This is a genomic window from Paraburkholderia fungorum (assembly GCF_046027605.1).
GTDB lineage: Bacteria > Pseudomonadota > Gammaproteobacteria > Burkholderiales > Burkholderiaceae > Paraburkholderia > Paraburkholderia fungorum_F.
This window is the reverse complement of sequence record NZ_JAQQEF010000009.1, coordinates 55041-112142: the sequence shown is the minus strand read 5'-3', so window position 1 is coordinate 112142 and position 57102 is coordinate 55041. Positions and strand designations below refer to the sequence as shown.

53 protein-coding genes (2 of these 53 running past the window's edge) are annotated in these 57102 nt (G+C 62.5%); 21 read left to right on the top strand and 32 right to left on the bottom strand.

What is annotated here, in order from left to right; genetic code table 11:
- The 4 genes from PQR53_RS16980 to PQR53_RS16965 form a co-directional block, all read left to right on the top strand.
- Positions 1-389: the 3' portion of a peroxiredoxin gene (locus PQR53_RS16980; RefSeq protein ID WP_408455917.1), read on the top strand. Its footprint begins 73 nt before the window's first position; the window shows 389 of its 462 coding nt (coding positions 74-462); its start codon lies beyond the left edge, outside the window; its stop codon occupies positions 387-389.
- Positions 390-735: 346 nt separating this feature from the next.
- Positions 736-2613: a PhoH family protein gene (locus tag PQR53_RS16975; protein ID WP_408455914.1), complete on the top strand. Its 1878-nt coding sequence runs from the start codon at positions 736-738 to the stop codon at positions 2611-2613.
- Between the two features lie 204 nt (positions 2614-2817).
- Positions 2818-4056 (top strand): NlpC/P60 family protein, encoded by a 1239-nt coding sequence (locus tag PQR53_RS16970; protein WP_408455911.1) that lies wholly within the window; start codon positions 2818-2820, stop codon positions 4054-4056.
- Positions 4057-4254: 198 nt separating this feature from the next.
- A complete protein-coding gene (locus PQR53_RS16965) occupies positions 4255-5061 on the top strand; it encodes an SDR family oxidoreductase (protein ID WP_408455909.1) in 807 nt (268 codons plus the stop codon).
- Positions 5062-5116: 55 nt separating this feature from the next.
- Here PQR53_RS16965 and PQR53_RS16960 read toward each other — a convergent pair whose 3' ends face one another.
- The 10 genes from PQR53_RS16960 to PQR53_RS16915 form a co-directional block, all read right to left on the bottom strand.
- Entirely contained in the window at positions 5117-6127 is a 1011-nt protein-coding gene (locus tag PQR53_RS16960) for an inorganic phosphate transporter (RefSeq protein ID WP_179731419.1), read from the bottom strand.
- Positions 6127-6753, bottom strand: coding sequence for a DUF47 domain-containing protein (locus PQR53_RS16955; RefSeq protein WP_179731417.1), 627 nt, complete (start codon positions 6751-6753; stop codon positions 6127-6129). Before PQR53_RS16955 ends, PQR53_RS16960 begins: the two co-directional genes overlap by 1 nt.
- A 117-nt stretch (positions 6754-6870) precedes the next feature.
- Positions 6871-8256, bottom strand: coding sequence for a replicative DNA helicase (locus PQR53_RS16950; RefSeq protein WP_323043540.1), 1386 nt, complete (start codon positions 8254-8256; stop codon positions 6871-6873).
- Positions 8257-8402: 146 nt separating this feature from the next.
- Entirely contained in the window at positions 8403-8855 is a 453-nt protein-coding gene (gene rplI / locus PQR53_RS16945) for a 50S ribosomal protein L9 (protein WP_408455904.1), read from the bottom strand.
- Between the two features lie 27 nt (positions 8856-8882).
- On the bottom strand, positions 8883-9158 hold the full coding sequence (gene rpsR / locus PQR53_RS16940; protein ID WP_012432802.1) for a 30S ribosomal protein S18: 276 nt from the start codon (positions 9156-9158) through the stop codon (positions 8883-8885).
- Between the two features lie 2 nt (positions 9159-9160).
- Positions 9161-9460, bottom strand: coding sequence for a primosomal replication protein N (gene priB / locus PQR53_RS16935; RefSeq protein WP_179731413.1), 300 nt, complete (start codon positions 9458-9460; stop codon positions 9161-9163).
- Positions 9461-9510: 50 nt separating this feature from the next.
- A complete protein-coding gene (gene rpsF, locus PQR53_RS16930; RefSeq protein WP_064269883.1) occupies positions 9511-9885 on the bottom strand; it encodes a 30S ribosomal protein S6 in 375 nt (124 codons plus the stop codon).
- Between the two features lie 185 nt (positions 9886-10070).
- Positions 10071-11000, bottom strand: a complete 930-nt coding sequence (locus tag PQR53_RS16925) for an anti-sigma factor family protein (protein ID WP_408455901.1) — start codon at positions 10998-11000, stop codon at positions 10071-10073.
- Complete coding sequence (locus PQR53_RS16920) at positions 10990-11883, bottom strand: RNA polymerase sigma factor (protein WP_408455898.1); 894 nt, start codon at positions 11881-11883, stop codon at positions 10990-10992. The genes PQR53_RS16925 and PQR53_RS16920 overlap by 11 nt, the downstream gene beginning before the upstream one ends.
- Before the next feature lie 123 nt (positions 11884-12006).
- Positions 12007-12921, bottom strand: coding sequence for a LysR family transcriptional regulator (locus PQR53_RS16915; RefSeq protein WP_323043544.1), 915 nt, complete (start codon positions 12919-12921; stop codon positions 12007-12009).
- A 298-nt stretch (positions 12922-13219) separates the two neighbouring features.
- On the opposite strand from PQR53_RS16915, the gene gcl reads away from it, so the two are divergent.
- The 4 genes from gcl (at position 13220) to PQR53_RS16895 (ending at position 18003) form a co-directional block, all read left to right on the top strand.
- Positions 13220-14995: a glyoxylate carboligase gene (gene gcl / locus PQR53_RS16910; protein WP_408455895.1), complete on the top strand. Its 1776-nt coding sequence runs from the start codon at positions 13220-13222 to the stop codon at positions 14993-14995.
- A 153-nt stretch (positions 14996-15148) separates the two neighbouring features.
- Positions 15149-15958 (top strand): hydroxypyruvate isomerase, encoded by an 810-nt coding sequence (gene hyi, locus PQR53_RS16905; RefSeq protein WP_408455892.1) that lies wholly within the window; start codon positions 15149-15151, stop codon positions 15956-15958.
- 127 nt (positions 15959-16085) lie between these two features.
- Positions 16086-16994, top strand: a complete 909-nt coding sequence (locus tag PQR53_RS16900) for a 2-hydroxy-3-oxopropionate reductase (protein ID WP_408455889.1) — start codon at positions 16086-16088, stop codon at positions 16992-16994.
- A 607-nt stretch (positions 16995-17601) separates the two neighbouring features.
- Entirely contained in the window at positions 17602-18003 is a 402-nt protein-coding gene (locus PQR53_RS16895; protein WP_408455886.1) for a DUF3597 domain-containing protein, read from the top strand.
- A 170-nt stretch (positions 18004-18173) separates the two neighbouring features.
- Here the strand turns inward: PQR53_RS16895 and PQR53_RS16890 are convergent, their stop codons facing one another.
- The 6 genes from PQR53_RS16890 to PQR53_RS16865 all read right to left on the bottom strand — a co-directional run bounded on the left by PQR53_RS16890 (position 18174) and on the right by PQR53_RS16865 (position 24511).
- The gene (locus PQR53_RS16890; RefSeq protein WP_408455883.1) at positions 18174-19217 is read right to left on the bottom strand and encodes an asparaginase; all 1044 of its coding nucleotides are present in this window, start codon (positions 19215-19217) and stop codon (positions 18174-18176) included.
- Positions 19218-19296: 79 nt separating this feature from the next.
- The gene (locus PQR53_RS16885; RefSeq protein ID WP_323043682.1) at positions 19297-20223 is read right to left on the bottom strand and encodes a CysB family HTH-type transcriptional regulator; all 927 of its coding nucleotides are present in this window, start codon (positions 20221-20223) and stop codon (positions 19297-19299) included.
- Between the two features lie 119 nt (positions 20224-20342).
- Positions 20343-21401 (bottom strand): sulfate/molybdate ABC transporter ATP-binding protein, encoded by a 1059-nt coding sequence (locus tag PQR53_RS16880; RefSeq protein ID WP_179731392.1) that lies wholly within the window; start codon positions 21399-21401, stop codon positions 20343-20345.
- Complete coding sequence (cysW, locus tag PQR53_RS16875) at positions 21401-22426, bottom strand: sulfate ABC transporter permease subunit CysW (protein WP_408455878.1); 1026 nt, start codon at positions 22424-22426, stop codon at positions 21401-21403. The genes PQR53_RS16880 and cysW overlap by 1 nt, the downstream gene beginning before the upstream one ends.
- Positions 22423-23325, bottom strand: coding sequence for a sulfate ABC transporter permease subunit CysT (cysT, locus tag PQR53_RS16870; RefSeq protein ID WP_323043680.1), 903 nt, complete (start codon positions 23323-23325; stop codon positions 22423-22425). The genes cysW and cysT overlap by 4 nt, the downstream gene beginning before the upstream one ends.
- A 145-nt stretch (positions 23326-23470) precedes the next feature.
- Positions 23471-24511 carry a sulfate ABC transporter substrate-binding protein gene (locus PQR53_RS16865; RefSeq protein ID WP_408455874.1) on the bottom strand — a complete coding sequence of 347 codons (1041 nt, stop codon included), beginning with the start codon at positions 24509-24511 and terminating at the stop codon, positions 23471-23473.
- Positions 24512-24826: 315 nt separating this feature from the next.
- On the opposite strand from PQR53_RS16865, the gene lexA reads away from it, so the two are divergent.
- The 3 genes from lexA (at position 24827) to PQR53_RS16850 (ending at position 26832) form a co-directional block, all read left to right on the top strand.
- A complete protein-coding gene (gene lexA, locus PQR53_RS16860) occupies positions 24827-25477 on the top strand; it encodes a transcriptional repressor LexA (protein ID WP_408455871.1) in 651 nt (216 codons plus the stop codon).
- A 136-nt stretch (positions 25478-25613) separates the two neighbouring features.
- A complete protein-coding gene (locus tag PQR53_RS16855) occupies positions 25614-25964 on the top strand; it encodes a hypothetical protein (RefSeq protein ID WP_408455868.1) in 351 nt (116 codons plus the stop codon).
- A gap of 196 nt (positions 25965-26160) precedes the next feature.
- Positions 26161-26832: a DUF2939 domain-containing protein gene (locus PQR53_RS16850; protein WP_408455866.1), complete on the top strand. Its 672-nt coding sequence runs from the start codon at positions 26161-26163 to the stop codon at positions 26830-26832.
- A gap of 312 nt (positions 26833-27144) precedes the next feature.
- On the opposite strand, the gene PQR53_RS16845 is transcribed toward PQR53_RS16850, so the two are convergent.
- Entirely contained in the window at positions 27145-27618 is a 474-nt protein-coding gene (locus tag PQR53_RS16845) for a universal stress protein (RefSeq protein ID WP_408455863.1), read from the bottom strand.
- 474 nt (positions 27619-28092) lie between these two features.
- Here PQR53_RS16845 and nodI point away from each other — a divergent pair, with 474 nt between their 5' ends.
- On the top strand, positions 28093-29007 hold the full coding sequence (gene nodI, locus PQR53_RS16840; RefSeq protein WP_408455860.1) for a nodulation factor ABC transporter ATP-binding protein NodI: 915 nt from the start codon (positions 28093-28095) through the stop codon (positions 29005-29007).
- A gap of 65 nt (positions 29008-29072) precedes the next feature.
- Positions 29073-29900, top strand: a complete 828-nt coding sequence (locus PQR53_RS16835) for an ABC transporter permease (protein ID WP_408455857.1) — start codon at positions 29073-29075, stop codon at positions 29898-29900.
- Positions 29901-30994: 1094 nt separating this feature from the next.
- Here the strand turns inward: PQR53_RS16835 and PQR53_RS16830 are convergent.
- Both PQR53_RS16830 and PQR53_RS16825 read right to left on the bottom strand, forming a co-directional pair.
- Positions 30995-31417, bottom strand: coding sequence for a hypothetical protein (locus tag PQR53_RS16830; RefSeq protein ID WP_179731370.1), 423 nt, complete (start codon positions 31415-31417; stop codon positions 30995-30997).
- Between the two features lie 192 nt (positions 31418-31609).
- Positions 31610-32569, bottom strand: coding sequence for a LysR family transcriptional regulator (locus PQR53_RS16825; protein ID WP_408455854.1), 960 nt, complete (start codon positions 32567-32569; stop codon positions 31610-31612).
- 199 nt (positions 32570-32768) lie between these two features.
- Here PQR53_RS16825 and PQR53_RS16820 point away from each other — a divergent pair, with 199 nt between their 5' ends.
- The 4 genes from PQR53_RS16820 (at position 32769) to PQR53_RS16805 (ending at position 37397) form a co-directional block, all read left to right on the top strand.
- The gene (locus PQR53_RS16820) at positions 32769-34190 is read left to right on the top strand and encodes a M20 family metallopeptidase (RefSeq protein ID WP_408455852.1); all 1422 of its coding nucleotides are present in this window, start codon (positions 32769-32771) and stop codon (positions 34188-34190) included.
- A gap of 277 nt (positions 34191-34467) precedes the next feature.
- Complete coding sequence (locus PQR53_RS16815; protein ID WP_408455849.1) at positions 34468-35403, top strand: LysR family transcriptional regulator; 936 nt, start codon at positions 34468-34470, stop codon at positions 35401-35403.
- 96 nt (positions 35404-35499) lie between these two features.
- The gene (locus tag PQR53_RS16810) at positions 35500-36360 is read left to right on the top strand and encodes an AraC family transcriptional regulator (RefSeq protein WP_408455846.1); all 861 of its coding nucleotides are present in this window, start codon (positions 35500-35502) and stop codon (positions 36358-36360) included.
- A 77-nt stretch (positions 36361-36437) separates the two neighbouring features.
- On the top strand, positions 36438-37397 hold the full coding sequence (locus tag PQR53_RS16805; RefSeq protein WP_408455843.1) for a quinone oxidoreductase family protein: 960 nt from the start codon (positions 36438-36440) through the stop codon (positions 37395-37397).
- 137 nt (positions 37398-37534) lie between these two features.
- On the opposite strand, the gene PQR53_RS16800 is transcribed toward PQR53_RS16805, so the two are convergent.
- Both PQR53_RS16800 and PQR53_RS16795 read right to left on the bottom strand, forming a co-directional pair.
- Positions 37535-38074: a gamma carbonic anhydrase family protein gene (locus PQR53_RS16800; protein ID WP_408455840.1), complete on the bottom strand. Its 540-nt coding sequence runs from the start codon at positions 38072-38074 to the stop codon at positions 37535-37537.
- 742 nt (positions 38075-38816) lie between these two features.
- Positions 38817-39869, bottom strand: a complete 1053-nt coding sequence (locus PQR53_RS16795; RefSeq protein WP_408455837.1) for an NADP(H)-dependent aldo-keto reductase — start codon at positions 39867-39869, stop codon at positions 38817-38819.
- Between the two features lie 143 nt (positions 39870-40012).
- Here PQR53_RS16795 and PQR53_RS16790 point away from each other — a divergent pair, with 143 nt between their 5' ends.
- A complete protein-coding gene (locus tag PQR53_RS16790; protein WP_408455834.1) occupies positions 40013-40225 on the top strand; it encodes a DUF3820 family protein in 213 nt (70 codons plus the stop codon).
- A gap of 141 nt (positions 40226-40366) precedes the next feature.
- Here PQR53_RS16790 and cysC read toward each other — a convergent pair whose 3' ends face one another.
- Together cysC and PQR53_RS16780 are read right to left on the bottom strand one after the other, a co-directional pair.
- Positions 40367-40936: an adenylyl-sulfate kinase gene (gene cysC / locus PQR53_RS16785; RefSeq protein ID WP_408455831.1), complete on the bottom strand. Its 570-nt coding sequence runs from the start codon at positions 40934-40936 to the stop codon at positions 40367-40369.
- The gene (locus tag PQR53_RS16780) at positions 40933-42561 is read right to left on the bottom strand and encodes a tetratricopeptide repeat-containing sulfotransferase family protein (protein WP_408455828.1); all 1629 of its coding nucleotides are present in this window, start codon (positions 42559-42561) and stop codon (positions 40933-40935) included. The genes cysC and PQR53_RS16780 overlap by 4 nt, the downstream gene beginning before the upstream one ends.
- 360 nt (positions 42562-42921) lie before the next feature.
- Between PQR53_RS16780 and PQR53_RS16775 the strand changes: the two genes are divergently transcribed.
- Complete coding sequence (locus PQR53_RS16775; RefSeq protein ID WP_408455825.1) at positions 42922-43254, top strand: hypothetical protein; 333 nt, start codon at positions 42922-42924, stop codon at positions 43252-43254.
- A gap of 138 nt (positions 43255-43392) precedes the next feature.
- Here PQR53_RS16775 and PQR53_RS16770 read toward each other — a convergent pair whose 3' ends face one another.
- The 3 genes from PQR53_RS16770 to PQR53_RS16760 are packed head-to-tail and all read right to left on the bottom strand — an operon-like array spanning position 43393 to position 47075.
- Positions 43393-44238: an enoyl-CoA hydratase/isomerase family protein gene (locus PQR53_RS16770; protein WP_408455822.1), complete on the bottom strand. Its 846-nt coding sequence runs from the start codon at positions 44236-44238 to the stop codon at positions 43393-43395.
- A 32-nt stretch (positions 44239-44270) separates the two neighbouring features.
- Positions 44271-45827 (bottom strand): AMP-binding protein, encoded by a 1557-nt coding sequence (locus tag PQR53_RS16765; protein ID WP_408455819.1) that lies wholly within the window; start codon positions 45825-45827, stop codon positions 44271-44273.
- A gap of 57 nt (positions 45828-45884) precedes the next feature.
- Positions 45885-47075 carry an FAD-dependent monooxygenase gene (locus PQR53_RS16760; protein ID WP_408455816.1) on the bottom strand — a complete coding sequence of 397 codons (1191 nt, stop codon included), beginning with the start codon at positions 47073-47075 and terminating at the stop codon, positions 45885-45887.
- Between the two features lie 360 nt (positions 47076-47435).
- Here PQR53_RS16760 and PQR53_RS16755 point away from each other — a divergent pair, with 360 nt between their 5' ends.
- On the top strand, positions 47436-48983 hold the full coding sequence (locus PQR53_RS16755) for a UbiD family decarboxylase (RefSeq protein ID WP_408455814.1): 1548 nt from the start codon (positions 47436-47438) through the stop codon (positions 48981-48983).
- 8 nt (positions 48984-48991) lie between these two features.
- Here the strand turns inward: PQR53_RS16755 and PQR53_RS16750 are convergent, their stop codons facing one another.
- The 6 genes from PQR53_RS16750 to PQR53_RS16725 all read right to left on the bottom strand — a co-directional run bounded on the left by PQR53_RS16750 (position 48992) and on the right by PQR53_RS16725 (position 56303).
- Positions 48992-49957, bottom strand: a complete 966-nt coding sequence (locus PQR53_RS16750) for a ketopantoate reductase family protein (RefSeq protein ID WP_408455811.1) — start codon at positions 49955-49957, stop codon at positions 48992-48994.
- Positions 49958-50015: 58 nt separating this feature from the next.
- A complete protein-coding gene (locus tag PQR53_RS16745; RefSeq protein ID WP_408455809.1) occupies positions 50016-50828 on the bottom strand; it encodes a class II aldolase/adducin family protein in 813 nt (270 codons plus the stop codon).
- 48 nt (positions 50829-50876) lie between these two features.
- On the bottom strand, positions 50877-51407 hold the full coding sequence (locus tag PQR53_RS16740) for an aromatic-ring-hydroxylating dioxygenase subunit beta (RefSeq protein WP_408455806.1): 531 nt from the start codon (positions 51405-51407) through the stop codon (positions 50877-50879).
- Positions 51404-52816: an aromatic ring-hydroxylating oxygenase subunit alpha gene (locus PQR53_RS16735; RefSeq protein ID WP_408455803.1), complete on the bottom strand. Its 1413-nt coding sequence runs from the start codon at positions 52814-52816 to the stop codon at positions 51404-51406. The genes PQR53_RS16740 and PQR53_RS16735 overlap by 4 nt, the downstream gene beginning before the upstream one ends.
- 114 nt (positions 52817-52930) lie before the next feature.
- Positions 52931-54628: a thiamine pyrophosphate-dependent enzyme gene (locus tag PQR53_RS16730; protein WP_408455800.1), complete on the bottom strand. Its 1698-nt coding sequence runs from the start codon at positions 54626-54628 to the stop codon at positions 52931-52933.
- Between the two features lie 22 nt (positions 54629-54650).
- Positions 54651-56303, bottom strand: a complete 1653-nt coding sequence (locus PQR53_RS16725; RefSeq protein ID WP_408455797.1) for an FAD-dependent oxidoreductase — start codon at positions 56301-56303, stop codon at positions 54651-54653.
- A 97-nt stretch (positions 56304-56400) separates the two neighbouring features.
- Here PQR53_RS16725 and PQR53_RS16720 point away from each other — a divergent pair, with 97 nt between their 5' ends.
- Positions 56401-57102, top strand: the 5' portion of a protein-coding gene (locus PQR53_RS16720) for a LysR family transcriptional regulator (protein WP_408455794.1). The gene runs 246 nt beyond the window's last position; 702 of the gene's 948 nt are visible here — the first part of the coding sequence; its start codon is at positions 56401-56403; the stop codon falls past the right edge of the window.

Genomic DNA, 57102 nt, shown 5'->3' with positions numbered 1-57102 from the left:
GGCTGCGGGGCAAGAAGGTGGTGCTGTATTTCTATCCGAAAGACAACACTCCGGGCTGCACGACCGAAGGCCTGCAATTCCGCGATCTCTACCCGAAGTTCAAGAAGGCAGGCGCGGAAATTCTCGGCGTGTCGCGCGACAGCCTGCGCTCCCATGACAACTTCAAGGCAAAGCTCGAACTACCGTTCCCGTTGATCTCGGACCCCGAGGAAACCTTGTGTGCGCTCTTCGGCGTCATGAAATTGAAGAAAATGTATGGCAAAGAAGTACGTGGGATCGAACGCTCCACGTTCCTGATCGACGCCGAAGGCGTGCTGCGCCAGGAGTGGCGCGGCGTGAAAGTGCCAGGGCATGTCGATGACATTCTGGAGGCTGTACAAGCGCTTTGAGGCGCGTTATATTGGGTTCCAATGAGTGCCTGTCCACCCCATACTTTTCGCCGCTGCGCCAGACTTGAGGGCCGTTTTACCGGTTCCGTCGAGGTCATGAGGTGCAACGCGACAACCGAAGGCGAGCCGCTTGTCCCGTACGCCGGGGCGGCGGCTTTTTTAATTGCGCAGAGCCGTTCGTTCACTCGGCCACGCGCTTCCGTTAAGGAGCCGATCGAAGACCAGGCGAACCGGCATCTCTAGACCGAATGCGCGCCTCCGGGCGCAAACTGCGTGCGCACTCACTGGCACCGGCAGAATGCGACAGGCGGCGCACGAAATGTGACCCGATTATTCGAGGGAAACCATGCCTTTGCCTACCCCCCCCAGCAAGCTCGGCAATCTCCTGCCGCCTGACGAATACAAGGCCAAAGCCGCCACGCCGGCGCGCTCCGCCGCGAAGAAACAGGCAACCGAAGGGGAATCCGCTGAGTCCGCCGACTACGGTCGCGCGAATGTCGCCACGCCGATGGCGCACGCCGCCAATGCCGCGACCACTTTGCGGCCCGTTCCGGCTTCGTCGGCTTCCGCTGCTGCGTCTGCATCCGCCGAGCAAGCTGCACCGGCGCGCACACGCAAGTCGAAGCAGACCGCAGCATTGCTGCAACCGGTTCCCGCTACCCGGCCGCAGGCCGAACCGGCGGCGCAAGCCGCACCCGCTGCTGCTAAATCGCAGCCCGTGGTCGCGCGCGCGCCAAGCGCGAAAGACCCGGCCGCCAGCACGCCCGCCGCAGCAGCAGCCAGCGTGCGCGGCACCAGCAAGAAGCGTGGTGCAGCCTCCGATCCGCTCGAAGTCCAGAAGCTCTTCGTGCTGGATACGAACGTGCTGATGCACGATCCAAGCTGCCTGTTCCGTTTCGAGGAACACGACGTCTATCTGCCCATGATGACGTTGGAAGAACTCGACAACCATAAAAAGGGCATGTCGGAAGTCGCGCGTAACGCCCGTCAGGTGAGCCGCACGCTGGACGCGCTGGTGGCGAACGCCGGCAATATGTCCGACGGCATTTCGCTGGCGCGTCTAGGCAGCCGCGAGGCGTCCGGGCGTCTGTACTTCCAGACCAAGCTCACCGCCATCGAGCCGGTCGAAGGTCTGCCTGAAGGCAAGGCCGACAACCAGATTCTCGGCGTGGTGCGCGCGCTGCAGCGCGACCGCATGGATCGCCAGGTCGTGCTGGTGTCGAAAGACATCAACATGCGCATCAAGGCGCATGCGCTCGGCCTGCCCGCGGAAGATTACTTCAACGACCAGGTGCTCGAAGACAGCGATCTGCTGTATTCGGGCATCCGCGCGCTGCCGCAGGATTTCTGGACCAGGCACGCGAAGGGCATGGAGAGCTGGCAGGACACCAAAACCGGCACCACGTATTACCGCGTGACGGGTCCGCTGTGCGCCTCGATGCTGGTCAACGAGTTCGTCTATCTGGAACCGCAGAACGGCGAGCCGACCTTCCATGCGCTGGTGCGCGAGCTGAACGGCAAGACGGCGTTGCTGCAAACCTTGCGCGACTACGGCCACCACAAGAACAACGTGTGGGGCATCACGGCGCGCAATCGCGAGCAGAACTTCGCGCTGAACCTGCTGATGAATCCGGAGATCGACTTCGTCACGCTACTGGGTCAGGCCGGTACCGGCAAGACGCTGGTCGCGCTCGCGGCAGGCCTCGCCCAGGTGCTCGACGACAAGCGCTACAACGAGATCATTGTGACGCGCGCCACGGTGCCGGTCGGTGAAGACATCGGCTTCCTGCCGGGGACGGAAGAGGAAAAAATGCAGCCGTGGATGGGTGCATTCGACGACAACCTCGAAGTCCTGCAGAAAACCGACGACGCCGCCGGCGAATGGGGTCGCGCCGCCACGCAGGAGCTGATCCGCTCGCGCCTGAAGGTCAAGAGCATGAACTTCATGCGCGGCCGTACGTTCGTGGACAAGTATCTGATCATCGACGAGGCGCAAAACCTGACGCCGAAGCAGATGAAGACACTGGTCACGCGCGCGGGGCCGGGTACGAAGATCATCTGTCTTGGCAATATCGCGCAGATCGATACGCCTTATCTGACAGAAGGCAGCTCGGGTCTGACCTACGTGGTCGACCGCTTCAAGGGCTGGGCGCACAGCGGGCACGTGACGCTGGCGCGCGGTGAGCGTTCGCGCCTCGCCGACTACGCGTCGGAAATTCTTTAAGTTTCAACGCCTTAGCTTAAGAAAGAAGCCGCGTCCGGGTGATTCCGGACGCGGCTTTTTTGTTGCCGAATCGTTCCCCACGGGCAACACTTAGCGCATAAACTTCAAGTAAGTTGTCAAGAATTCTTGCCTGAGCCAGGTTCCACGGGCTACCATCCCGAAATCATCGCCATTAAACGAGCGTTTACCGCTCACGTCGTCTTCATGCGCCGACTCGCCCTTTCGCTGCTGACCGTTTTGCTGCTCGCCGCTTGCGCCGGCGCGCCGCAAAAGACGTCGCGCGGGCCGGGGTCATCGGTCGTCGTCGCGAACGGCGCTTATCACGCGCCGCCGCCGGGCTTCCCGAACTTTGTCGATCACAGCATCGGCCGTGAAGAAATTTCGATTCAGGCGATGAGTCTGGTCGGCATTCCGTACCGTTGGGGCGGCAATACGCCCGATAGCGGCTTTGATTGCAGTGGATTGGTTCGTTATGTGGTGTCGCGCGCCGCTTCAGTCAATCTGCCGCGGACGACTGCGGATATGAGCGGGCGCGGCGAATCGATCGAGCCGGACGAAATCGCGCCGGGCGATCTGATTTTCTTCAACACCACTGGGCGCGCGCATTCACATGTCGGCATTTATGTGGGCAAGCTGCGTTTCGTCAATGCGCCGTCGACGGGCGGCACCGTACGGCTCGACTATCTGACCAATCCGTATTGGGCCAAACGCTTCGACGGTATTCGTCGGGTGGCCGCGCCGGCCGCGACACCGGCACCATTCGATACGCCGAGCTATCAGGCTGCCGCGCCACAACCCGAGCGCGTTGCACCAGTGGCTCAGACAGCGCCGGCTTATGCGGGCGCCGCTGGGGCGATGCACGTTTCGCCGGGCTACGCGGCAAATGCTGCGGCGACGCGCTCGGCGGGTTATGCGGTAGCGCCTGTTGCGTCGCAAGCTTCAGGCTATGCCGCGCCGCCGGAAGCGCCGCAGCAAACGGCACGTGTCGCGGCGACCACGCGTGCGCCGCTGACTGCAACCGCTCAGCCGACGGTCGCTACGGCTGCGGCACCGGCACCGCAAGCTGATCCGTTCGAGCCGCCGCCGCCCGGGATGAGCGCCGCGCAAATGCAAGCGCGCGCGGCGGGTGCGGTGTCTCCGGTGCGCGTTCAGACCACCCGGGCGAGTACGTACGACACCGCCGTGGAGTTGACGAATCAGCAGACGACGGCTGCGCGCGTTGAACCGTCAGCCCGCGCGCCGGATCCGATCGACGCCGCAGCCGACGCATTCGAGCCACCTCCGCCTGCTTCAGTCGCCGCGCGCCAGGCGCAGCAAGCTCAACAAGCCGACGAGAACACCGGTGTGCAGATCATGCGCGCCTCAACGACATCGCGCGGCGTCCCTGCCCCCACGCAAACCACCGACGACCCGATCGCACGCTTCGCCAACGGTAACTTTTAACGGCGCGGGCCGTGGCTCGAAGCTCGAAGCTCGAAGCTCGAAGCCTAGGCTACCCTAACCAATGCCAATGCCATTGCCATGCCGCCCAAGATTAGTCGCACGGCGGCGCTCACACCCCACCCCCACGCGCTAGTCCATCCCCGCTGCGCCGCCGATCTGCTATCGTCATCGATATTCTTCCGACAGCGGGTGGTGACGATGGATCTCGGGCTAAAAGACAAGGTAGTGTTGATCACGGGCGGCAGCAAAGGCATCGGCCTCGCCTGCGCCCGGGCGTTCGCGCTCGAAGGTGCGAAGGTGGCGATCGTTTCGCGCGACCCCGCCAATCTGGCGCGCGCTTACGAACAGTTGAGGCAGGAAGGCCTGCATGTGCATCGGACCCGCGCCGATTTGCACGAACCGCACAGTGCCGCGGACATCGTCGAGGAAGTCAGCACTGCGGTCGGCCCGATCGACGTGCTGATCAACAGCGCCGGCGCAGCCCGCCGCTACGACCCGGAAACGCTGGACGCCGACGCGTTCCGCGCCACCATGGAAGCGAAATATTTCCCGTATATCTACCCGCAGCAGGAAGTGCTGCGGCGCATGGCCGAGCGCGTCAAAGCGGGCGACGCCGCCGCGCCCGGCACGATCGTCAATATCATCGGGATGGGCGGCAAGATCGCGAGCGATATCCATATCGCCGGGGGTGCCGCGAATGCCGCGCTGATGCTCGCCACGGTTGGCCTCGCCCACTACTACGCGCGCTACGGGATTCGTATCAACGCGATCAACCCGGGTTCGACACTGACTGAGCGCGTCGAGGAGGCGGTCAAGCTGGAAGCGTCGCAGCAAGGCATCGAAAGCGGGGAAGCGCTAGCGCGCGGGCAGGCTAAAGTGCCGCTCGGGCGTTATGCAAAGCCGGAGGAAATCGCTGACGTCGCGCTGTTTCTGGCGAGCCGCCGCGCGAGCTATGTGACGGGCGCAATCGTCCCGATGGATGGAGGCAGCGCGCCGTTGATCTGAGCGGCGCGCTTTGTTAATCCCGGCGAGGCGCATGGATTTTGCGCCTCGCGCGCGCTTACAGAAAGCGGTGACCCAGCCACCAGGCAGCGGCGGAGAGTGCCGCGGAGGCCGGAATCGTCAGAATCCACGCCCAGACGATATTGCCGGCTACCCCCCAACGCACGGCGCTCAACTTCTGCGTTGCGCCGACGCCGACGATCGCGCCGGTAATCGTATGCGTGGTGGACACCGGAATGCCGAGCCACGACGCCGTGAACAGCGTGATCGCGCCGCCCGCCTCCGCGCAAAAGCCGCCGACCGGCTTCAGCTTGGTGATCTTCTGCCCCATGGTGCGGACGATCCGCCAGCCGCCGAACAACGTGCCGATCCCCATGGACAAATAGCAGCCGCCGATCACCCACAGCGGCGGCGCATCCGCGATCGACGATGCAAAGCCTGTCGCGATCAGCAGCATCCAGATGATGCCAATGGTTTTCTGCGCGTCGTTGCCGCCATGGCCGAGGCTATACAAGCCCGCGGAGACCAGTTGCAGACGCCGGAAACGCCGATCGACCTTGCTAGGCGGCGTGCGGAAGTAGATCCACGACACCGCCAGCATGAAGAACGAGCCAAGCACGAAACCGAGCAACGGCGAGATGAAAATGAAGGCCACCGTCTTCATCAGACCGTCGAAATTGAGCGAACCCCAGCCCGACTTGGCAAGCGCCGCGCCCACCAGGCCGCCGATCAGCGCATGCGACGAGCTGGACGGAATACCGTAATGCCACGTGATGATGTTCCAGCCGATCGCGCCGACCAGCGCGCCGAAAATGACGTAGTGGTCGACGATATTCGGATCGATCGTGCCCTTGCCGACCGTCTGCGCCACTTTCAGGTGGAACACGAAATACGCGATAACGTTGAAAGCTGCCGCAAAGGCCACGGCCTGCTGCGGCTTCAGCACGCCAGTCGACACGACCGTGGCGATCGAATTCGCCGCGTCATGGAAGCCGTTCATGAAGTCGAAAATCAGCGCGACGGCGACCAGGCCGGCGACGACCCAGATAGCGAGTTGTATCGATTGCATTATGCGTTTTCCAGCACGATGCCTTCGATGATGTTCGCCACGTCCTCACACTTGTCGGTGATCGTTTCGAGCAGTTCGTAGATCGCCTTCAGCTTGATCAGCGTCTTGACGTTGTCTTCTTCGCGGAAAAGTTTCGACATGGCCGAGCGCAGTACGCGGTCGGCTTCCGATTCCAGACGGTCGATTTCCTCGCACGCCTTCAGGATCTGGCCCGCCTGCTTCATGTCGGACAGCAGGCTGACGGCGAATTGGACGCGCTCGGAGGTGGCCGTGCAGATATGCGCCAGCTGGCTCGCCTCGGAGGTCACCGCCTGCACGTCGTACAGCGAGATAGCGGTGGCGACGTCCTCCATCAGATCGAGGATGTCATCCATCGTGGTGATCAGCTTGTGGATCTCGTCGCGGTCGAGCGGCGTGATGAAGGTCTTGTGCAGTAGGTCGATCGTTTCGTGCGTGAGCTTGTCTGCGGCCTTTTCGGCCTTTTGCACGTTTTGCTTATGAGTCTCGGCGTCCTGCAAATTGTCGATCAGCAACTCGAGTTCGTGGCTCGCCGAGACGATGCACGTTGCGTGCGCATTGAAAATTTCAAAGAACTTGCCCTCGGTGGGCATGAATCGACCGAACATTGGGATCCCGGAAATTGGTCACATTTATGGCTGACATAAAACCGCCACATTGTACCGTTCCAGGATCGATGCCGCACTTTTGAAAGCGTTGTTACAACAGGCCCCGGCGTTATTTCTTTACTCGCTGTAGAAGTTCTGCGCGCCAGCAAAATTATCGAACTTCGTGAATTGACCGTGGAACGTGAGCCGAACAGGTCCGATCGGACCATTCCGCTGTTTACCGATGATGATCTCTGCCGTGCCCTTGTCCGGGCTGTCCGGGTTGTACACCTCGTCGCGGTAAATGAACAGGATGACGTCCGCATCCTGCTCGATAGCGCCGGATTCCCGCAAGTCGGACATAATTGGCCGCTTGTTCGGGCGCTGTTCGAGGCCCCGGTTGAGCTGAGACAACGCGATCACGGGTACGTCGAGTTCTTTGGCGAGACTCTTCAACGAACGCGAGATTTCCGAGATTTCGGTCGCCCGGTTTTCACCCGACGACGAACCGCTCATCAGCTGCAAGTAGTCGATGATGATCAGGCCGAGCTTGCCGCACTGGCGAGACAGCCGACGCGCGCGCGAGCGCAACTCCATCGGATTCAGGCCGCCCGTTTCGTCGATGAAAATCTGCGCCTCGCTCATTTTCTGCACCGCGTGCGTGAGCTTCGGCCAATCCTCGTCGGTCAGGCGCCCAGTTCGCATGCGATGCTGATCGAGCCGGCCGACCGAGCCGAGCATACGCATGGTGAGTTGCGAGCCCGGCATTTCCATGGAGAACACAGCGACCGGCAGGCCGTACTCGACCGCCACGTATTCGCCGACGTTCATCGAAAACGCCGTTTTACCCATCGACGGGCGACCCGCCACGATGATCAGCTCACCCCCGTGCATGCCCGAGGTCATGCGGTCGAGGTCGACAAAACCGGTTGGCGTGCCGGTCACGTCGCTCGGATTGGCGGTGTGATACAGCGTGTCGATGCGCTCGACCACCTGGGTCAGGAGCGGTCCGATTTCCAGGAAACCCTGCGTGCCACGCGCGCCGTCTTCAGCGATCGAAAACACCTTCGATTCGGCCTCGTCCAGTAGCTGGCGGACTTCCTTACCTTGCGGATTGAAAGCGTCGGCTGAAATCTCGTCGGCCACTGACACCAGACGGCGCAACACCGCGCGATCGCGCACGATTTCCGCATAGCGGCGGATGTTGGCCGCGCTCGGCGTGTTCTGCGCCAGCGCGTTCAGGTACGCGAGACCGCCAACCTCTTCCGCCTTGCCCGAGGTGCCGAGCGCCTCGTACACGGTAATCACGTCGGCCGGACGTGTAGCCGCGATCAGCTTGCCGATGTGTTCGAAAATGATGCGGTGGTCGTAGCGGTAAAAGTCGCTCTGCGACAGGAAGTCGGCGATGCGGTCCCATGCGGCGTTGTCGAGCAGCAGGCCGCCCAGCACCGACTGCTCGGCTTCGATCGAATGCGGCGGGACTTTCAGCGACTCGATTTGGGGATCTTTGGACGGTGCGTTCATGGAGAGGAATTATCGGGGTAAATGCGCGCGGAGGGAAATCAAAACCGATACTTCGGTGCGGCGAAAGCGGGCAATAAAAAAGGCAGGGACCGGTCACCCGGCCCCTGCCTTTTGCCAGCAACATCCTGGCAGATGCTACTCGATGCTTAAACGTGTTCGCCGATCACAGCCACGTTCACATCGACGAGCACGTCGGTGTGCAGCGAGATCTGAACAGCGTGGTCGCCAACGATCTTCAGCGGGCCTTCCGGCAGACGCACTTGCGCCTTTTCCACTGCGAAGCCTTGTTTAACCAGTGCGTCAGCGATGTCCGCGTTCGTCACCGAACCGAACAGACGGCCGTCGACGCCAGCCTTCTGGTTGATCTGAACCGTCGAGCCTGCCAGCTTTTCGCCTTGAGCTTGAGCGGCCGCCAGCTTTTCAGCGGCGACCTTTTCGAGTTCAGCGCGGCGAACTTCGAATTCAGCCAAGGCTTCCTTCGTGGCACGGCGAGCCTGCTTGTTCGGGATCAGGAAGTTACGTGCGTAACCGTCCTTAACCTTGACGATGTCGCCCAGATTGCCCAGGTTGACGACTTTTTCCAGAAGAATAATTTGCATTCGGATACTCCTTATCGCGTCGTCGGGTTAGGCCTTGTGCTGGTCGGTGTACGGCACCAGCGCGAGGAAACGTGCGCGCTTGATTGCCGTATCCAGCTGGCGTTGATAGTGCGACTTCGTACCCGTGAGACGCGCCGGCGTGATCTTGCCGTTTTCGCCGATGAAGTCCTTCAGCGTTTCGAGGTCCTTGTAGTCGATATGATCGACGTTAGCGGCCGTGAAACGGCAGAACTTCTTGCGCTTGAAGAGCGGATTTTGTTGCTGACGACGCTTGTCGAATTTCTTACCAGTCGGGCGGGGCATGTTCAGTCCTTTCCAATGTCCTGCAATTCTGTGATGTGAAATACCAGAGTTCTTGCGTTGCGGTGCTTTTTCGCCAGAAAGCCTGTGAAGAGCGTTTCCACGCCCATCTGACAGCCTTCCAGCTTACCGCTCGCCTCGCCTGCGGCTACTGCCTGCATGGTCAGTTCGACTTGCCGGGCAATGCCGGCTTCGACGACTTCCGTGCGGTGGTGCAACGTACAGCCTGCAATCGGAACGCCGGCGGGGGTATACCGCACCGGTTCGCGTTCGACGACGCTGGCCATCAGTTGCAGCCGATTCATGTAGCCTTCGACGAGAGCGACGCTTGATCTGGTAGCTTAAATAGTGTGTCTTAAGCCTGCGCTTCGGACGGTTGCGTAGCAGCCGACTTCTTGGCTTCTTCGCGCTGCACTTCCTTCATCATCGGCGACGGGGCCGTTTCGGCCTTCTTCATCTTGACGATCAGGTGACGCAGAACAGCGTCGTTGAACTTGAATGCGTGTTCCAGCTCGTCGAGCGTGGTTTGGTCGCATTCGATGTTCATGCAGACGTAGTGAGCCTTCGCGAGTTTCTCGATCATGTAGGCCAGTTGGCGACGGCCCCAGTCTTCGATACGGTGGATCTGGCCACCGTGCGAGGTGATCGTGCTCTTGTAACGCTCGATCATTGCGGGCACCTGCTCGCTTTGATCCGGATGCACGATAAATACGATTTCGTAATGACGCATATTCACTCCTTGTGGATTAAAGCCACCCGGGCGTCGGAACCGGTGTGGCAAGTGAGAAGCCAAAGAGTGTAACCTGAATGGGGCCGGGTTGCAAGATATCCCGTTAATCGAGCGCGCGATTCGGGAGTGTTTTCAAGGGTTTAGGCGGCGGTGGGCCGAGGCAGCCGGCCGATCCCCCGAATCCGTCAGCCGCCTTCCGTGCGCTCGCCGCCGCTTTGCAAACGCGCCTTCAATGCCGTTTCCAGCCCGCTCAACGCATCCGGCGCGGCGTCCGTGATGGCCCACCAGGTCATGCCTTCAGCGTTCCAGTGCGAGATCGAATAGCCTTCGCGGGCAAGTACGGCGGGCGCCGCGCCGCCCTTACCTTCGGCGCCGCCTTGCGGAAACACATACACGTCGATCACATGCTTGCGATAGCGGTACACCAGCACCGCCACTCGCTGATGCGCGAGGTAATCCAGCCGCCCGCCCTCCAGCGCGAAGCCGCTGGCGGCCAGATCTTCGACCGGTGGCGAATAATCGAGCCGGCCGTTGAACCACGGCTTGACGGTATGCTTGTCCGTCGAAATCACGTCGATGTCGCGGCCGGACACCTGCGCCCGCACGTGGCTTTCCACCAGCTCGTCGGTGAACGGCGAAATCTCCGGAGCCCGATGCAGGCTCAGCGTGACGCCCGCAGCAGCCGCGCCGAGAGCGATGACCAGCGCCGCCAGCCAGCCTTGCGTAATCAGCCGGCTCGAACCGCCGCCGGCGGTGCCCAGCCCTCCTCCCAAGCCACCCAGGCCGCCCATACTCCCCGAGCCACTCTGTGAGCCGCGCCAGTTGTCCAGCCAGGCGAACCAGCGCCGCCGGCGCGGCGCCGCCTTGCGGGGTTGGAGCGCCGGGACGGCCTCTTGCGTCGACGGGAGCGCCGCGATGATCCGGGCGCGCAGCGCGTCCGGCGCGCGGTGATACGGCGCGGCGGTCAGCGACCGGCTCAGCGTCTGCAAGCCTTCGCTTTCCCGGCGGCAAGCATCGCAACTTTCAATGTGCTGCTGCACCCGCAGCGCATCCGGCGCGGGTAATTCACGATCGGCGCTCGCGTCGAGGAGCGGCCGCGCTTCGTTACAGTCCATCTGGCGTCTCCTGAGCGAAGCCGGCGGCAGCGCCGCCAGGCATGTTGGATGACCGGGCGTTCGAAACCGCCCGGAGCGGTGTAACCGAGGCGGTTGGCCCCGGGCACGCGGGAGAGAGTGCGCTGCGCGCGGCGCCGCCGGACTCCGACCTGCCCTCGCCCGCGGCGCGCGTGCCGTCGCGCGGCTCGGCGGGACCGTGATGCGACTGCTGCGGTGCATCGCGCGCTGCACGCCCGGACGCCGGCAGGCCAGCCGCCGGCAGCCCGGACGCCCGGCGTCCTGACCCAGACCCAGACCCAGACTGCCCGTCTGCCGGCGCCATCAGGAGCGCTGCCAACTTGCGGCGCCCGCGCGCGAGCCTCGACATGACCGTTCCGATCGGCACATCGGCGACCGCGGCGATCTCGCGATAGCCCATCTCTTCGAGTTCGCGCAGGATCAGGACCTCGCGGTACTCCACCGGCAGCTGTGCAAGCGCCTCATGGACCTGCTTCGCGTCTTCGCCGCGGATCAGCAGCGCCTGCGGATCGTCGCCGCCCGCGCTCCAGCCGTCGAAAGTCGCGTCGTCCATGCTGTCGTCGAACTCCACCACCTCGTGCGACGACGCGCGCCGCCGCCATTCCGTGTACCAGGTGCGGCGCACGATCGCGAGCAGCCACGGTCGCGCCGAGTCGCCCCGGAAGGTATCGAAGAAACGGAACGCGCGCATGAACGCTTCCTGCACGACGTCGTCCGCATCGTTCGAGTTGCCGCATAGCCAGCGCGCGAGGTTGTACGCCGCGTCGAGGTGCGGCAGAGCCAGCTGCTGAAAACGGCGGCTCCTCGCCGCCTCGGTTTCGGCCGTTTGCTGCGCGCGGGCTGCGGTTGCTTGGGTCTGGACCACCTCGGCCCTCCAGGGTATTACGGCTAGGCTGTGTGACGCGTTTTCACTCGCTCATCACGCATAACCGCTCACATCCCGAGTTTATTCCCGTCTGCGCTCAATTAAGACGGAAAGACAGGCCAGCTAATAAGTCGGACGATTCCAGTAGTCCTCGCTGGCATACACCTCTTTCAGATAATCGATGAAGTAGCGCACCTTGGCCGGCACATAACGCTGCTGCGGATAGACCGCCAGAATGTCGTAGTCGGGCAACGCGAATTCATCCAGCACGGTTTCCAGTTCGCCGCGCGCCAGTTGCTGCTGGATTTCCCACGTGGAGCGCCAACCGAGCCCGAGCCCTTCGGAGACCCAACGATGCAGCAGTTCGCCGTCGTTGCAATCGAGCGTGCCGCCCACCCGCACCGTTGCCAGTTTGCCGTTGCGGCGGAAGTACCAGCCACGGTTCTGGCCGCCTTGCAGATTGAACGCCAGACAGTTGTGCTGCGGCAGATCTTCGAGCGTTGCCGGCTTGCCGTATTGGCGGAAATAGTCGGGCGTGCCGCACACCACTCGCCGGTTCGACGCCAGCTTCACCGCGACGAAATTCGGATCGACCGCGCCGCCGATCCGGATCGACAGGTCATAACCTTCGCGCACCAGATCCACGACCCGGTCGGTCAGATTGAACGAGACCTGTAGTTCAGGCTTGTCGGCGAGGAAAGCCGGTGCCAGCGGTGCGACGTGCTTGCGGCCGAACGCGGCCGGCGCCGACACGATCAGATGGCCGTTCACCGCGCGCCGTCCGGCGCTCAGTTCGTTCTCCGCCTGGTCCCATTCGGTCAGGAGGCCGCGGCAGCGCTCGAGAAATGCCGCGCCGTCTTCGCTGACGACGAGGCGCCGCGTCGAGCGGTACATCAGCTTGACGCCGAGGCGCTTTTCCAGCGCGTCGATGCGGCGTCCGAGAATCACCGGCGACACGCCCTCTTCCAGCGCGGCCGCCGCGAGACTGCCCGCGTCGGCGACGCGCACAAATGTTTCGATCTGTTTGAAGCGGTCCATTTTTGTCTCCTCCCAATCGCGCGCCCCAGGACCAACGAGTTAGGGCTCACAGCTTGCAGCTTCCGGATCGCGGCTCCCTCTGCTCTCCGCGTCCCAAGCGTGGCAGGCGTCGCGCTGCGTTCCCGCCGTCCAGCCCACCCGTCATTCCATACTTTTTGTTTCGAAATAAGCGACCTGGACTGATCTTATCAAACCTTTAGGTGAAGCCTACAGTTCGATCAACACCTCTGGTTTGCATATCCGTCAGCGAATCCGTTAGCCAACTCATTCGCCCACCTCAGACATTCAGGAGACATTCATGGCCAAGATGAGAGCCGTCGACGCAGCCGTGCTGGTGCTCGAAAAAGAAGGCATCGACACCGCATTCGGCGTTCCGGGCGCAGCCATCAACCCGTTCTACTCGGCCATGCGCAAGGCAGGCAACATCAGCCACGTGCTGGCGCGCCACGTCGAAGGCGCGTCGCACATGGCCGAAGGCTATACGCGCGCCCAGCCGGGCAACATCGGCGTGTGTATCGGCACGTCGGGCCCCGCGGGCACCGACATGATCACCGGTTTGTACTCCGCTCAGGCCGACTCGATTCCTATTCTGGCTATCACGGGTCAGGCGCCGCGTGCGCGTCTGTACAAGGAAGACTTCCAGGCCGTGGATATCGAATCGATTGCGAAGCCGGTCACCAAATGGGCCGTCACCGTGCGTGAACCGGCATTGGTGCCGCGCGTGTTCCAGCAGGCATTCCACCTGATGCGCTCGGGCCGTCCGGGTCCGGTGCTGGTCGACCTGCCGATCGACGTGCAACTCGCCGAAATCGAATTCGACATCGACACGTACGAACCGCTGCCGGTCTACAAGCCGAAAGCGACGCGCAAACAGATCGAAGCCGCGCTGAACCTGCTCAACGACGCCGACAAGCCGTTGATCGTCTCGGGTGGCGGCGTGCTGAACGCGGCCGCTGAAGATCTGCTGGTCGAATTCGCCGAAACGATCGGCGTGCCGGTAATCCCGACGCTGATGTCGTGGGGCGCGATTCCCGACGACCATCCGCTGATGGCCGGCATGGTCGGCTTGCAAACCTCGCACCGCTACGGCAACGCGACGATGCTCGCCTCCGACTTCGTGCTCGGCATCGGCAACCGTTGGGCGAACCGTCACACGGGCAGCATCGAGGTTTATACGAAGGGCCGCAAGTTCGTGCATGTGGACATCGAGCCGACGCAAATCGGTCGCGTGTTCGGCCCGGACCTCGGCATCGTGTCGGACGCGAAGGCCGCGCTCGAACTGTTCGTCGAAGTGGCGAAGGAATGGAAGGCCGCCGGCAAGCTGAAAGACCGCGGCGCATGGGTCGCCGATTGCCAGCAGCGCAAGCGGACCATGCATCGCAAGACGCACTTCGACAACGTGCCGATGAAGCCGCAGCGCGTGTACGAAGAGATGAACCAGGTGTTCGGCCGCGATACGTGCTACGTCAGCACGATCGGTTTGTCGCAGATCGCCGGCGCGCAATTCCTGCACGTCTACAAGGCGCGCAACTGGATCAACTGCGGCCAGGCAGGCCCGCTCGGCTGGACGATTCCGGCCGCGCTCGGTGTGCGTGCAGCCGACCCGCAACGTCCGATCGTCGCGCTCTCGGGCGACTACGACTTCCAGTTCATGATCGAAGAGCTGGCGGCCGGCGCGCAATTCAAGCTGCCGTACGTGCACGTGGTGGTGAACAACTCGTACCTCGGCTTGATCCGCCAGGCACAGCGCGCGTTCGACATGGACTTCTGCGTGCAGCTCGGCTTCGAGAACATCAACTCGCCGGAAACGAATGGCTACGGCGTGGACCACGTGGCGGTTGCCGAAGGCCTCGGTTGCAAGGCGATTCGCGTGTTCAAGCCGGAAGAACTCAAGCCGGCGCTGTTGAAAGCGCAATCGATGCTCTCCGAGTTCAACGTGCCGGTGATCGTCGAAGTGATCCTCGAACGCGTGACCAACATTGCGATGGGCACCGAGATCGACGCGATCAACGAGTTCGAAGCGCTGGCTGAGACGCGCGAAGATGCGCCGACGGCCATCAGCATGCTCGACTGAGCGTCCTGACGGTTTGATCCGCGGGCTGACCTGGGCGTTGAGCCGCGGGTCGACCTGCGGGTCGACCTGACAAGCCTCACATGAGCGCGGCCTGGCATCACAGCGCCGCCTCATGAAGTTATTCCAATGACCGACCAGCGAGACACAAGCACCATGCCGAAATTTGCAGCGAATCTCACCATGCTGTTCAACGAAGCCCCGTTCCTCGACCGCTTTGCGGCAGCAGCGGACGCAGGCTTCAACGCCGTCGAATTCCTGTTTCCGTATCCGTATCAGATCGCCGAATTGAGCGAACGTCTGCAGCAGAACCGTTTGAAGCTCGTGTTGCACAACCTGCCCGCGGGCAACTGGGAAGCGGGAGAACGCGGGATCGCGTGCCTGCCGGATCGCGTGGGCGAGTTTCAGGAAGGCGTTGGCCGCGCGATCGAGTACGCAAAGGCCTTGAAGGTGCCGCAACTGAACTGCCTCGTCGGCATTCCGGGCGCGGGCGTCGATGCGGATAAGGCTCGCTCGACGATCGTCGACAATCTGCGCTTCGCCGCCGGCGAACTGAAAAAAGCCGGCATCAAGCTGCTGGTCGAGCCGTGCAATTCGTACGACATACCCGGCTTTGCGCTGAACCGTTCGAGCGAAGGCCTCGACGTGATTCGCGCAGTGGGTTCGGACAATCTGTTCCTGCAATACGACATCTATCACATGCAACGGATGGAAGGCGAACTCGCGGCGACGATCAAAAAGAATCTACCGCAGATCGCGCACATCCAGCTCGCCGACAACCCGGGCCGCAACGAACCGGGCACCGGCGAAATCAATTACCCGTTCCTGTTCGATCTGCTCGACTCGCTCAGCTACGAAGGCTACGTCGGTTGCGAATACAAGCCGCGCACGACCACGGCTGCCGGCCTCTGCTGGGTGCAGAGCGTGGCCGGGCAAACCCGCGGCGCAGCCCACGCCGCTGCCTGAGCGAGGCGTTGCTCGACGCGTTGAGCGAAGCACTGTTCGACGCGTGAGGCACGCCGGATCACCTCAGGCACACCACGCCCCGAAGGGAACCCCTTGGGGCCCCAAACAACACTGGAGATTTAGACACATGGCAAAGATCGGTTTTATCGGCCTCGGCATCATGGGCGCGCATATGGCGCGCAACCTCATCAAAGGCGGCCACACGCTGTTTGTGAATGGCGCATACCCGGTGCCGGAAGATCTGAGCAAAAGCGCGAACGTAGTCCCCGATTCGACCGCTGTCGCGCAAGCCGCCGACGTCGTCATCATCATGGTGCCGGACACGCCCGACGTCGCCAACGTGCTGTTCGCCGACGACGGCGTTGCCGCCGGTCTCACGCAAGGCAAGCTGGTGATCGACATGAGTTCGATCTCGCCGCTCGACACGCAAGCCTTCGCGAAGAAGATCAACGCGCTCGGCGCCGACTACCTCGACGCGCCGGTGTCCGGCGGTGAGGTCGGCGCACGTGAAGCGTCGCTGACGATCATGGTCGGCGGTCCGGAAAAGGCTTTTGCATTGGCCAAGCCGCTGTTCGATCTGATGGGCAAGAACATCTCGCTGATCGGCGATAACGGCGCGGGTCAAACCTGCAAGGTCGCGAACCAGATCATCGTCGCGCTGAACATCGAAGCGGTCGCGGAAGCCCTGCTGTTCGCGTCACGCTCGGGCGCCGATCCGGAGCGGGTGCGCAAAGCCTTGATGGGTGGCTTCGCTTCGTCGCGGATTCTCGAAGTGCACGGCGAGCGCATGACCAGGCGTACGTTCGATCCGGGCTTCCGGATCGAGCTGCACCAGAAGGATCTGAACCTCGCACTGGACGGCGCGCGCAAACTCGGCATCGCCCTGCCGCATACAGCGAGCGCACAACAACTGTTCAGCGTGTGCGCAGCGAACGGCGGCAAGGCATGGGATCACTCGGCGATGGTGCGCGCGCTGGAAATCATGGCCAACTACGAAGTCGCGCAAGCGCCGGGTAGCGAAGCCAAGGCGGCCTGAACCGCTTGAATTGTCAGGTAGCAACACAGGTTGTCATGATCGTTGCAACGTCATCGTCATGGCAATCGCAGGTGGGGCGCTCTTTGTGTCGTGCGATATACACGGCGCAAAGGGCAAATCGTGCCGCTCTGGGCTGAGAGCGGCAAGTGGGGTCCGCAGCGGCACCCGGCGGCGCCGGGGAAGCCTTGGTCGGTCAGACGTCGTCGTCGGGTGTCCGGCTGTCGGATTTCAACTTATGCGTTTTCCGCCAATCTCTCGCAGCGGCTGCATCATGCATGCCGCCTGCCCGCACCTCTCTTTGCAGGTCTCCTCGCACCCGTGCTAGCAAGTCCCCTTGCATTTGCTTGCAACTGCGCGCCCGCGGCACGACCTTTTTTGACACATCGGTCCGCGCTTTCTCCTACACTCGTTGAGTCTGGTTGCGGGCGTATTGGTCTTCAAATGCGGTGCTCAAGTGCGGCGTTCAGGTGCGGCTTGCCGATCGTGGCCAGCATGTCCTCTGCTTCGTTCGCCTGATTTTCGCCTGATTTTGGCCCGGTGCCCAACCAGTGTTCATCCCGTAAGCGAAATGTGCTTGCGCCAGTAACCCATCTGCAAAGGATTCAGAATGAGCATCTTTGGTGACATCGTAAACAAGCTCTTCGGCAAAGCGAAGCCCGACCAGCCCGCACCCGCGGTTGAGCCGACACCGGATCCGGCAGCGGCGCAAGCCGCTGCACCGGCGGCTGCACCGGCACCCGCGCCGCTCGCTGACGTCGACGTTGCTGTCGTCATGGACCAGTTCGTGAGTGAGAGCGGGCAAACGTTGAATTGGCGCACGTCGATCGTCGACACGCTGAAAGCGCTCGGCGTCGACAGCAGCCTCGATCATCGCAAGCAGCTCGCCAAGGAGCTGAAGTACACCGGCGACACGAACGATTCAGCGAGCATGAACGTCTGGCTGCACAAACAGGTGATGCTGGCGCTGGCGGCGAACGGCGGGAAGCTGCCTCCTGATCTGGCGGCCTGATCTGGCGGACTGAGGGCTTGCCGGCGTTGCCAGATTGCGGCGATAGCGATAAACCTCAAGCTGAAACCACAACGCGGCGCTCGGGTCGGTGACCTGGGCGCCGCGTTGTCATTCAAGCTTCATGTGCGGGACACGGTGCTGACTTTGAACCGGGCCCTCCGCTTAATCAATCAGTACGTATCGAAAGTCTTCTGCAACGCAACCGCCCCCGTGCCGCCCGCGGCCAACGCGAGCATCAGCAGAACCCGCGCCTTGTACGGATTCAACGAACCCGCGCTGATGAAACCAAGCGCATCGTCCGCGGCCGCGCCGTTACGCATCACGTGACCTGAGCCCACGCGCGACGAACGCACCACCGCCACGCCTTGCGAGGCCGCATCGGCCAATGCCTGTTGCATGGCGGCGTGAATCGAGCCATTGCCCGTACCCGCCACCACGATACCGCGCACGCCGGCTGCCACCAACGCATCCACGGCAATCCGCGTGACGCCTGCATAGCTCACTACGACCTCCACATGCGGCCACTTCGCACCGATCACGAATTCCGCAGCGCGCGTATGCGGGCGCACCACGCTGCGCTGGAATTCGACGCGGCCGTCCTGCACCCAGCCGAGCGCGCCGATCTCCGGCGACTGGAACGTGTCGACGGCGTACGTGCTCGTCTTGACCACGTCGCGTGCGCTGTGAATCCTGTTGTTGAAGGCCACCAGCACGCCCTGCCCGCGCGCACCCGCGTTCGCCGCCACCGTCATGGCATTCAGCAGATTCAAGGGCCCGTCGGCGGAGAGCGCCGATGCCGGGCGCATTGCGGCGGTCAGCACCACTGGCTTATCCGACTTGATCGTCAGATGCAGTAAATAGGCGGTTTCTTCGAGCGTATCGGTGCCATGCGTGACCACCACGCCGTCGACGTCATCTTCGGCCAGCAGCGTATTGATGCGTTGCGCGAGCGTGGTCCACAGCGCCATGGCCATGTCTTTGCTGTCGACGCTGGCAATCTGTTCGGCCGCGATCCGCGCGACCGTGGACAAAGCCGGCACCACGGCCAGCAATTGATCGACGCCAACCACACCCGCCTGATAGCCGGACGTGTTGGTCGCGTCCGCGGCGGCCCCGGCAATCGTGCCGCCGGTTGCCAGCACGGCGATGCGCGGCAGTTGCGGCGTTGTGCCTTCGCCGGAAGGCGTCGCGGAAGAGGAAGTCAGAGTATTCATGGCGGCGATTGTAAGCGATGCGCCACACGCCGCCATGCGTGAAGAAACGGATGGCCGTTCGTTTTGGGTTCGCCCCCTCTCAAACCGCCTCGCGCAATTGCGCGGCGATTTCCGCTTCGTTCAACTGCGGCGCGAACATTTCGATCAGCCGGTACGCATACGCACGCAGGAACGCGCCCTTGCGCAAGCCGAGCCGCGTCGTGCTCGCCTCGAACAGATGCTGCGTATCGAGCGCAACCAGTTCCGTATCGCGCTTCGGATCGTAGGCCATGGCTGCGACCACGCCGATGCCCATGCCGAGTTCGACGTAAGTCTTGATCACGTCGGCATCGATCGCGGTCAACACGACGTCGGGCAACGCGCCCGCTTTCGCGAACGCCTGGTCGATATGCGAGCGGCCCGTGAAGTCCTGGTCGTACGTGACGATCGGGAATTCGGCGATCTCGTCGAGCGTCAGATTCTCGCGGCCCACCAGCGGATGGTCCTTCGGCACCACCACGACGTGATGCCACGAATAGCACGGGAACGTGACGATATCCGGGAAGCGGTCGAGCGCTTCGGTCGAAATGCCGATGTCCGCTTCGCCGTTGATGATCATCTGCGCGATCTGTTGCGGGCTGCCCTGGCGCAGCGCCAGATGCACCTTCGGGAACACCTCGGTGAATTGACGGATCACCTTCGGCAGCGCGTAACGCGCCTGTGTGTGCGTGGTCGCCACCACGAGGTGGCCGCTGTCCTGATCCGCGTATTGACGCGCGACGCGGCGCAGATTCTCCGCATCGAGCAGCATCCGCTCGATCAGCTGATGCACCGCCTTACCCGGCTCGGTAAGACCCGTCAGACGCTTGCCGCGTCGAATGAAAATGTCGACGCCGAGTTCGTCTTCCAGATCCTTGATCTGTTTCGATACACCCGACTGCGACGTGTACAACACGTTCGCCACCTCAGTCAGATTCATGTTCTGACGCACGGCCTCGCGCACAAAGCGCAATTGCTGGAAATTCATCTGTATGTCTCCGGTTAGGCCAGAGTTAATTTATTTGAGTTCGATTGAAACGCCGAGTGTTGCTCCGCTGCTCATGGCGACGCTTAAGGTATCGCTTAGGGCGTCGTTTGTAGCGCTGCTCATTGCGCGGGAAATACGCGCAACGCTCGCGGCACGGCCGTGACACCATCGCCGATTGCCAGTTGCAGATCGCGCCACGATTCACGATCGAGCTCAGCCTCAAGCACATTGCCCTCACGGCCCGCGAGCTCCACACGTACCGAGCCGCCGAGCGTCACCACGCGCCGCACGTCGACCACAATGCCCTCGCGGTGGCCCGATGCTTGCGGATACAACTGCAGATCGTGCGGACGCACATAGGCAAAAGCCGGCCCCTTGAAGTCGGCCTTGATTGCGACCGGCAGCGCCGCGCCGTCTACTACAAAACCGCTCGCATCCACGTTGCCATGCAGACGGTTCGCCGCGCCGAGAAACTCGTAAACGAACGAAGTTTGCGGATGGTCGTACACGTCCTGCGGACTGCCCACCTGCTCCACATGCCCGCGATTCAGCACGACGATACGGTCAGCTACTTCAAGCGCTTCTTCCTGATCGTGCGTGACGAAAATCGTCGAGATGTGCAGGTCGTCGTGCAAACGACGCAGCCAGCTACGCAATTCCTTGCGCACCTTCGCATCCAGCGCGCCGAACGGTTCGTCGAGCAAGAGCACTTTAGGTTCGACAGCCAACGCGCGCGCGAGCGCAATCCGCTGCCGCTGGCCACCCGACAGTTCGGACGGATAGCGTTGCGCAAGCCAGTCGAGTTGCACGAGCTTCAGCAGTTCATGGACCTTCTCGCGAATCACCGCTTCCGAAGGTCGCTCCTTGCGGGGCTTCACGCGCAAGCCGAACGCGACGTTCTCGAACACCGTCATATGACGGAACAGCGCGTAATGCTGGAACACGAAGCCGACTTCACGTTCACGCGCGCCGACCGTCGCGACGTCCTGGCCTTGCAGCACGACCTGGCCGCCGTCCGCGTATTCGAGTCCGGCGATCACGCGCAACAAGGTGGTCTTGCCACAACCCGACGGCCCGAGCAGCGCAACCAGTTCGCCCGGCGGAAAGTCGAGCGAAACGTTATCGAGCGCGACGAAATCGCCGAAGCGCTTTTGCAGGTTACGAACGGTGATACCCATTACAGCTCTCCTTGCTTGAGCGGGTGCTTGACTGCATTCAGCGACGCATGCGATGTGTTGACAGACTGTGAAGCGGACGGTGAAGCGGACGCCGGCGTGACAGGCCCGGCATACGCCGGCACATCGCGCGCGGCCGACAGTTCCGCCGACATATGGCGCTCGGCGAGCAGCTTCAAACCGAGCGTGACGAGTGCGAGCAAGGCCAGCACCGACGCCACGGCGAACGCCGCCGAGAAGTTGTATTCGTTATAGAGAATTTCGACATGCAGCGGCATCGTGTCGGTCTGGCCGCGAATGTGGCCCGACACCACCGACACCGCGCCGAACTCGCCCATTGCCCGTGCGTTACACAGAATCACGCCGTACAGCAGGCCCCATTTGACGTTGGGTAGCGTGACACGGCGAAAGATCTGCCAGCCAGACGCGCCGAGCACGTGCGCGGCTTCTTCTTCGTCGTTGCCTTGCGCCTGCATCAGCGGAATCAGTTCACGCGCGACGAACGGGAACGTGACGAAGATCGTCGCCAGCACGATGCCCGGCACCGCGAAAATGATCTGCACGTTATGGTCTTGCAACCAGGGACCGAACCAGCCTTGCGCGCCGAACATCAGCACATAGAGCAAACCGGAGATCACCGGCGAGACCGAGAACGGCAGATCGATCAACGTGGTCAGCAACGCCTTGCCGCGAAATTCGAACTTGGCGATACACCATGACGCTGCAAGGCCGAACACCAGATTCAGCGGCACGGCGATCGCAGCGGTAATGACCGTGAGCTTGATGGCCGACAACGCATCCGGATCGGCCAGCGATTCCAGATAGAAGCCGACGCCCTTGGCGAGCGCCTGATAGAACACGGCGACGAGCGGCACGACGAGGAACAGCGCGAGAAACAGCAACGCGACGCCGGTCAGAACCCAGCGCACGACGGGCGGCTCGGTGACCGGATCGGGCCGGCGCGCGACATTGAGCGGCGCACGCGGCGCCACGGCGACCGCGCCGCTTTTTACGGAATCGTGGCTCATTGCGCACCTCCGCCGACACCGATCGCCGCCACACTCGCGGCGGCCGGCGCGGGACCCGCGCCACCGCGGCTCGTGCGACGCTGCAGATACCACTGCAGCGTATTGATCAACAACAGCATCAGGAACGACACCACCAGCATCACGACCGCGATCGCCGTGGCGCCGGCGTAGTCGTATTGCTCCAGCTTGGTGATGATCAGCAGCGACGTGATTTCCGATTTCATCGGCACGTTACCGGCGATGAAAATCACCGAGCCGTATTCGCCGAGCGCCCGCGCGAACGCCAGCGCGAAGCCGGTCAGCAACGCGGGAAACACCGCCGGCAACACCACGCGGCGAAACGTCAGCCAGCGCGACGCGCCGAGGCAGGCGGCGGCTTCTTCCTGTTCACGTTCGAACTCTTCGAGCACCGGCTGCACGGTCCGCACCACGAACGGCAAACCGATGAAGGTCAGCGCGATCAGCACGCCTGCCGGCGTAAATGCGATCTTGATCCCGAGCGGTTCGAGAAACTGCCCGATCCAGCCGTTGCCCGCATAGACGGCCGCGAGCGAAATGCCGGCCACGGAGGTCGGCAGGGCAAACGGCAGATCGACCACCGCGTCGACGATGCGCTTGAACGGGAACGTATAGCGCACCAGCACCCACGCGACCAGAAAGCCGAACACCGCGTTGATCAGCGCGCCGCCGAGGGCCGAAAAGAACGTGAGGCGATACGACGCGAGCACGCGCGGCGAGCTCACCGCGCGCACGAACTGGGGCCAGTCGAGCGTCGCGGTCTTGAGAAAGGCCGCCGCAAGCGGAATCAGCACCACGAGGCTCAGATAAGCCACTGTGATGCCGAGTGTCAGGCCAAAACCGGGCAACGCGCTCGGCTTCCGGAAGGTCAACGTCGTCATGCTGAGTACTCTTCAGGGTTGAGGCCGGCGGCTCTTTTCTGGCCGCCTGGCTCGCCAGAAAGCGCGCCCGGGGGCGCGCTTTCTGGCTGGGTGATACCTTGCACGCCGAACGACGCGGGTCCAGCTCTGGATTGCGTACTGCGGCTTACTGCGGCGAGTAGATCGAATCGAACACGCCGCCGTCGGCAAAGTGCGTCTTCTGCGCGTTCGCCCAGCCGCCGAACGAATCGTCAATCGTGTACAGCTTCAGCTTCGGAAACTTGGCCGTCAGCTCCGCGGGCACCTTGTTCGAACGCGGACGGTAGAAGTTCTTCGCCGCGATTTCCTGACCTTGCTCGCTGTACAGGAAGTTCAGATACGCTTCGGCCACCTTGCGCGTGCCGTGCCTGTCGACCACCTTGTCCACCACCGCCACCGGCGGCTCCGCCAGAATGCTCACCGACGGCACGACGATTTCAAACTTGTCCGGGCCGAATTCCTTCAGCGACAGGAACGCTTCGTTTTCCCACGCAATCAGCACGTCGCCGATGCCGCGTTGCACGAAGCTGGTGGTCGCGCCACGCGCGCCCGAATCCAGCACGCCGGCATTCTTATAGAGCTTGCCGACGAAGTCCTTGGCCTTCTGGTCGTTGCCGCCAGGCAGATGTTCGGCATAGGCCCATGCGGCCAGGTAGTTCCAGCGCGCGCCGCCCGAGGTCTTCGGATTCGGCGTGACGATCGACACACCCGGCTTGATCAGATCGTCCCAATCCTTGATGTGCTTCGGGTTGCCCTTGCGCACCAGAAACACGATCGTCGACGTGTACGGCGACGCGTTGTCCGGCAAACGCTTCTGCCAGCCCTTGTCGACCAGACCCTTGCTAGCCAGCGCGTCGATGTCGTAGGCGAGCGCCAGCGTCACCACGTCCGCCTGCAGACCGTCCAGCACCGAGCGAGCCTGCGCGCCCGAGCCGCCGTGCGACTGCTTGAAGGTGATGGTCTCGCCGGTCTTCGCCTTCCACTCCTTGCCGAATGCCTGGTTGATGTCCTGGTACAGCTCGCGGGTCGGGTCGTAGGACACGTTCAGCAGTGTCGGGTCGGCTGCATGTGCCTGCGCCATGACACCGAGCGCCGCTGCCGCGCCGACTGCGAGCGCCGCGATGAGTTTTTTGGTCTTCCCTGCCAGCCCCGTGCCCTGATGATTCATGCCAACTTTCTCCGCGTGGTGGTCCGCTGAAACAGCGTGTGGTGTTGTTTTGCGTCGCGCTCACGTGCCCCTGAGCGCCAACTCGGAGGCCAGTCTATCGAAGGGCTTTCATCATTAAAAATAATGTTTCCTCATTCTTTAATACGCAAAAGTGGTAATGACGGCCAGATAAGGCGTTGCGGCACGAAAACGGCTGTTGAGGCGTCGGAATACGACGCTCGAACGCCACCTCGCGAGACGAACTTAAAGTAAAGCTTGAATTGCGACGAATACTGTATAAAAATACAGTCACCTGTTCATCCATACAGTGGCACCATGACCAAACTCACCGCACGACAGCAGCAGGTTTTCGATCTGATCCGCCGGGCCATCGAACGCACCGGCTTTCCGCCCACCCGCGCGGAGATCGCCGCCGAGCTGGGTTTCAGTTCGGCCAATTCGGCAGAAGAACATTTGCGGGCGCTGGCTCGCAAGGGTGTGATCGAACTCGCGGCCGGCGCATCGCGCGGCATTCGCCTGCTGGCGGGCGCGGAAGATTCGCCGTACCAGTTCACGCTGCCGCACGCCAGCATCATGCAACTGTCGCTGCCACTGATCGGCCGTGTGGCCGCGGGTAGCCCGATCCTCGCGCAGGAACATATCTCGCAGCACTACGCATGCGACCCGGCGCTGTTCTCGAGCAAGCCGGACTACCTGCTGAAGGTGCGCGGGCTGTCCATGCGCGACGCGGGCATCTTCGACGGCGACCTGCTTGCAGTGCAGAAAAAAACCGAAGCCAAAGACGGCCAGATCATCATCGCGCGCCTTGGTGACGACGTGACGGTGAAGCGGTTGAAGCGCCGGCCGAACGGTATCGAGCTGATTGCCGAGAATCCCGATTACGACAACATCTTCGTTGAAACCGGCAGTGCGGAATTCGCGCTCGAGGGTATCGCCGTCGGGTTGATCCGCCCGGGCGAATTCTGACCACTCGCTCCTGCGCCGCCGCAAAGCTGGCTTAAAAGCTGCACGAGGGTTGCCCGGGGGCGCCCTGAGCGCTGCCCCGAAACTGCGTCAAAGCTGCCCGAACGCTGCCCCAATGTTGTATCGCCTGGAGAGACTCATGGAACGCCTTGCCCGCCTGCTGCCTTTTCGCCAGTTCGGTCGTTTGCGCCATCTGCGCAAGCTGGTGCCCTGCTCACTGATCGAGTCGTCGTCGGCCTCGGCCAGCGCTCCGTCGCTGTTCGACGCGCCCGCCAGTGGATCGGGCTTGCCGTCCTCGTTGCCTGCGTTTGCTCGCGTGTCGTTGAATTCGGGGCTGAACACGGCTGAACCGGCGCGGCGCGCGCCGGTGCGGGTCTATCACGGGCCATCGCGGCTGATCATGGTTGGCACGGTCGACGCCGTATGCCGCATGATCGATCGCTGTATCGCCGACGAAGCCAATGTGCACGGCGCGGTGTTCGAGGCATAAGAAGTACTGGGCGGGCACGCCGCTCCAATGCGGTTGTGCGGCGCGTGAAGATGCGGATATTCGGATACGTGGATATGCAGCTATGCGGCACGAAGCTTTTTTGGCTGCCGTGCCGCCGCCGATAGCTCATCGTCAGGGATCGTTTTCGCGTGGCCGCGGTCCACGTTAGATCACACCTGATGGAGAGTCCCACTCGATGGCAGTTTCAACACGCACCAGACGCAGCACGACCCGGCCACTCATCGTCACTTTGATTGTGATCGCGGTGATCGCCGCATTGGGGTTCGGTTACGCGTCGCCCTACATGGCGCTGAATAGCCTCAAGCGCGCGGCGGATGCGCGTGATGCGCAAACCGTCAATGAATACGTCGACTTTCCCGCCTTGCGCGAGAGCCTGAAGCAGCAGGTCACCGGCTTGTTATCGCGTCGGCTCGACTCGCATGGCAGCGGCAATCCGTTGGCCGCCATCGGCGCAATGATCGGGGTGGCCTTGATCGGTCCGCTGGTCGATGCTTATGCAACACCGGACGGCGTTGCGGCCTTGCTGAACGGCATGCCGCCGCGCGGCGATCCGGGTGAACGGCCGCCGGTGCCGCCTGCCGCGGGAAATTCGCCGGATGCCACGCCCCCCGCATCGGTGCCGGCATCCCCTGCCGCGGGCAATGGCGTCAACGGTGCTGCCAATATCGGCAATGGCGAGAACAGTGCAACGCCACCGCAACCGCCGCAGACAACTGCGGGTTATCGCAGCCTGAACGAGTTCGTCGTCACCTACCAACATGGTGCCGGCGATGCGCGTTATTCAGCGATCTTCCGGCGTGAAGGTTTGTTCACATGGAAGCTCGCCGCGGTCAATCTGAACGAGTAGTCCGAGTGATCGGTTGGCGAGCGCCGTCTCTTGAGCGAATCACCGTTTGACCGAACGGTCGCCATAGGCGAGCGTTCGGCTCCGGGGCCCATTTGACTCATGTGGCCACCTAGTCAGTTCAGTCCACGCGGCCCACCCAGCCCCGCGCACGCCCGCTGCCCCTACGTGCGTCAGGCGGCCGCCGCTTGCTGTAGCCCGTATTTCCGCGCGGAGGAGACGCCACAAGAACGCGGCACGAGATTCGGTCGAGCAGCAGGGTATTCCCCGTGCCGTCCACCCACGCGACAGTCGTCGCCCTTCACCCCGCGTAGGTCAGGCCGCCGCCGCTTGCTGCTGTTCCTGCTCCTGCGCGGAAGAACACGCCACCAGAATGCTGCACGAGATCCGGTCGAGCAGCGGAGTATTGCCCGCGCCCATCCACCATCGTGACAGACCGGTGCGACAACGGTGGCCGACCACCACGAGATCGACATGCAATTCGTTGGCCAGGTTGGCGATCTCGTCGATTGGATGGCCAAACGCAAAATGCCCTTGCGCGGTCACGCCGCGTTCGGTGAGCCAGTCCACCCCTTCCTGCAAAATGTCGCGGGCTGTTTTTTCGAAGCTTCCGCAAGCCACGTCGGTCAGCAGGCCCGCACTTTGCGCAATGCTCGAGCGCATGTCGACCACCGACAACAAGTGCGTTTCCGCCTTCAGCTCCATCGCCAGGTCGGCACCGCAACGTAACGCTTTGCGGCCTTCACGCGAGCCGTCGTAGCACAACAGGATTTTCTGGTAGCTCGCCATGATTTCTCTCCCATCCCGCGAGGAACGCGGTCTGAATGAATCATGGTGCGCCGCAATTCAGGTTGCAAGGGATGGAAAACGCTAAGTGCGTCCTAAACAGGTGCACGGGTGCGCCGAGGCAAGCCTGAGGCGGGTTTGGATCACCGATGCGCAAATTGTCACAGCGCAAGAAGCGCCGCACGGCGCAGCCGGCGGCGGTCAACACTGCGTTGCCAATGCCATAGAATGGGCGGCCTCAGGGGCCTGAGGGCTTAGGGGCCTGAGGGCTTAAGGGCCTCAGGGCTTAAGGGCTTAGGGGCCTAAGCGTCTTGGGGTCTTGGGGTCTTGGGGTCTTGGGGTCTTGGGGTCTTGGGGTCTTGGGGTCTTGGGGTCTTGGCGGCATAGTGGCCTGAGTGGCCTGAGTGGCCTAAGCGGCCTAGGGGACTTAGCGGCGTTAGCGGCCAATTACGTGTTTTCCGGAGCCTTGATCGATCCATGTCTGAAGCGGCCATTGAATTCCACGAGGTTAAAAAAAGCTACGGCGAAAAGACGGTCGTCGACGGATTGTCGTTTCATGTAAACGCCGGCGAATGTTTCGGCCTGCTCGGTCCGAACGGCGCAGGCAAGACCACGACGTTGCGCATGCTGCTCGGCATCGCGGCACCGGATGCCGGCACGATCCGCCTGTGCGGCGAGCCGATTCCGGGCCGCGCGCGGGTGGCGCGTGCGCGCGTCGGCGTGGTACCGCAGTTCGACAATCTCGATCCTGATTTCACGGTCCGCGAAAACCTGCTGGTGTTCGGCCGCTACTTCGGTCTGAGCGCCGCGCAGTGCCGCGCGATGGTGCCTTCGCTGCTCGAATTCGCGCGCCTTGAGAACAAGGCGGACGCGCGCGTGAGCGAACTGTCGGGCGGCATGAAGCGGCGCCTCACGCTGGCTCGGGCGCTCGTCAACGACCCTGACGTGCTGATCATGGACGAGCCGACCACCGGCCTCGATCCGCAAGCGCGCCATCTGATCTGGGAGCGGCTGCGCTCGCTGCTCTCACGCGGCAAGACCATTCTGCTGACTACGCACTTCATGGAAGAGGCTGAACGGCTGTGCCACCGCCTTTGCGTGATCGAGGAAGGACGCAAGATCGCCGAAGGTGCGCCGAGCGAATTGATTGCATCCGAGATCGGTTGCGATGTGATCGAAATCTTCGGACCCGATCCGGTCGCGTTGCGCGATGAACTGGCGCCGCTGGTCGAGCGCACCGAGATCAGCGGCGAGACGCTGTTCTGCTATGTGAACGATGCCCAACCGGTGCACGCCCGGCTCAAGCAGCGGGCCGATCTGCGCTATTTGCATCGCCCGGCGAATCTGGAGGATGTATTCCTGCGTCTGACCGGGCGCGAGATGCAGGACTGATGCGAAGCGACAGCCGCTCAGCTCGCATTCCTCTTCGGCTATAACGACACAGCAAGAGACACAGCATGGACGCACGCACTTACGACACCCACGGCGGGACACCGTCGAAGCAGGAAACGTTTGCCGCCTTCCCCGCCAACGCTGTCAACTGGATGGCGGTGTGGCGCCGCAACTATCTGGTTTGGAAAAAGCTCGCGATTGCTTCGATGTTCGGCAATCTTGCCGATCCGATGATCTATCTGTTCGGCCTGGGCTTCGGGCTGGGTCTGATGGTTGGGCACGTCGACGGCGTGTCGTATATCGCGTTTCTGGCGGCGGGCACGGTGGCATCGAGCGTGATGATGTCGGCCAGTTTCGAGTCGATGTATTCGGGCTTTTCGCGCATGCACGTACAGCGCACGTGGGAGGCGATCATGCATACGCCTCTGACGCTCGGCGACATCGTGCTCGGCGAGGTGATCTGGGCGGCCAGCAAATCGATGCTGTCGGGTGCGGCGATCATGCTGGTCGCGGGCGCACTGGGCTATGCGAGTTTTCCGTCGATGCTGCTGGCGTTGCCGGTGATCGTACTGACGGGGCTCGCGTTTGCGAGTCTCGCGATGGTGGTGACGGCGCTTGCGCCGTCGTATGACTTTTTTATGTTTTACCAGACGTTGGTGTTGACGCCGATGTTATTGCTGTCGGGGGTGTTCTTTCCTGTTTCGCAGTTGCCTGCTGTGGTGCGGATCGTGACTGAATTTTTGCCTTTGGCGCATGCTGTCGATTTGATTCGGCCGGCTATGCTGGGGCGGCCTGTTGATGGTGCTGTTTTGCACGTTGGCGTGCTCGTCGTTTACGTTGTGGGTGGGTTTGTTGTTTCGGCGGTTTTGTTTCGGCGAAGGATGATGAAATAAGGTTTTTTGCCTTCGGCGGGGTTTATGGTTGATGTGGTTGTTGCCTGTTCGCCTACGGCGTTGGCCTTTTCTTGAATTGGTTGCATGCACAGCGCTTATGGGTTGTTTGCCTACGACGTTGGCCTTTTCCTGAATTGTTTGCCTGCTCGCGTTTGGTTGCCTGTTCGCCTACGGCGTTGGCCTTTCCTTGATCTCTTAGTGGTCTATTAGCGTTGCCCCTGTGCGGGGCGGCACTTACTTTCTTTGCCGCCGCAAAGAAAGATAAGCAAAGAAAGCGGCTCAACCCGCTAGCGCATAAGCGGGTACCCCGCACAGTCGCGGTAGTGGTGCATCTGGAATCTGTGTTCCCGCACATTTGGCGTCGGTGACAAGGCAGTCATACTCCCCGCCTCGCACTGCGTGGTCGCCGGAAAGGTTCATCAGAAACATTGAGCTTCGTTTGGACGCGTCGGGCCCATCAACTTTGCCTCCAAAATGCCCTGGCGATAACCGAGAGAGGGAGACAAGGACAGAGACAAAGACAAAGGCAAAGGCAAAGGCAAAGGCAAAGGCAAAGGCAAAGGCAAAGGCAAAGGCAAAGGCAAAGGCAAAGGCAAAGGCAAAGATGCAGATACACGCTTAGCGAGCGTGCCAAATGAAGCGTGAACGCGAAAACGCCGCGGGCGATTTCAAGAAGTGCGCGTCGTCTCGCGCAGCGCGCGCCGGCACATGACGGCTTGCGAAGAGAAGCAAATGAAGAAGCCGATGACTGACACGATTCCTGAGCAAGCCCACCGCACTTCCCGCTGACCCGTTCCGGCGAGCACGCAGTGCGAGGCGGGAAGCATGAGCGCCTTGTCACTCACGCCGAATGTGCGAGAACACAGATTCCAGATGCACCACTACCGTAACTGTGCGGGGGACCCGCTTATGAGTTGGCGGGTTGAGCCGCTTTCTTTGCTTATCTTTCTTTGCGGCGGCAAAGAAAGTAAGTGCCGCCCCGCACAGGGGCAACACTAATAGTCCAATATCAATTCAAGGAAAGGCCAAAAAGCCAGTTCAAACAAAGTCCAACGCCGCAGGCAACCAACCAAACCCCAGCGCCCCGCGCAACTTCAATCCTCTTCATCCGTCCACGGAATATCCACGTCGGAAATAAAGGCCACCGTTGCAAACGGCCCCCCATCCTGACGCCCGATCTTCCCATCCGCCCGCTGCCACTCAACCCTGAACACCGTGCCAGGATCATCGGCAATCAACCGCACAGTCCGAACCTCGTCCGGATCCGCTTCCTCGACAGGACCGTCGAGCGAAACCTGCAATTCCTGCGGCCACAGCCCGTCGGTGGGATCGTAAATCTTGTCGCCGTCCGGAATCAGCGTGAATGCCTCGACGCCGATCGTCGCCGACGCGTCGACGATCATCTTGCCCAACGCGCGCAGCAACGCAGTCGCCCGCGCCGAGTTGGCCTGGCGAATTGCAAGATCTCCGCGCGTGAGCGCCTGCTCAAGTTTTGGGTTTGTTTTTTGTTGCGCCATTCGATGTCCTGAGTCCTATCGCTCTGTTGTGGACGGCACGCCCATTCAGCGCGTACCGCTCTCCATTTTTCGGGCTGAATCCTACCACTGGTGTGAGCCACAGCAGCACAAGCCGCGCAGCGGAGGCCGACCAGCCCGCCCCGTCCCCACAGTTTAGGTCGTGATTCGCGCGCCGGCAGGGAGATTTGCCTTTCAATGCGCGTCGCCACGCCTTCGGGCGGCCTTCGGCGCCGCAGCATCCGCGGACTTCGCGCCGCCGATCTCCCCGATCAGATGGTCGCGGAACGCCTTCACCGACGGCGGCAGTTCCCGTCCAGCCATTGTCTGGACCTGAATGCTGCGCTGGCGCATCTGCGGATGCACGAACGGTATCGCGACGAAGCCGTCGTCAAGATAACGGTCGCGCACCGACAGCAACCCCGTAAACATGACCGCCCCGGATTTCTGGGCATAACGGTACATCGCGCCGCTATGGTTGCAGGTGAGATCAGGCTCGAGCAGCACCCCTTCGAGCGCGCAGGTAATGTCGATCAGCTGACGAATCGTCGTGCCAGGCTCGGGCAGCACCAGCGGGTAGCGCCGCAGATCGGCCAGCGACAGCCTGGCGCGCCCAGCCAGCGGATGGTCGGCGCGCAGCAGCGCCAGCACCGGCGCGCGCTCGGTAAGTTCAACCTTGACGCCCTTTTCCGGCGCGAGACTGAACGTGAGGGCGAGATCGGCGTCGCCATCGCGCACCCGGCGAGTCGCCTCGCCCGGCGGCACCACGGAGAGCGTGAAGTCGATCGCCGGATAGTGAGCGCGAAAAGCCGCCATCGCGCCCGGCAGGAAGTCCACGGCGAACCCCTCCGAACTGGCCACCTTGATTATGCTGCCGTGCAACGCCGCGAGGCCGCCAATCTCCTTCATCACGTGCTCCGCCTCGAGCAGGCTGCGCTGCGCGTAGGCAAGCAACCGCTCGCCCGCCTCGGAGAGCGACATACCGCGCGGCCGCCGCTCGAACAGCGCAACGCCGAGATCGCCTTCGAGCCGCGCGATCTGCCGGCTGATCGCCGAAACGGCCACATGCAGGCGCGCGGACGCGTCGCTGATCGAGCCGGTCCGCGCCACTTCAACAAAATAGCGCACTGCAATGCCGTGTAATGAGAGTGCCATGAGCGATGCCTGATGCGCGCGTTTGCGACCTCGCGCGGATGCGCTGAGCTTTGCCTTTTCGGCAATGCCAGCTTCGAAAGACGATCATTGTGACAAAAATAACGGCCTCCTAGAATCGTTTCGAAGCGGATGGCCGCGATTCAGGCGCGCCACGCACGGCGCCGCGCCGCCATCCCCCACACCCGCATTGGAGACAACCATGAGCCGCGATCAGGCCATCGAACACGCCACGCATCATTTCGAATCAGGCGCTTTCCTTCAGAATCTCAACCGGCGCGTCGGCTTTCGCACCGAGAGCCAGGAAAGCGAGCGCGCCGCCACGCTGCTGGCGTATCTGACTGACGAAATCACGCCCGAAGTCGAAGGTCTCGGCTTCAGCACGCGCATCGTCGATAACCCGGCGCAAGGATCCGGACCGTTCCTGTTCGCCCATCGCCATGAAGACGAGCGTCTGCCGACCGTGCTGATCTACGGCCATGGCGACGTGGTGCGCGGCTACGACAGCCAGTGGCGCGCCCCGCTGACGCCGTGGGCCGTGACCATCGAAGGCGAACGCTGGTTTGGCCGTGGCACCGCCGACAACAAGGGCCAGCACTCGATCAACCTCGCGGCGCTCGCGAGCGTACTGGCCGCGCGCGGCGGCAAGCTCGGCTTCAACGCGAAGCTGCTGATCGAGATGGGTGAGGAAACCGGCTCGCCGGGGCTCGACGCGATCTGTCACCAGCACAAACAGGAACTGGCAGCAGACGTGCTGATCGCCTCCGACGGCCCACGTCTCGCCGCGCGCCGCCCCACCGTGTTCCTCGGCTCGCGCGGCTCGGTGAACTTCAAGCTCTCGCTGAATCTGCGCGCCGGCGCGCATCACTCGGGCAATTGGGGCGGTCTGTTGCGCAATCCGGCCACCGTGCTGGCGAACGCGCTGGCAAGCCTGGTGGACGCGCGTGGCGTGATCGCGGTCGACGGTCTGCGTCCGCCGCCGATTCCCGAGGCGGTGCGTCGAGCATTGGCGGATATCCCGGTGGGCGGCGGCCCGGGCGACCCGGCCGTCGACGATAACTGGGGCGAGCCCGGTCTCACGCCACCGGAACGGGTGTTCGGCTGGAACAGCTTCGAAGTGCTGGCCTTCAAGGCGGGCAATCCCGAGAACCCGGTCAATGCGATTCCGTCGTCCGCGTTCGCGCATTGCCAGTTGCGTTTTGTGGTCGGTACCGACTGGGAAAACCTCGAGCAGCATCTGCGCGCGCATCTGGACACGCATGGTTTTTCGCTGGTCGAGATCAGCGCCGAGCGCGGTGCGCCCGCGACGCGTCTGAATCCCGACGACCCGTGGGTCACGTGGGCCATCGCCTCGCTCGAACAGACTACCGGCAAAAAAACAGCGGTGTTGCCGAATCTCGGCGGCACGCTGCCCAACGAAGTATTCGCCGACACGCTCGGCCTGCCGACCATCTGGGTGCCGCATTCCTACCCGGCCTGCTCGCAGCACGCGCCGAACGAGCATTTGCTAGGACCGGTGGTGCGCGAAGGTCTGCAGATCATGGCGGGGCTGTTCTGGGATCTCGGCGAGAACTCGCCGCGCGCAAGCGCAAAGACCACGGAAGCCACCCAAACCGCGGTCTGAGCGATCGACGCAGCACGCGTGCACGACCCCGGCAGTTCGTCGGTCGTTGCCAGATTGGCATGCCATGCACTCGCGTCCGGCCGTGCATTGAACTAACGTGCCAGCACCGAGTAAATCTGTGCGACGACGGCGGCGCCTTCACCGACCGCCGCAGCCACGCGTTTGACTGACGAAGAACTCGTCAGGGGAGATTTGTCCGAAATTCGAAAGTAACTGTCCCGTCAACGGGACCGGCCGGCGCTAGAGTGCGTACTATGGCGGCCAAGGTCTGCCGCCGATGCAAACTCAATGCGAGGTAGTGGTGGACGTACTGACAGCGATGAAGGTGTTCGTTAAGGTAGCAGAGGCGAATAGCTACGCTCACGCATCCGAGACGCTGGAGATGGGCGTTCCGCGCATCAGCCGGGTCATCACTGATCTGGAGGACCATCTCGGCACGCGGCTGCTGCAACGGACCACACGCAAGATGTCGCCGACCGAGGCCGGGCGCATCTACCTGGAACGCTGCCGTCAGATACTTGGCGAAGTCGAAGAAACGTATTCGATGCTGTCGACGAACGCAGTCAGCACTTCAGGGCGGCTTCGCATTGTGGCGCCATCCCTGTTTGCCATGCGCAAGCTAGGGCCGATTCTGAGCGCCTATCAACATGAGTACCCCAATGTCATTGTCGACCTTGCTCTGGTCGATCGCGCTGTCGATCTCATCGAGGAGGAGTTCGACCTGGGGATTCTCGCGACGCGCCACGTCACGGCGCAGACGCTCGTCTCAAGACATTTGACATCAACCGACTACTACATTTGCTCGTCGCCTGACTATATCGCCAGGAACGGCGCGCCCGCGCATCCGGCTGAGTTGACCAATCATCCTTATCTTTCATTCCGCACCGCGCTGGCTACCGACGAAATTATCTTCAACGCACCGGATGGAACCGAGGTCCGTGCTACGCCGAAACCCACCCTGTACGCCAACAACATCGGAATGGTTCGTGAGTGCGTGCTTGCGGGCTTAGGCATCGCAACGCTTGCCGCCTATCTCGTCGAAGACGACATTCGCACTGGCAAGCTCACGCGTCTGTTGCCGCAGTACAGCCTGCCCGACCGGGAATTTCGCATCGTCTACTCAAATCGCAAATTCCTGCCTTTAAAAGTCAAGGCATTCGTCGATATGGCCGTCGCACACTTCCGCGAACCGGTTAAGGCGAGCCTGCCGTAACCCCTCGCGCAGCCGCCGCCTTATCGAACTGGCTAACATTGATTTACGGGCCGCCTCGCACTACTCTTTCGCGCAACAACACGTGGATTGACGACTATGTCCAAAGCAGCACCGCCCGATCTGTCCGATGATTCCGGCCGCGGCAAATCGTTGGCGAGACCCTACCCACGGGGACTGCGTATCGACCCACACGCCCACGACTGGGCACAAGTGCTTTACGCGGTAGCCGGTGTCATGTGGGTCGAAGTCGGCCGCGAAGCGCTGGTCGTGCCGCCTCAGCGTGCAGTATGGTTACCCCCGAATACGGTGCACTCCATCCGCATGATGAGTGCGGTCGAAATGCGTAACCTGTACCTACGCGAGAGTGATGTTCAGCATCTGAGCAGGCAGCCCGACGTTTTTGAAATCAATGGTCTGCTTCGCGAACTCATCACCACCATTGCCGAACGGGAGGCTGAAAGAAACCAGGAGTACCTCGAAGTAGCGTACCGCCTCGTTGCACTCGAACTTGGGCATGCGAACCGTTATTCGCTCCGGATTCCCCTGCCCGACGAATCTGACCGGAGACTCGATGTTCTTTGCCGCGCGGTAATAGAAAACCCATCCGTGGATATCAGCTTCGAGCAACATGCAGCGTCAGTCGGCGCGAGCGTCAGAACGCTCGCACGTCTGTTTTCGCGCTCGCTCGGTATTGGCTTTGCCGAATGGAGGCGCCAGGTTCAATTGGCGATTGCGGTTTCGAAGCTGGCCGAGGGCCAGTCCGTGAGTGCAGTGGCTCGCGCGCTCGGCTATCGCCCGAGCAGCTTCAGCGACATGTTCCGGCGCGAACTCGGAACCTCACCAAGCGAATTCTGTGCGGATGAAAAGTTATCGGACGAGTCCGGGACAAGCGATGAACCCGTGGCCGCCGATGCGGACCGGACCGATTCTGTCCGCAACTCGAAAGCGGTTGTCTGAACAGCAACGATTCATGTCTCTACACTGATTTCAGCGGTTGCAGTTCACAGCCCTTCATAAAATCAGGAACGGACGACATGAAAGCCTTGCAATTCAAAACCTTTGGTAAGCCGGATGTTCTCGAGAATGTGGAAGTGCCGACGCCGGAACGCGATAGCCTGAGCGCAATCGTGCAGGTTCGCAGCGCGTCGGTGAACCCTAGCGACGTCAAGAACGTCTCCGGGCACTTCGACCATACCGTTCCTCCGCGCATTCCCGGACGGGACTTCAGCGGCGTCGTGGTAGACGGTCCGACCGAGTGGCTCGGCAAGGAAGTCTGGGGCACAGGCGGCGACATCGGATTCACGCGGGACGGCACTCACGCGCAATTCATCAAGGTGCCGATTGCCGCACTTTCCCGTAAGCCGGGCAACCTGTCACACGAAGAAGCCTCTGCTATCGGCGTGAACTTCGTCGTAGCGTGGCTTGGCACGGTGAGCTACGCGCACCTGACTGAAGGTGAGACCATCGCTGTCATTGGTGCCGGCGGCGGCGTGGGCGGGGCGGTGACGCAAATCGCCAAGGCACGCAATTGCCGGGTCATCGGGATTGATCGCGCAGCGCCGGCCGCAGGTTCTCCCGCGGCCTCTCTGATCGACGAGTTCGTTCCGTTCGGCGACAATACCGTCGAACGCGTTCGTGAGCTGACGGGGGGTGTCGATGTCGTCTACGACTCCGTCGGTGGCATTGCATTCGAAACTGCACTGCACCTTGCAAAGCGACGCGGTCGCGTGGTGGAAATCAGCTCAACGGGCAAACGCCGCGTTGACTTTGACGTCATCGATTTCTATCACAACGAGACACAATTGCTTGGCGCCGACAGTGCAAAGCTAGGCGTCGCCGAGTCCGCTCCGCTGATGACGGCTCTGGTTGAAGGATTCGAAAGCGGGAAACTCCGGGCTCCGCTGATTGGCCACCGCTACGGGTTAGCCGATGGACAGGACGCGTACCGCGCTGTCGCCGAGGGCACCGTCGGCCGCGTGGTCATCAACATGTGAGCGACAGAAACGGGCCCAATACTACTGAAGGCCCGTTAAGAAGTTGCCATGAAGTGTCGACGTCGATGCGCATTGAATCCCACTCGCTGCCACGCCGTTTGAATGCGCACCGCGACGGGTCGCGATGCGCCGAACCACTAGAAATGCATGACGACGGGCTTGGAGAACACATATCGCTCTCCAAGCGCCACATAGCGTTCAGCAGCGGCCAGAATGCCCGCGGCTTCTTCTTCGGTAACATTCCTTAGGAAACGGGCTGGATTTCCCGCCCACAGCTCGCCTGAGCCGACGACCTTGCCCGGCGTCAGTACGGCGCCTGCAGCCAGCATCCCACCTGTACGGACGACTGCGTCGTCGAGGACGCGCGTGCCGAAACCCACAAAGGCCCGGTCTTCGATTCTACATGCGTGAAGGATTGCACCATGCCCCACGGTGACCTGACTGCCTACCAGCGTCGGTGCGCCGTTGGTTGTACCGTGCAGAATGCAGCCATCCTGAATATTCGTTCTGGCGCCCACAACGATGCGTTGGACGTCGCCTCGTAATACGGAGTTGAACCAGATTGAAGCTTTCTCCCCAATCCGCACATCTCCGACAATGGACACGCCGGGCGCAACGAAGACTGACTTATGTATCGACGGTGTACCAAATTGCGTTCCGTCCAGTTGTTCGCTCATGTGTTCAATCCCAGTAACTCCCGTTTCAGACGAGTCGCGCATGCCTCGATTGCATCCGGCAAGATCGCGATGCTGTCGAGGTGAGATAAATCCGTCATTCCAGTCTCCATTGCCTTTCTGAAGCGGTCGGCCGAAATGGATCAGCGCGACAGGGACCCGTCGATGGGCGCCCTGCGCTCCAGCGTGAATTGCGTTTGGCCCTTCATGTCATGCTATCCAGTTCCCAGGCGCCAGACGGACAATCGCTTCCGAGTTTCTGCCAGGTTTATCGATACCTGAAGCGCTGTCCGATTTTCGTGATGCGGTTATCTGGCACCAGGAATCTGACTGGCCCGTCATCAGAATCGCCTCTTCGAACGGGGGCGTCATGGACGCGCTAAATGACGGGATACCGGGCTGACGCGAGGTAGCGATGCACCATGAGCCCTTGAGTGGCCAAGGGACGCTTCAGTTTGCAGCCAGCATCCGCTATTGATTTCTGCGGCGGCCACAACTGTGGTGGTCGTGGCTTTGAACGGCTCGGAACCGTTTGTTCAGGAAGGTGGCTTGATAGGAGATGGTCTGACGATCTTCAGTCGCGTTCTAACGCGCTTCTGTTTTCGCTATATACGATTCGCTGAGCGTGTTTGAGGTTGGCGATCCTCGCGAAACGGATCAACATCAACTCATGCTCGTGTCCCGGCAACGATGCCGGGACAACACTCAATCAAACTCGTGCCGACTTAATAAGACTTAAGGCACCTCAAGGCGCCGGATTCGGCTGCAACTCGTGCAGCTTGTCGATCTCCGCAAGCACTTCCGGCGAGAGTTTCACCTCGGCGCTGGCGATATTTTCTTTCAGTTGCTCGAGCGACGTGGCGCCGATCAGATTGCTCGTCAAGAACGGCCGGCTATTGACGAAGGCCAGCGCGAATTGCGCGGGCGACAAACCGTGACGCTTCGCCAGTTCCACATAACGCGTGGTTGCCTGAACCGCTTGCGGCTTGCTGTAGCGCTGAAAGCGCTCGAACAGCGAGATGCGGGCGCCTGCCGGGCGTGCGCCACCTTCATACTTGCCCGACAGCCAGCCGAAGGCCAGCGGCGAATAGGCAAGCAGGCCGATATTGTCGCGATGCGCGTACTCGGACAGCCCCACTTCGTAGGTACGGTTCAACAGGCTATACGGATTCTGGATACTGACGATGCGCGGCAAGTCGAGCTTTTCCGCCGCGCGCAGAAACTGCGCGACACCCCACGGCGTTTCGTTCGACACGCCGATATGGCGAATCTTGCCGGCCTTGACGAACTCGGCGAGTACCGACAGGGTTTCTTCGATCGGCACCGTGTACGCGTCGTCGACCCACGGATAGGCGGGACGGCCGAACGTCATCGTGCTGCGATCCGGCCAGTGCAACTGATACAGATCGACGTAGTCCGTTTGCAGGCGCTTGAGGCTATCGTTCAGCGCTTCGGTCAGGTTCTTGCGGTCGAACTGGTTGCCCTCGCCGCGAATATGGCGCGGATTGTGCGGTTGACGCGCCGGGCCGGCGATCTTGGTGGCCAGCACGATCTTCTCGCGCGCGCCGCGGTGCCGGGCGATCCACGTGCCGATGTAACGCTCGGTCGAGCCTTGCGTTTCAGGGCGCGGCGGCACCGGGTACATTTCCGCGGCGTCGAGCAGATTGACGCCGTGGTCGAGCGCGTAATCGATCTGTGCGTGCGCTTCCTGCTCGGTATTCTGCTCGCCCCATGTCATGGTGCCGAGACCGATCAGGCTCACCTGCACATCCGAGTTGCCGAGTCTGCGGTATTCCATCGAACTTGTCCTGTTGAATATGTGAACGGAAAGCGCGTGACGTTACCATGCCGGCGCAATGCCTGCAGCGCAGCTAAAATGCTGTTCCTGCAGGCACGGCGCACTTCGCCGCCCTGACCGATTGTCTCCGTTGCCCATCTGCGATGAATGCCGAACACCTCGAACTGCTGGTCACACGCGTGATGCCTTACGGCAAATACAAAGGCCGGCTGATCGCGGACCTGCCGGGCCACTATCTGAACTGGTTTGCGAGCCAGGGCTTTCCGCCGGGCGAAATCGGCCGTCTGCTGGCGTTGATGCACGAGATCGATCACAACGGTTTGTCGTCGCTGATCGAACCTTTACGCAAGCGCTGAGTTAAGCACCAAGGCAGACGCTGAGCGCGGCGCATTCGGCGGATGCCAGCCCGGAATGACCGCGAGTACGCGCAACATCAAGCACGCCGCGGCGCCTGGTGGATAGTTTGCGCGGACAAAAAAACATCCGCTTTGCACCGGCTATTCCCCGAGACCAGGCCCGCCCCCGGTTTCGCAGGGCAGGCAGCCCATCCTGGTGAGATGCGCCACGAGGCGGCTCACCGCCTGCTCAAGCGGAATCCGATCGGTTTCGAGCGTGACATCCGGTTCGAGCGGCACGTCGAATGGTCCGGAAACCCCGGTGAAATGGGGAATCTCACCGCGCCGCGCCCGCGCGTACAGGCCTTTGACATCGCGTGCCTCGCACACCGCCAGCGGCGCATTCACGAACACTTCGACAAAACCCTCGCCCACGATCTCGCGCGCCATGCGCCGATGCCGCTGCTCGGGCGAGATCACCGCGGCAATCGCGATGAAGCCCTGCTGCATGAACAGCGCCGCGACATGCGCGACCCGCCGCAGATTCTCGGCGCGGTCTTCGGGCGTGAAGCCGAGGTCGGCGGTCAGGCCGCGCCGCAGTACATCGCCGTCGAGCACGACCGAAGCATGCCCCGCTTCTTTCAGACACTGATGCAACGCGCCGGCCACGGTCGATTTACCGGCGCCCGACAAGCCGGTCATCCAGATGACAGCGCCACGGGGCGCGCTCATGATTTGCGCTCCGTGCCGGTGGCCGCCGTATCGGGTCTGTCAGCCGTGCTCGTCGTGTCAGCCGCATTGGCCTCTGCAAGCGGCGCCTCCTCGTGCGCGCCAGGGCTGTCAGCGGGCGCCAGTTCAGGCCCCAGCCCGTCGAGCAAGGGCTGCAGCAGCGCGGGCTGCGGCTGCCAGCGCCGCACCGACGTCTTGTAGAGCGGACGGCGCACCTGCGCCGCGCTTGCCGTACTCACCTGCCGCACAGTCTGATGAAACGACAGACAGCGCGCGTCCCAGTCAAGTCCGCAATGCTCGAGCAAGCGCCGGACATTAACCTCGAAGTCTTCGACCAGTTCTTCGTATTTGATTTCGATCATCGTGCCCTCGGGTAACACCTGCTGCCAATGTGCCATCAACGCGTCGTACGCGCGATAGTATCGGCCCAGTTCACCCAGATCGTAGCTGAACGGCACGTCGTGGAAAATTCGCGAAAAAATCGACAGACAGCTTTGCAGCGGCGAGCGGGTGCTATGAATGAAGCGCGCATTCGGCAACGCCAGATGGATCAGCCCGACATTGATGAAATTGAACGGGTATTTGTCGGTGAAACGTGTATAGGCCGGGGTTGCGTCCCGCAGTTCCGGCAGCGCCGTGACCATGTGACGCAAGTAGTCGGCGCCGAGCGGGCGCAATTGCGTGGCGCTCACGCCGTCCAGTGCTTCGAGATCGATACGTAACGGGTCGCCCGCATCGCGTCCGATGAAATTCACCAACGCCTCGCCGAACTCCGTGCGCTCCCCCGCGCCGAAAACCTGCGGATGACTCGCGAGGATCTGTTCGATCAGGGTCGAACCGGAGCGTGGCATGCCGACGATAAAAATCGGCGCCGCCGACGGATCGCCCAGACCGCGCTTCGCTGCCAGCACCTCCGAAGTCAGCAGCTCCGGCAAATGAGCGAACAGGCCGAGCGACGCGGCTTCGTCGTAACGCACGCCGCTCCGGTACTGCGCATTGGCTTTCAGGAAATGCTCGAACGACGCGTCGTTGCGGCCCACATCGGAGAGTGCCTGACCATACGCGAAGTGAATCTCCGCCTGATTGGCGGGCGTGAACAAAGCGGCCGCGCCTACGAGTTGCTCGAGCGCGACGAACACCGGATCGTCGGCGGCAAGGCGCTTGGACTGCACGAAATTGCGGTAGTACAACGGCACCAGCGGGGCGGCTCCGATCGCGCGGCGGTAGGCCTCGTGCGACTCGTCGAACCGGCCGAGTACCTGCAGGCAGTTGGCCATGTTGTTGTGCGAGCCGTCGGCGTTCGGATTCAGCCGGACTGCTTCGCGATAGGCTTCTACCGCCTGCTCGGGCCGGTGCATCTGCTCGAACGACCGGGCAAGGCCGTGATGCAAATCGGCGTTGCGCGGATCGAATGCGATTGCTTCGTGATAGCGGGCGACGGCTTCGGGAAAGCGGTTCAGCGCGGCGAGCGTCGCGGCGACGCGCTCGAGATTGACGACATCGGCGGGATCGAGCGAGCGCGCTGCTTCGAAACATTGGAGTGCGGCCTGGAGTTCGCCGCGGTCAACCCAGGCGTCGCCTTCAGCGCGCCTTTCGGATGCGATTGCCGGCGGTGTATCTTGCTTCATTGACGGCCAGGTTTGTGCGGGCTTCGCATCGAGCGGCCCGGCAATGGGGAGTGCGTTCTTCTTCGTCCAGCCTCAGCAAGCGTGCGACTGGATTCAAAGGCAAATTGTCTGACGGGAAAATATCAAGCGCGCCCTACAGTTACGTTTCGAAAATTTAACGAACTGTTACAGGCCGATGAATCCGTTAGCGTTCGAAAGACTGCCGCAACGCGCGGCCCCTATGGGGTTCGATTGCCGCGCACCGATCATCGAAGCGGGCTGGCGCCGCCGCGTCGTAATGTGCGGACACAAATGCCGCTGAACTCCGGCGCTCGCCGCATTTCTCACTCTTATACGCGGCGAAAATCGCGGGAGAAAATCGTGAGCAGGCGCATTGCATCAATCGTACTGGTAGCGGTGGCGGCGAGTCTGACCGGGTGCGTAGTCGCGCCGGGATACGACTACGCGTATGCGCAACCCTACTATCCCGGCTACTACGGCTACGGTTATGGTTACGGGCCCGTGTATGGACCGGCTTACGGCTCGGTGAACATCTGGGGCGGCTGGGGCGGCTCGTGCTGTTATTACCACGGGGGCCACGGTTACTGGCATGGCGGACACGGAGGCGGCGGCTGGCACGGCGGTGGTGGCGGCCACGGCGGCGGCAGTTCGTGGAGCAGTGGCGGTGGCGGCCATGGGGGACATGGGCACTAACGGGGCATCGACGCCAATCGACCCGACTATCTAACGACGAAACGATTCTGCATTGCACAACGTTTCGCCAGGCCCAAAAAAACGGCGTTGTGATTTCTCACAACGCCGTTTCGCAAAAACAAACGCTCGCGACGATGCCTAGCGGCCGGTGAACTTCGGCGGCCGCTTTTCGAGGAACGAGCGAACGCCCTCGGTCGAATCGGTCGTGCCGACCAGCGACGACTGCGCAAGACGCTCCAGCACGCGGCCGGTTTCGGTATCGATGTTCTGGCATGTGTTGGTGACATGCTTGCCGATGCCGACCGCCTGTGGCGCGCCCTTCATCAGCAGCTTCGCATACGCGAACGCTTGCGCCTCCAGCTGCTCGTGTTCGACCACGCGGCGCACGAAGCCCATGCTGCGGATTTCGTCTGCGTCGACGGTACGGCCGGTCATGACCAGGTCCTTCACGTTCTCGATGCCGATCATCTGGATCATGCGTGAGCACGCGCCGGAAGCCGGAATCACACCGATGAAGATTTCCGGCAACAGGAAGGTGGCCTGCTTCGACGCGAAGCGAAAATCGCACGACGCCGCCAGCTCGATGCCGCCACCCGCGCACACGCCGTTGATCGCCGCAATGACCGGCTTCTCGATCGACTCGAGATCATCCAGCATGTCGTGATTGGCGCGCACGTACGCACGATATTGCGGCAGCGGCATGCGGCGCTCGCCCTGCAGCTCCTTCACGTCGCGGCCCGTGCAGAAGCCGCGGCCCGCACCGGTGACCACGATCACGCGCACGCTGTCGTCATAGTTGAGCCGCCACATCGCCGCGCGAATCTCGCCGATCATCGCCGAATTGAACGCGTTCAGCTTCTCCGGCCGATTCAGCGTCAGCTTCGCGATGCCTTCAACCGGCATTGTGATGTCGATCGTCTCAAACTCGTCCTTTTCGACCAGATAACCACGCGGGCCTGCCGAGCGGCTGAGTTCCCATGCCATAACCTCTCCTTCCAGATATCAAAACGATCGATTCAACGCTGACCGGTGGCCGCGAACTGTTCACGGAGCTCGCGCTTGAGCACCTTGCCGACGCTGTTCAGCGGAAACTCGCTGACGAAATGCACGGCCTTCGGCGACTTGTAGCCGGCAAGACGCTGACGGGCGAACTGCATCAACTCCGTCGAGCTCACGTTGCCGTCTTCGCGCAGCACGACGATGGCGGTGACCGCCTCGCCCCACTCCTCGCTCGGCAAACCGATGACGGCCACCGCCTTGACGGCCGGATGCTCGGAGAGCGCCGCTTCGACTTCAGCCGACGACACATTCATGCCGCCAGTGATGACCATGTCCTTGGCACGATCGACCGCGAACAGATAGCCCTCGTCGTCGAGATAGCCGACGTCGCCGGTAAAGACCCATTCGCCGCGCAGCGTTTTCGCCGTATCCTCCGGACGGTTCAGATAGCCCGAGAAATTGCTGGCGGAACGCACGGTGATTTCACCCGGCTCGTTCGCGGGCAGTGGCGTGCCGTCGCTCAGGTGGCGGATGCGGATTTCCACGTAACCGGCGGGGCGGCCGACCGACGCGAGCCGGGTCGCGTCGCCGCCGAGCGCGGCGCGATGGTCGTCGGGCATCAGATAGGAGACGAGACCGCCCATCTCGCCGCCGCCGAAGCCCTGATAAAAACCGCAGTCGAACGATTGAAGCGCGCGGCGGATCGTGGCGGGCGGCATCTTCGCGCCCGTGTAGCCGAAGAGCCGCAACGATTCGACTGCGTACTCGCCCTTTTCCAGTTCTTCGGTGAGGCGGCTGACCATCGTCGGCACGCCGCAGGTATGCGCGACACCGTGCGTGGCGATTGCGTTCAAAACGACTTGCGGATTGAAGTCGGGTATCAACACGTTGGCGACGCCGTGATAGGCGGCAACGATGGACATCCAGATACCCGCACCTGAAAACAGCGGCAGCATCTGCAGGAACGGCCCACTTTGCGGAACCGGCATCTGCTTCAGGAAGTTGTCGATGCTCGACAGGATCTGCCGATGCGTCCCCAGACATCCCTTCGGCGCGGCCGTCGTTCCGCTGGTGTAGCGGATCATGCGCAGATCGTCCGGCTCGACATTCGCCTCCGGCGGTGTATCGGCTGCGGCCTGCTCAAGCTCGCGATAGTCGATCCAGCCCGTACGCAATGCCGCATTGCCGCGCACGATGATCGTCGTACCGGGACGGTCGAGCACATCGCCGAATGCTGGAAGGAACTCCGCATCCACGATGATCGCGTTCGGCAACGAATCGTCGAGGAGCACCGCGACTTCCGCGGGTGTCAGTCCGTAATTGACCGGGATGGCGAGCACGCCGGCCTTTGCCAGCGCGAAGATCATTTCGACCGCCGCCGCGCCATTGCGAATGACCGTGGCAATGCGCGTGCCTTTTGCCAATCCGAGCGACGCCAGTCCGTTGGCAATTCGATTGGTACTGAGATCGAGGTCGCGCCAGCTAACGACGCGATCGTCTTCGATCAATGCGGCGGCATCGGGCGAGTGTCCGGCATTGTGCGTGACGATATCGCCGACTCGCAGATGAATCATGTTTGTCTCCAGAAGAGAAGCGTGCGTGATGTCCGGCCACACATCACAGAACTCACCTCATTCAACCGCGACACCATCAGCGTCGTACTCAAACAACCAGTCATACCGCTCGTGAATCTTCTCTTCAGTCCACTCACGTTCCACATACGCCGCCGCGCCAGCCGCATGCGCGAGCTCCGGATTATGAAAGCGCTTCGCGTTAGCGGCCGAACCCCGCACCACGCGTTCGGTGCGCTCCGTACGCAGCGACTGATACCGCGCAAGCGCAACGTCAATGCTGGAAGCGTGATGCGCAAGACAGCGAGCCAGCACATAGCCGTCCTCGATCGCCATGCACGCGCCTTGCGCGAGAAACGGCAAGGTCGGATGACAGGCGTCGCCCAGCAGCGCGACGCGGCCGTCGACCCAGCGCGACATCGGCTCGCGCACCATCAGCGCCCACTTGTACGGTATCTCGATAGCGCGGATCAGCATCTGCACGTCGCTGTGCCAGCCGTCGAAGTCGCGCAGGCAATCGTCAAGCCTACCGCGCTCGGACCACGACTCGACGGTCCACCCGTCGCGCTCGACCACGCCGACAAAGTTCACCAGACGTCCCGCGCGCAGCGGATAGTGAATCACGTGCGCGCCGGGTCCGACCCAGTTGACGCCATACGGTGTTTGCAGATGCTCCGGCAAGCGCGTAGCGTCGATCACGCCGCGCCACGCCATGATTCCGGAGTACTGCGGTGCGTCGGGCCCAAAGAACGCGCCGCGCACAACGGAATGCACGCCGTCGGCGCCGATCACGAGGTCGGCCTCGTACTCCACGCCGCGCGCGGTGCGCACCGTCACCCCGCCTTCGTGCTGCCGAAGTTCGACGACTTTTTCGCCGAGGTGAATTGCATCGGCATCGATCGCGCGCACGCCATCGACGAGCGCCTGATGCAAATCCGCGCGATGCAGCGTGAAATAGGGGAAACCATAGTGCTCGCGCGAATGCGCACCGAGATCGAAGAGCGGCCACGTCTGCCCGGTACTCCACAAACGCACGCGCTTGCCGAGCGGTTCGCACGCGAGCGGCTCGATCCGTTCGCCCACGCCGACGTTGTACAAAACGCGCGTCGCATTCGAGCTCAGTTGCACGCCCGCGCCGATCTCGCCCAACATGGCCGCCTGTTCGAGAACCGTCACGTCAAAGCCGTGCTTGTACAACGCCAGCGCCGCGGTCAGACCGCCGAGTCCGGCACCCACGATAACTATTTTCATTGTCCTGTTTGACCGGTTCGCGAGGCGATCGACGTCTCCACACCATCGCCAGATGCATCTCACTCTACTGGAACGTTTCGCAGTCCAGAAACGAAAAGTTTCAATGTGACGATGAAGTTATGTTGATGATCGAACGTGCCTGGCACATCGATCTGTTTATTCGCGAAGTGCATTGGCACAGCGTTATCGATTGACTATACTTTTCCGACATCACGACCACCGTCCTTCAATCAACAACAAGACGCTCACAGCAGAAGGCGCAGATCAACCCCATGCAAGCCGTGCGTAATACGTCACATCACAGCGCACTACACCGCAGCAGATCGCACGGCACCGCTCTGTTCACGCAGGAGACCTCTTTTGACCACCCCAGATAACGACAGCCCCACTCCCGATCTGCAGCGTTTCGATTTGCGCCGCTTCATCGATTCGCTCGACGACACAGAACTCGAACGGCACAGCGCAGACGTGCCGCTGTCGCGGATCGCACATGTGCTCGAAGGCAATCCGAAAGCCGTGCTATTCGAGCGGCCCGGCGACCAAACAATCGCACTGTGCGGCAATGTCGCCGGGAGCCGCGAACGTCTTGCGCACGCGTTCGGCACCACCCGCGACCAGTTGCTTGGCGAGATCGTGGCGCGGTTGCGCAAGCCGGGCGTACTCGTCGACGTGCCGCGCGAAGCTGCGCCCGTGCAGGAAGTGGTACTCGAAGGCGAGGCGTGCGATCTGACCGCGTTGCCCGTGCATCTTCAGCACGGTCTGGACGGTGCGCCGTACATCTCGGCATCGATCGACTACGCAGTGGATCCGCAAACCGGCTGGAGCAACGTCGGCATGCGCCGCCTGATGCTGCGCGGGCGGCGCCGTGCCGGTGTCGATCTCGTCGCGCCGTCCGATCTGCGCGCGATCTATCTGGCCAATGCGAAACGCGGCGAGCGTACGCCGGTTGCGTTCGCCGTCGGCTCACATCCGATCGACCAGCTCGCCGCCACGCTGCGTCTGCCGAATGATGAACTGGCGCTTGCCGCTTCGCTGCGCGGCGCGCCGATGGGCGTGGTCAAGTGCGTCACCAGCGACTTGCGCGTGCCGGCCGACGCGCAGTTCATCCTCGAGGGCTATCTGGACGAACGCGGCCATGTCGAACCGGAAGGCCCGTATGGCGAATTCCTCGGCTATTACGGCGGCGTCAAACGTAATCCGATGTTCCATCTGACCGCGATCACGCATCGCCGCAATCCGCTGTTCCAGACCGCGACCATCAGCGGCCCTTCCATGGCGCAGACCGACACGGCGCAGCTCTGTGCGCTGCGCACTGAAGTGATGGTGTGGCGCGGGCTCGAAACGGCCGTGCGCGAAATCCGCGGCGTCTATGTCACGCCGAGTTGCGGCGGCACCTTCAACGTGCGCATTGCAATCCAGCAGCGCGTGCCGGGCGAGGCGCGCAATGCGATCGCCGCCGTGTTCGCCTCGCAGGCGAATCTCAAGCACGTGTTCGTCGTCGATCCCGACATCGACATCTTTTCCGACGCGCAGATGGACTGGGCGCTCGCCACGCGCTTCCAGGCCGACCGCGATCTGGTGATCCAGGCGGGCATGCGCGCCATGCCACTCGATCCGTCGCTGAGTGGTGCGACCACTACCGCGAAAGCCGGCTTCGACCTGACGTTGCCGTTGCTGGCACCTGGCGCGACACGCTCGTTCGAGCATCGCGTCCCTGCTCCGCCCACGTTCGATGCACCGCGCTTCGATTCGCTCGACGCCGCCTTGCAGGACGGGCCGAAACTGTTCGCCGATCTGATGGCCGCAAGCGGTTCGACCGACGGCCGCGAGATCGTGCGCTGGCTCGAGGACAACGAGGCCGCGCAAGGCATTACGCGGGATGACGAGGGGCGTTACCGCTGCGCTTAAGCGAATCGCTACATCTGTTGCGCGCGCAGCCGTATCAACGCGGCGAGCGCGCGCAGCGTCGGCACTCGCACGCCCGCCCGTTCGCCGATTCGCACCACCGCCGCGCACAACGCTTCATATTCGAGCGGCCTGCCATGCCTGACGTCCTGCAACATCGACACTTCCACCGCGCCCAGCGAACGGCCCATCTCCAGCCGTTCGGATGACGATTGCCGGATCCGCAAGCCAAGCGCGGTGCCGACCGCGATCACTTCGTCCATGGCAGTGAGCAGTAGGGTCCGCACACCCGGATCGTCGATGATCCGGTCGAGCGTCGCGTGCGTCAACGCCGCAACGGGGTTCAGACCGGCGTTGCCGATCAGCTTGTTCCAGATCGCGCTGCGGATATCGACGCTCGTCCGGCACGCAAAACCGGCGGAAGCCAGGCACGCACGCAAACGTTCGGCGCGCTCGGATAGCGTGCCGTCGGGCTCACCCAGTTCGATGTCTTCACGGCCCATGTGTTCAACGACACCGGGCTCCGGCACGCGCGCGCTCAGATAGATTACGCAGCCCAGCACCCGCGCGATATCGATCTGCGTACCGAGCCGCGCTCCGGGATCGACGTCGTCGAGTTGCATGCCGGCAAGCGTGCCGCCGAAGCCGTTGAAGAACCACCACGGCACCCCATTCATCGCGGGCACCAGTACGGTGTGTTCACCCATCAACGGTTTGAGCGCCGGCAATGCGCCGGGCAGCGCGTTGCTTTTCAGCGCGACGATCACATAGTCTTGCGGACCGAATGCGTGCCCATCGGCGCTTGCCTTGACTCGCACGACCCGTTCATCGTCTCGCTCGCGCCACACGAGGCCGCGCTGCTGTATCGCCTGCAAATGCGCGCCGCGTGCGACTACCGACACGGGCGTGCCGCTCGCCGCGAGCCGCGCCGCGATCAGGCCGCCGATCGCGCCGGCGCCGAATACGCAGATCTTCATGGCAGTCCGCCGAGCGGAACTGCCGCCGGCCGCTCAACCGATCCGTGTGACGTCATGCTCATTCGTACAGATCGGTCTGCTCGGCGAGCACCTTGTCGAGCAGCGGCTGCAAACCGAACCAGCCCGCACGCGGCGAACCGACCTGCTTGACTGTATAAGCAGCCATGTCGGGATCGATCTGCTTCGGCGTGCCGGCGGCGCGCGCGAGCAGGACCTGTTCGCACGCCCGCTCGGCGCGCAGATACCAGGAGACCGCTTCCTCCAGCGTCTCACCGACAGTGAAGACCCCATGATGCCGGCAGATCACGGCCTTATTCGGTCCAAGTGCCTGGGCGATCAGATCGCCTTCGGAAGTATCGGCGGCGATGCCGTTGTAGCCGTCGAACAACGAATGCGAGTTGTAGAAGCCGACCGCTTCCTGAGTGATCGGCGGAATCAGTTCACCGAACGACGCATACGTGGTGCAGTAACGCGAGTGCGAATGCGCAGCCGCCACGACATCGGGCCGAGCCTGATGAATGCGCGAATGGATTGCGTAGGCCGCCGCGTTGATCGGATGAATGCCGTCGACAATCCGTCCCGTGTGATCGACCAGCACCAGATCGGATACGCGGATACGGCTGAAGTGCACGCCCAGTGGATTGACCCAGAAGTGATCGGTGAGGATGGGATCGCGGCACGAGATGTGACCGGCAATGCCGGCGTCGAAACCGTGCATCGAAAAGATCCGGTAACACGCGGCGAGCCGGATCTTGCGGTCGCGGCGCTCGTCTTCCTTGCTCTCGAACACGGGCGGTTCCGGCCATTTGAGGCCGTTGTCCGCGATCGTGAGTTGTTGCTCGACCTTGCGTGAGGATGGGGGTATCGACATAGGTATGCTCCGCCATGGCCACGTGTGGCGAGCACGTGGCGTGTTCAGTTAGAGGCTGTAGAAATCGATCCGGGCCGGCAGATAATCGTTCAGCAGCACGATCCGCTTGCGCGCGATCCGCCACGACTCGCCGTCGCGCACGAGGATTTGCCGGTAGCGGCCAAAGAAAATCTCGACCGTATGATCTTTCGGCTGATATTGATGCGTGGTCCATTCGCACGCCACGTGCACCGTCTGCACGCCAGTGCCGGCCGATTCACGGTCAGCCGCGCCATCGTCTTCGACAATGCGCGGATTGGAGATCAGGTGTTGCGTGCGCGGCAGGACCGCGCTTGCAACCGAGCGGCCCGATTTCACGCGCCACACCCGGTCTTCGAGCCCCGCGCGATGCGCGTAATAGATCAGCGACAGTTCGCGCCGCGGATTGCTGGTCTGCTCGTCTTCCGACTTCCACGCGGGCACCCAGTATTCGCAGTCTTCGCGATACAGCGCGAGCCAGTCGTCCCAGCGGCGCTCGTCGAGTGCGAGGGCTTCGGCATAGAGGAACTGGGTGATCTCCGCCAATAGGGGTTGATTCACAACGCCTCCTTGCGAAAGACCACCGGCTGTACTGACGGATGCGCAGCCGACGCTGAATGCGCGGCACGTTCAGTACGTTCAGCATGTTCGGCGGCAAGCCCCGCCGTCATCATCTCCGCCCATGCACGATAGCCCGCATGGAACAAGGTTTCGTCCTGCACTTTGACTTCGCCCATCTGGCTCGTGCGCGCCTGAATGCCGATGCGTTCGCCGATCTCATTGGTGCCGGCCTGTACCGACGTCATCCCGCGCGCGTAGCCTTGCTGCCATTGCACGATCTGTGCGCGATAACCGGCCTGGCAATCTTCGTAGCAGGTCGTATCGTCAGGCGTCGCCATGCCGGTGCTGTTGAAGAAATCTTCGAACTGGCGCAAGCGGAAATCACGCGCCTTATCCGATTCGCCGACCGGCGCGAGACAGTAGATGGTCATCTCCGTCAGATCCGGCGCCAGCGGACGGATCACCCGCAATTGCAGCGACGCATTCTCCGCCACCTGCACGTTCGGAAACAGGACGAGGTTGCGGGTGGTCAGCATCCATGCGGCGCGGTCTTTGCCGACCCGCTCCTGCAACTCGTCGATTGATGCATAGAGCGGACGGATCTGCGGATTCGGGTTCGGCGTGAAGAGTGCCGCATGACCGTTCTCGAACGTGAAACCGCCGCGCTCGGTGAAACTCGCGAAATCGACGGACTTCAGTTGATAGCGCGATTCACTCGAGTTACGCCGCTCGACCAGTTTCATGAAGCTCGGATGGGTCGACGTCAGATGATAGGCGTCGAGTCCGTTTTCCATCTGCAGTTTCCAGTTGCCGCGAAACGTATAGGTCGAACTTCCGGGCACAGCCTCGATCCCATCGGGACTTTGGTCGACGACCAGATCGAGGAAGAAACGTGCATCGTTCAGGTGGTCGTCGAGCGACTGAACGTTCGCATCGAGGCAGCCGAACAGGAAGCCGCGATATTGCTCGAAGCGCGGCACTGGCACGAGATCGTGATTCTCCGCATGAAACGCGTCGCTGTAGCAGCCCGACTGCAGGTCCTTGATCGTCTTCGACTTGCCGCTGCTATCGTACGACCAGCCGTGATACGGGCACACGTGATAGCGCGCGTTGCCCTGGCGTTTCTGGCAAATCTGCGCGCCGCGATGGCGGCAGGTGTTCATGAACGCGCCGAGTTCGCCCTCCGCGCTGCGCATCACGATCACCGGCTGGCGTCCGAGCCAGGTCGTGAAGTAGTCGTTCGGTTGCGGCGCCTGCGAGGCGAGACCGAGAAACACCCAGCCCCGTTCGAAGATAAAGCGCATCTCCAGTTCGAAGATCTCCGGATCGCGAAAGATATCGCGGTTGACCGTGAAGATGCCTTCGTCCGTCCTGTCGACCACGAGCCGCGCGATGTCATCGGCGTTCATGTCGGTTTCTCCGTCTTGTCTGGCGTTGTATTGGGATTCTGGCGGCGCGGTGGCCGCGCTGTGCTTCAGCGGCTCATGCCGCTGAAACATTGGCGCAGTGTCAACTGCGTTCGCTCACACCGGCGGGCGCGACGACAGCGGATGCGGTCCCGCGTCCGGCACCTTGACGCCGGGCATCGGCTGCAAACGCATCAGATGCCACGGACTCGGCATTTCGCCGACCGGCGCCTCGATCAGCACCGGGCCGTTCTGGCTCAGCGAGTCGGTGATCGCCGCCTGCAATGCGGCAGCCGAGTTGGCGCGCACGCCGGGTACGCCGAACGCCTGCGCAAGTGCAACGAAATCGGGGTTCTGCAACTCGACGGCAACCTGGTTGTCCGGACCGAACACGCGCTTCTGGATTGCGCGCACATTGCCGAAATGGCCGTCGTTGAACACCACCAACGTGACGGGCAGGTTGTACTTGCGCGCGGTGGCGAGTTCCTGCAGGTTCCAGCCGAAGCCGCCGTCGCCGGTGATCGACAGCACGCGGCGCCCGCCTCCACCGACAGCCGCGCCCAGCGCAGTCGGAAAGCCGTAGCCGAGCGTGCCCTGATAACCGGGGCCGACATAGGTACGCGGCGTGTAGATCGGAAACGCGATACGCGACAGATAACCCACCTGCGTCAGCTCGTTGACGAAGATGCCATCCTCCGGCAACGCGGCGCGCATCGCGCGGATGTAGTCGACCTGCGGCGTCACCCGGTCGATCTGCGCCTGGGCCCACTCTTTCAGTCCGCGCGCTTCCGCCTGGGTCAGCACTTCACGCGGCTTGACGGCATCGGCCAGCGCGCCGAGCGCTTCGGCGGCGTCGGCCTGCAACGCGATGGCCGCGCGGCGCGGCGCACGTAGATCGTCCGCGTCGATGTTGATGTGGATGAAGCGCGTGCCTGCCGCGCTCCATGACGGCGACGGATGCAGCGCGTTCATGAAGCGGCTGCCGACCACGACCACCAGATCCGCGTGCTCGAACACGGCGCGGCCGGCGAGCGTGTTCATCGCCAGCGGATCGCGATCGGACAGCGCGCCAAGCCCGTTGTCGCTCAGCACGACCGGCATGCCGACCTTGTGTGCGAGACGCGCCAGCGCTTCGCTCGCGTTCGCCGCGATCACGCCGCCGCCGACGTACAGCACCGGCAGCCGCGCTTCGTCGATGGCTCTCGCAATGCGGCCCACGACTTCCATATCGAGCGGCGCGGCGGCCGGCGGCGACGCGGCGTCACGCCAGCGCGTGGTGTCGGCCGGGGTGGCACCGGCGCGCGCCTCGAGCACGTCGTGCGGCACCTCGATGCCGACCGGACGCGGCCGGCCCGCATGCAGTTGGGCAAACGCGGCATGCATCGCCGCGCCGATCTGTGCCGGATCGTCGACGTTCGCATTCCATTTCGTCAGGCCGGCGATCAGCCCGGTCTGGTCCTTGATCTCGTGCAGCAGGCCATAGCCGGCGCCGATCCCGTGCGAATGCACGTTGCCGGCGATCAGCACCACCTTCGAATTGGCCGCATAGGCCGTGGCAAGTCCCGCACCCGCGTTCAGGACGCCCGGACCCGGCACGACCATCGCCACGCCGGGCCTGCCGCTCACGCGGTAGTAGCCGTCGGCCATATAGGTCGTTGCCTGCTCGTGGCGCGGCACCACCAGCTTGATCTGGTCCTGCCGTTCGCGCAGTGCGTCGACGGCCCAGTCGAGCTGCACGCCCGGAATCATGAAGAGCGTATCGACGTTTTGCTCGATCAGCGACGCCGCGAGCATTTGACCACCGGTATAAGGCATGTTCGAACCCTTCAGGTTGAGATTATTGATAGCGGATGGCGCCGCGCAGCCGATCGATCAACGCGAGCGGATCCGCGGGCAGTGCGTCGCCGCGCCAGCCGACGTGCTGGTCGGGCCGCGCAAGCAGCAATGCATGGCGATATGGCGCGCGCTGTTCGTGCGGCGCGATATCGAGTACGCGCAGCGGCATGCCGCGCAGGCGGGCGGCGTCGATCAGCGGCGCCACATCGATCGATGTATCGAAGCGCAGCAACGCGTAATCCGTGCCCATTTCGTCGTACAGCGAGGTGCCGTCCGCGCGCACGATATGCGGCACGCGGCAGCCCGGCGCAGTCGATTCGGTGAACTCGCCCATGCTGTACACAGGTGCCGCTTCGCCGTCGTATTCGATGAGCGGCGACTTGTCGTAAAAGTAGCCGAAGTTCAAGCCGGCTGCGCTGTACTGCTGCACGTTCAGTTCGTATGCACGGCGGCCAAGCTCGGCGCGCAACGCATCACCTTCGGCGCCGGGCGCCTCGATGTTGACGGGGACGCTGCCGCGCTGCTTCGCCATGGCATGCGCATGATTCATCGCGAAGTACGAAACCTGTTCAGTGATCGGCATGCGCTCGGCCTCGTACGCATCGAGGATGTGCTCGCCGCCCCAGCCGTTCAGATGCGCGGCCAGCAACCACGCGAGATTCGCGGCATCGGCGATGCCGGCGTTCATCCCGTAGCCTGCGTACGGCACCCACAGATGCGCGGCGTCGCCGCACAGAAACACGCGTCCATCGCGGAAGCGGTCGGCGACCAGCCGTCGGCCGAACCAGTCTTCCTTGCTGATAACTTCGTATTCGAAGGCGTCATCGACGCCGAGGATGTCGCGAATCGAACGGTCGCGATCGACCGATTCGAAATCCGCCTCGCTATCGCGCAGGTAGTTGTGCACCAGCCAGCGCTCGCGGCCGTCGATCGCGTACACGTTTCCGCTGCGGCGCGGATTCAGCGAGAAGGTGCTCCACGCCGGCGCGTATCTGAACAGATCGATGAGACGCGGCGCGCGGATATAAGTCGATTGCACCCGCTGCACTACCGCATCGCCGACCAGCGACGCACCGATGCCCTTGCGCACCAGCGAGCGGCCACCGTCGCAACCGATCAGATAGCGTGCATCGAAGCTCAGCGTGGCGCCATCGTCGAGACGGCGGGCGGAGACCTGCACGCCCTCGGCATGCTGGCTGAAACCGGTCACTTCGATCCGGTTGATGATCGTCACGCGCGGCATCGCGGCAGCGTGTTCGAACAGGATCGGTTCGAGATAGATCTGGTTGATGCGATGCGGCGGCTCGGCGGTCGGCCAGCGCGTATCCGGGCCTGGATCGCCACGCAGGCGCCCAAGGCGGCTCGGAATCGGAATACGGGTGAGTTCGATGCCGGTGGCCGTGGTGCGATAGGCGACATCGTGCGCATAGTCGTCGGGCAATCCCGCAGCGCGAACCGCCGCGGCGACGCCAAGGCGCCGGAAGATCTCCATCGAGCGCGCCGCGACGTGATTGCATTTGACGCTGGGTGGCTCTCCGGGCCGACGCATTTCGAGCACCGTCACGTCGATGCCTCGCGCGGCGAGATCGAGTGCCATGGTCAGTCCGATCGGACCGGCGCCGACGATCAGCACTTGTGCGTTTCTTATGGTCATGAGGGGCGCACCCGTTGTCTCCTTGTGAGAGTTGAATTTACGGTGCATCATTCATAAAGACCAACGAAATATAAACATGCCCGCATAAAGTGGACTCATGAATCCGACCCTACGGCAACTGCAAGCATTCGTTCTCGCCTACCGGCTCGGCGTCCTGACGCGTGCTGCCGACCAGATGTTCATTACGCAATCTGCCGCCAGTGTGCTGATCAAGCAGCTCGAAGACGGACTCGGCATCAAGCTGTTCGACCGCACGTCGCGCACGTTGCGCCCCACTGCCGCCGCGCACGAGATCCTGCCGACCGCGGAGCGCATGCTGCGCGACCTCGATGCATTGAAGGCGGGCGCCCGCGGCGTCACCGAACGCAGCCGCGGCCGCCTCAGTTTCGCGTCCACACCATCGGTGGCGGCCGCCGTCCTACCCACGCTGCTCGCCGACTACCGGATTCGCTATCCCGAGGTCGAGATCGCGATGCAGGACGTGGCACCCGACCGGCTCACGGCGCCGGTGCTCAGCGAGGAAGTCGAGTTCAGCATCGGCACGCTCGGCAGTAAGCCGGAAGGCATCGAACTGCAATGCCTGACGCGCGACCATATCAGCGCGATCTGCCTCACGGATTCGCCGCTCGCGCGCCAGCATCGCGTCACATGGGACGACGTGCTGGGATTGCCATGCATCACCGTCAAACAAGGCAACGGCATTCGTGATCTGATCGATGAAGCGTTGCGCGCACGCGGCGAGAAGCTGTCGCCGGCTTACGAAGTGTCCTATCTGTCGACGGCACTGTCGTTCGCTTCG

Bases quoted from the DNA above. Each gene is read 5' to 3' on its own strand.
- PQR53_RS16975 (WP_408455914.1), top strand. From the start codon at position 736: ATGCCTTTGCCTACCCCCCCCAGCAAGCTCGGCAATCTCCTGCCGCCT.
- PQR53_RS16970 (WP_408455911.1), top strand. From the start codon at position 2,818: ATGCGCCGACTCGCCCTTTCGCTGCTGACCGTTTTGCTGCTCGCCGCT.
- PQR53_RS16965 (WP_408455909.1), top strand. From the start codon at position 4,255: ATGGATCTCGGGCTAAAAGACAAGGTAGTGTTGATCACGGGCGGCAGC.
- PQR53_RS16960 (WP_179731419.1), bottom strand. From the start codon at position 6,127: ATGCAATCGATACAACTCGCTATCTGGGTCGTCGCCGGCCTGGTCGCC.
- PQR53_RS16955 (WP_179731417.1), bottom strand. From the start codon at position 6,753: ATGTTCGGTCGATTCATGCCCACCGAGGGCAAGTTCTTTGAAATTTTC.
- PQR53_RS16950 (WP_323043540.1), bottom strand. From the start codon at position 8,256: ATGAACGCACCGTCCAAAGATCCCCAAATCGAGTCGCTGAAAGTCCCG.
- rplI (WP_408455904.1), bottom strand. From the start codon at position 8,855: ATGCAAATTATTCTTCTGGAAAAAGTCGTCAACCTGGGCAATCTGGGC.
- rpsR (WP_012432802.1), bottom strand. From the start codon at position 9,158: ATGCCCCGCCCGACTGGTAAGAAATTCGACAAGCGTCGTCAGCAACAA.
- priB (WP_179731413.1), bottom strand. From the start codon at position 9,460: ATGAATCGGCTGCAACTGATGGCCAGCGTCGTCGAACGCGAACCGGTG.
- rpsF (WP_064269883.1), bottom strand. From the start codon at position 9,885: ATGCGTCATTACGAAATCGTATTTATCGTGCATCCGGATCAAAGCGAG.
- PQR53_RS16925 (WP_408455901.1), bottom strand. From the start codon at position 11,000: ATGGACTGTAACGAAGCGCGGCCGCTCCTCGACGCGAGCGCCGATCGT.
- PQR53_RS16915 (WP_323043544.1), bottom strand. From the start codon at position 12,921: ATGGACCGCTTCAAACAGATCGAAACATTTGTGCGCGTCGCCGACGCG.
- gcl (WP_408455895.1), top strand. From the start codon at position 13,220: ATGGCCAAGATGAGAGCCGTCGACGCAGCCGTGCTGGTGCTCGAAAAA.
- hyi (WP_408455892.1), top strand. From the start codon at position 15,149: ATGCCGAAATTTGCAGCGAATCTCACCATGCTGTTCAACGAAGCCCCG.
- PQR53_RS16900 (WP_408455889.1), top strand. From the start codon at position 16,086: ATGGCAAAGATCGGTTTTATCGGCCTCGGCATCATGGGCGCGCATATG.
- PQR53_RS16895 (WP_408455886.1), top strand. From the start codon at position 17,602: ATGAGCATCTTTGGTGACATCGTAAACAAGCTCTTCGGCAAAGCGAAG.
- PQR53_RS16890 (WP_408455883.1), bottom strand. From the start codon at position 19,217: ATGAATACTCTGACTTCCTCTTCCGCGACGCCTTCCGGCGAAGGCACA.
- PQR53_RS16885 (WP_323043682.1), bottom strand. From the start codon at position 20,223: ATGAATTTCCAGCAATTGCGCTTTGTGCGCGAGGCCGTGCGTCAGAAC.
- PQR53_RS16880 (WP_179731392.1), bottom strand. From the start codon at position 21,401: ATGGGTATCACCGTTCGTAACCTGCAAAAGCGCTTCGGCGATTTCGTC.
- cysW (WP_408455878.1), bottom strand. From the start codon at position 22,426: ATGAGCCACGATTCCGTAAAAAGCGGCGCGGTCGCCGTGGCGCCGCGT.
- cysT (WP_323043680.1), bottom strand. From the start codon at position 23,325: ATGACGACGTTGACCTTCCGGAAGCCGAGCGCGTTGCCCGGTTTTGGC.
- PQR53_RS16865 (WP_408455874.1), bottom strand. From the start codon at position 24,511: ATGAATCATCAGGGCACGGGGCTGGCAGGGAAGACCAAAAAACTCATC.
- lexA (WP_408455871.1), top strand. From the start codon at position 24,827: ATGACCAAACTCACCGCACGACAGCAGCAGGTTTTCGATCTGATCCGC.
- PQR53_RS16855 (WP_408455868.1), top strand. From the start codon at position 25,614: ATGGAACGCCTTGCCCGCCTGCTGCCTTTTCGCCAGTTCGGTCGTTTG.
- PQR53_RS16850 (WP_408455866.1), top strand. From the start codon at position 26,161: ATGGCAGTTTCAACACGCACCAGACGCAGCACGACCCGGCCACTCATC.
- PQR53_RS16845 (WP_408455863.1), bottom strand. From the start codon at position 27,618: ATGGCGAGCTACCAGAAAATCCTGTTGTGCTACGACGGCTCGCGTGAA.
- nodI (WP_408455860.1), top strand. From the start codon at position 28,093: ATGTCTGAAGCGGCCATTGAATTCCACGAGGTTAAAAAAAGCTACGGC.
- PQR53_RS16835 (WP_408455857.1), top strand. From the start codon at position 29,073: ATGGACGCACGCACTTACGACACCCACGGCGGGACACCGTCGAAGCAG.
- PQR53_RS16830 (WP_179731370.1), bottom strand. From the start codon at position 31,417: ATGGCGCAACAAAAAACAAACCCAAAACTTGAGCAGGCGCTCACGCGC.
- PQR53_RS16825 (WP_408455854.1), bottom strand. From the start codon at position 32,569: ATGGCACTCTCATTACACGGCATTGCAGTGCGCTATTTTGTTGAAGTG.
- PQR53_RS16820 (WP_408455852.1), top strand. From the start codon at position 32,769: ATGAGCCGCGATCAGGCCATCGAACACGCCACGCATCATTTCGAATCA.
- PQR53_RS16815 (WP_408455849.1), top strand. From the start codon at position 34,468: ATGCAAACTCAATGCGAGGTAGTGGTGGACGTACTGACAGCGATGAAG.
- PQR53_RS16810 (WP_408455846.1), top strand. From the start codon at position 35,500: ATGTCCAAAGCAGCACCGCCCGATCTGTCCGATGATTCCGGCCGCGGC.
- PQR53_RS16805 (WP_408455843.1), top strand. From the start codon at position 36,438: ATGAAAGCCTTGCAATTCAAAACCTTTGGTAAGCCGGATGTTCTCGAG.
- PQR53_RS16800 (WP_408455840.1), bottom strand. From the start codon at position 38,074: ATGAGCGAACAACTGGACGGAACGCAATTTGGTACACCGTCGATACAT.
- PQR53_RS16795 (WP_408455837.1), bottom strand. From the start codon at position 39,869: ATGGAATACCGCAGACTCGGCAACTCGGATGTGCAGGTGAGCCTGATC.
- PQR53_RS16790 (WP_408455834.1), top strand. From the start codon at position 40,013: ATGAATGCCGAACACCTCGAACTGCTGGTCACACGCGTGATGCCTTAC.
- cysC (WP_408455831.1), bottom strand. From the start codon at position 40,936: ATGAGCGCGCCCCGTGGCGCTGTCATCTGGATGACCGGCTTGTCGGGC.
- PQR53_RS16780 (WP_408455828.1), bottom strand. From the start codon at position 42,561: ATGAAGCAAGATACACCGCCGGCAATCGCATCCGAAAGGCGCGCTGAA.
- PQR53_RS16770 (WP_408455822.1), bottom strand. From the start codon at position 44,238: ATGGCATGGGAACTCAGCCGCTCGGCAGGCCCGCGTGGTTATCTGGTC.
- PQR53_RS16765 (WP_408455819.1), bottom strand. From the start codon at position 45,827: ATGATTCATCTGCGAGTCGGCGATATCGTCACGCACAATGCCGGACAC.
- PQR53_RS16760 (WP_408455816.1), bottom strand. From the start codon at position 47,075: ATGAAAATAGTTATCGTGGGTGCCGGACTCGGCGGTCTGACCGCGGCG.
- PQR53_RS16750 (WP_408455811.1), bottom strand. From the start codon at position 49,957: ATGAAGATCTGCGTATTCGGCGCCGGCGCGATCGGCGGCCTGATCGCG.
- PQR53_RS16745 (WP_408455809.1), bottom strand. From the start codon at position 50,828: ATGTCGATACCCCCATCCTCACGCAAGGTCGAGCAACAACTCACGATC.
- PQR53_RS16735 (WP_408455803.1), bottom strand. From the start codon at position 52,816: ATGAACGCCGATGACATCGCGCGGCTCGTGGTCGACAGGACGGACGAA.
- PQR53_RS16730 (WP_408455800.1), bottom strand. From the start codon at position 54,628: ATGCCTTATACCGGTGGTCAAATGCTCGCGGCGTCGCTGATCGAGCAA.
- PQR53_RS16725 (WP_408455797.1), bottom strand. From the start codon at position 56,303: ATGACCATAAGAAACGCACAAGTGCTGATCGTCGGCGCCGGTCCGATC.